The following is a 57464-nucleotide window of genomic DNA, read 5'->3' on the forward strand; positions in this document are numbered from 1 at the left end:
ACTCTGTGGGCGGACCGTTTTAAGTCGGTCTTGGTCGAGGGGCATGGCAATCCGCTGCAAACGATGGCGGCTTATATTGATCTGAATCCGGTGCGTGCGGGCCTAGTCGAGGATCCGAAGGATTATCGTTTCTGCGGCTACGCGGAGGCGGTGGCATCGCTTGGCTCTGTGAGCTCAGGGGGCACAGAAGACTCCAAGTCGAATGTGGAAGCTCGGATGGGATGTCGAGCTGGTTTGTTGCATGTTTGGAGTGACCACTTGTCGTCGGGAGCTGGTTTGGCAGAGGCCTTGATGCAGCATCGTCAGTTGATCTTTGGTCAGCGAGCGGCGGATGCTGGCCTGTCTGAGGTGGAGCGTGCGGCTGCTTTGAAGGTGCTGAATGAAGAGGGCGGGCAATTACCGAAATCGGTGATGCTGCGCTGCCGGGTGCGTTATTTTACCGACGGTGCCATTCTGGGGTCGGCTGAGTTTGTGCGTGGCTTTACGGGTGCGTGGCAAATGGAGCGTGGGCGCAAGCATCCTCCGAAGGTGAATGCGATGCGTGGTGATTGGGGTGGCTTGACTGTGATTCAGGGGCTGCGAAGGCAGGTATTTGGATGAGGCAACCGGCTTTAAGACTCTAATTCTTCTTCTTCTTTAGCGGTCAGGGCGGGTAAATATTTTTCCCGTGCGAGGCGCCAGAAGACCAGGAAGAAGGCGGTGAGGGGGATTGCGAGGATCATGCCTAGGAGTCCGCCTAGGGCAGCGCCCCAGAAGAAGACGGAGAATATTATGAGCATGGGGCCCATTCCTGTTTTATCCCCCATGATGCGGGGCGTGAATACGTAGTCGGTCAATAGCTGACCTATTATAAACACTACGGCACAGGCGATGATGAGGCCGACGCCGCCATCGTCCTGTAGATAGGCGATGGGCAATACGGTGACGACTCCGAGCATGGTACCGAGATAGGGTATGATATTGAGTAAACCGAGCACTATGCCGAGTATGAGGCCAAACTTAAGCCCCACGATTCCGAAGCCAATGGCTAAAACGATGCCAAGTAGGAGACCGATAATGATTTGTCCGCGGAAAAATGAAACAAGTATTTGGCTGAATTGCTTGGCCAGAAATACGAGGTCTTTTTTGCGCTCTTCCGGCAGGAAGCTAAGTTGTTTGTCGATGTCTTTCCAGATGTTGCGATCGCCATTTAGGATGAAAAAGAGGTAAACGGGGATGATTGAATAGGCGGCGATTTTGCCAAAGATACTGCCTAGAAATGCGAGCATTGAGCCTGCGGATGATTGAGCGTGCGCTAGCGCTTGCTTTAATAGATCCGTGTTGCCTTCTAAGAAATTCATCAAATAGACGTCCGGCGATTCGCCGAGTTGCTCAGTCAGCCACTCCCAGATGGAGGGGGCAAAGCCTTGGGCGGATTCTAACAGGCGAGTGAGCATACCAGGGGCTGCTTTGAGAAAGTCGCCTGCGTTGTCGAGGGCTGGTGGGACGACAAAGACGGCGATCGCCACGAGTGTCATTAAAACGAGCGCGAAGAGTAGAATAATACCGCCGACGCGATTGAGGCGTGTCTTGGTTTCGCAGAGAGTGATGATGGGGCGCAGTAGAGTGGCGAGGATGGCTGCGATGGCGAGTGGTAAGAGGACGTCTTTGAATTGCGTGACTAACTCGCGCAGTAGCGCGAATAGAAAGTAGGCCGTGCATGCGAGGAAAACAGTCGCCAATGCTGTGCCACCTGCTGCGACGATACGTTTTTGCGAGGGCGAGAGAAAGGGTGTATCGTTTTCGGACATAGTTACTAGCCAAGTTGTCGGCGGTTGAAGCGCAATCTCGTATTTCGTCGGGCCTGATCGGTCTCAAATATACTTCGAGTTTAAATTTGGATTCAGAGTGTGCGTGAAATATTCACATTTAAACTGAGCTTTAAAGCATTACTCACAGACGAGCGGTGGCATGGGTAAGCCGAGGCTAGTTGATATGACATGCACTAGACTGAGCTCTTCTTGGGCCACTTTCCCGTCGGCCAATACGACTGCGAGTGCGCCCTCGAAGATCACCTTTTTCTGAGGCAGGGGCAAGTTGACCAGTAAGTCTAATGCTGCCTCTAAGGCATCGAAGCTGATGTCCTCTTCCGGTAATAGAATGGATTGCTTCAATAGGTAGCGATCGCATTTACGTGCGCCGGCTCGGAAGGCTAGCTCGCGCGCCTCTGGTTCAACTGCGGCCGTATAGCTGATGGCTGAGAGTAATACGCAAAGTGGCATTTCCAGCTGTGTCGGCGGAAGCGGTTTTACTTGCTGCGAAGGGCTGCGGCGTGTGCGCACATAAGTTGCGACGGCGCGCAGTAAGGCGAGTTCTTCGAGTTCGATTGCGCCGTCACTATGCGCCAGTTCACGTATTAAATCAGCTTGGGCTGCCAATGCATCGATACCTTTTGCCGCTGCCATCGGAAGCGCGAGTTCGAACAGAGCAAAGCGTTGATTCAAGCTCAATGCACGCAGGCGTGGCAACCAAGCTTTTGTTTCACGGTACACCGCGCCATCGACTCGCGATTTGATGACTTGTAATTGGGGGCCATCGTCTGCGCTGGCGCTGGCTGTGATTTGCAAGCCCAGCAAAACTGCGGTAGCGGCCTCTGGGCTTTGGTGTAGGCGATCCAAGTCTTGAGCAATTTGAGCATGTATTTGCTCTGCACTGAGAATGGCAGCTGCGCTGACTTGCCCAATACTATTGATGAAGTCATGCGCTTGGGTGGGGGACGTTTGTGGCTTCGTTTGTTTGTGCGCGTTGCTGGAGCGTTTGCTGCGTGTGACAGTTTTGACAAAGCGGCCATCCCAATTGGGCTCAATCGCGCTGATCCGTTGTTCGAGTGGGGGGTGGGTGGCAAATAGCGGCACGCTTCTTGACTTGAGTGCATTGGCAAAGAAGAAGTGCGCAGTTTCTTGCGAGTGAGCATTGGCGATGCTGCCGTGGAGGGGCGCGCCGCCGATTTTTTTTAATGCCCCTGCGATGCCTGAGGGGTTTCGAGTAAATTGTACGGCCGCAGCGTCCGCCAGAAACTCTCGTTGGCGCGAAATCGCACTTTGAATTAATCGACCGAAAAATACACCGATGTATCCGATTGCCATTACGGCTAAGCCAATCAGCATAATTGCGACCACGGCTCCACCGCCGTCTTTGTCGCGGCGACGGCCACCACCGCTGAATAGGCTGGCGCGTGCGGTGCTTCTGAAAAAGAATTGCCCGAGCACGGCGATGGCCAAAATGCCAAACAGCACTCCCATCAAGCGAATGTTTAGGCGCATATCGCCATTCAAAATGTGGCTAAATTCGTGCGCGACTACGCCTTGTAGCTCATCTCGATTCAAGCTGCGCATGCAACCGCGTGTGACTGCCACAACTGCGTCGGCAGGACTGAAGCCAGCCGCAAAGGCATTGATCCCATCTTCTGGCAGTAGATAGACTTCGGGCATCGGCACTCCCGAGGCAATGGACATCTCTTCGACGATATTCATCAGTTTGCGCTCGTCGGGGTCCTGTGTGTGTTGCTGAATTTGGCTGCCGCCCATTGAACGTGCCACGTAGCCACCGCCCGAGCGTAGTTGTGCGATCTTGTAGAGCGAGCAAGTGCCCACTAAGGCGCAGACCGCCGCAAATGTGCCGAAGAACAGTTCCGGTTGCCACCATATCATGGGCGTGTCGACTTGAGCCTTTGAATCAGAGAGTCCGCTCTCCATGACAAAGACCACCACCGCATACAACGCGATAGCGATACTCAGAACAGCCATCGCGAACAGTAGCACCATTAGGCGCGTGCGTTTGCGGGCCAGTTCTTGGGCGTCGAAAAAATCCATAGTGAGAGCTTTGCAGTTCGCTTAGAAGCTGACTTTTACGGCTTCACGCTCCTGTGCTTCTGTGATCTCGAATAGCTGTGCTTCGCGGAATCCGAGTGTGCTAGAGAAGAGGACTGCCGGAAAGACTTCGCGCTTTGTATTATAGGTCATGACCGCGTCGTTGTAGGCTTGGCGGGCAAATGCGATCTTGTTTTCCGTGGAGGTCAGTTCTTCGGTGAGCTGCATCATATTTTGATTGGCCTTCAAGTCGGGATAAGATTCCGACAATGCAAAGAATTTTGACATCGCGCCTGTCAGTGCAGTCTCTGCGCCCATGAGATTCTTGATGGCGTCTGGGTTGCCTGGATCGCTCGCAGCAGCCTGTCCAGCAGAAGCGGCTCCGTTACGTGCAGCAATGACTGCTTCCAGCGTTTCGCGTTCGTGCGATAGATAGCCCTTGGCCGTTTCGACTAGATTGGGAATTAAATCATAACGGCGCTTCAGTTGAACATCAATTTGAGCAAAGGCGTTTTTAAAACGATTGCGCAAAGTGACGAGGCCATTGTAAACGCCCATCACCCAGAGCGCGATCACTACACAGAAGGCCACAAATATAGCTAATAGTATCCATCCAATCATCATAATATTCCTTTTTGTTGAGTCATGTGAGCTGCAGTCTTGGTGCACGCTTGCTCTTTATTTAGAATTTTAATCATTAATAAGAATTGCTGCGAATACAATTACTGAAAAAAGAAAATCAAACCCTGGTTATGTGACCTGAGTGTCTTCATTGGGAGTCGCAGCTTCAGCTATGCAAAAAAAAGGACCCCACTCGTTGGAGTGGGGTCCTTGTAAAATATTGATCTCTATCGGCTGATAGAGCAACAGTGCTCGAAAGCTTTATTTCTTTTTCGCTGCTTCGCGCTCTTGAGCTTCCTTGATCACTTGATCGGCCACGTTACGTGGTGTGGATGCGTAGTGCGAGAATTCCATCGAGAACTGACCACGGCCGGAAGTCATGGTGCGAAGTGCGCCGATGTAACCGAACATTTCAGAAAGTGGAGCGTCTGCCTTGATGCGGATACCGCCATTGCTGGTGGGCTCCTGAGTCTTGATCATACCACGGCGGCGGTTCAAGTCGCCAATCACGTCACCCATCTTGTCGTCTGTGCAGAAAACGTCGAGTTTCATGATAGGCTCGAGGATCTCGGCGCCAGCCTTTGGCATGGTTTGACGGTATGCGGCCTTAGATGCGATTTCGAAAGCAACTGCCGAGGAGTCGACTGCGTGGAAACCACCGTCGTCAAGTGTGACCTTGAAGTCCAAGCAAGGGTAGCCAGCAAGCACACCCTTTTCGGTGGATGCTTTGAAGCCCTTTTCAACTGCTGGCCAGAATTCGCGAGGCACGTTACCACCGACAACCTTCGATTCGAATTCGAAGCCAGAACCTGGCTCGAGCGGCTCGAGTGTGTAATCGATCTTCGCGTACTGACCCGAACCACCGGATTGCTTCTTGTGGGTGTATGAATCGGAAACGGTCTTAGTGATACCTTCACGGTAAGCAACTTGTGGCTTCCCAATCACAGCTTCAACGCCGTATGTGCGCTTGAGGATGTCGACCTTAATGTCGAGGTGAAGCTCACCCATACCCTTGAGGATGGTTTCGCCAGAATCTTCGTCGGTTTCAACGATGAAAGTCGGGTCTTCCGCAACCATCTTACCGATCGCTGTGCCCATCTTTTCCGCGTTACCTTGGTCCTTTGGCTTAATTGCGATGGAGATAACGGGCTCAGGGAACACCATAGGCTCGAGTGTGGCCGGGTGTGCAGGGTCGCAAAGTGTGTGACCTGTTTGCACTGACTTCATGCCGAGTAGGGCCACGATGTCACCCGCTTGTGCGGATTCCACTTCGTTACGCTCGTCGGCGTGCATCTCAATGATACGGCCGATACGCTCTGTCTTGCCTGTGAAGGTGTTGAGCACGCTAGTGCCCTTTGTGATCTTACCAGAGTAGATGCGGGTGAAAGTCAGGGCGCCGTATTTGTCGTCCATGATCTTGAATGCAAGTGCGCGGAGTGGCTTGTCGACATCAACGATGGCGAATTCGCCTGTTTCTTCACCTTCAGCATTCACTTCAGGCTGTGGCTTGACTTCAGTTGGAGAAGGCAGGTAGTCGACAACAGCGTCGAGCACGTTCTGCACGCCCTTGTTCTTGAAAGAAGAACCACAGTAAGTTGGGAAGAAATCGAGGTTGATGGTGCCCTTGCGGATGCACTTCTTGATAGTCGCCAAGTCAGGCTCGTTGCCTTCGAGGTAGGCTTCCATCGCATCGTCGTCTTGCTCGACAGCTGTTTCGATCAGCATCGCGCGGTATTCTTCGACCTTGTCGACCATGTCCGCAGGCACTTCTTTTTTCTCGTATGCCATTGGATCGCCGCTGTCATCCCATACCCAAGCAGTGCGTGTGAGTAGGTCAACGACACCCTTGAGGTTGCTCTCAGTGCCGATTGGCAGAACCATCACCAGCGGGTTGGCGCCGAGGATGTTTTTGACTTGCTCGACGACTTTGTAGAAATCAGCTCCGATACGGTCGAGCTTGTTGACGTAGATCAGACGAGCGACTTCGGAGTCATTGGCGTAGCGCCAGTTGGTTTCGGACTGAGGCTCCACACCGCCAGAACCACAGAAAACACCCACACCACCGTCGAGCACTTTAAGTGAGCGGTAAACTTCAACAGTGAAGTCCACGTGACCTGGAGTATCGATAATGTTGAAGCGGTGGTTGCCATATTGCTGCTCTGAGCCTGGCCAGAAACAGGTTGTGGCTGCCGATTGAATCGTGATACCGCGCTCTTGCTCTTGTTCCATGAAGTCAGTTGTAGCGGCACCATCGTGCACCTCACCCAACTTGTGGATTTTACCAGTGAGCTTCAAAATACGCTCGGTTGTTGTTGTTTTACCAGCATCCACGTGGGCGAAGATACCAATATTTCTGTATTTTGATAGGTCGGTCATGATCGTATCGTATGTGTGTTAAGAGTCTGTTTGTGTGTGGTTTAGAAGGGCATCGGCGGGCTCGATCCGAGCCTTGAATTTCCAAAAAAGAGGCGGAGATTAGGCCTAGTTGGCCAGACTGCAAGGCAAGAAAACAGCTGTTTTTCGAAGTCGAGCTTCTTTTATGATTATTTAAGCGTAATTACCCGCGATCTTTTTAAGTAGGGGAGTTGCGGAACGCGGCATGAGTTCGCTGCGAAAACTCATATCAAGGAGCCGAGCCAGCGGCTGATGCGCCAATTGGTGATCCATTCCAGAGCTAGTATTTGGTAGATGCCGACGATAGACCAGTAGACGATTAGAAAGCTTCGTTTGCTAGTCTTATGACGGAAGACTTGTTGTGCGAGGTAGGCGGCAGGCCAGCCGCCGAGTAGTTCGAAAATATGGAGACTTTTTTCTGGGACGCGCCAAAGCTGCTTTTGAGCTCTGCGTTTGTCTTGCCAATAAGCGACAAAAGTTATCAGGGATATGAGTGATCCGTAGCCTAGGATGAATTGCCAGTTGATTTGACCGCACAGTTGGTAGAGCGCCACCAGGGGCAGTATACCGCACATGAGTATGGGGATGTGGCGATTCATACTCTTTTTTTTACTTATGCGTCGGCCAGGTCCGCGAGAATGTTACGTAGTTCGGCAGCCGGCTCGTCGTGGTGTTGCACTATTGCGAGTTGTAATGAATCTTCCAAGATTGGCTTCGCTGCGCTTGTTTGTCCGTTTTGTAGCATGGCCTTGCCCAATAGTATGCGCGGGAGCATCCAGTCATCGCGCGAGTCGGCGCACTTCTGTAGGTGTGGGATGGCGGCTGCGGTGTCGCCTTCGTCGTAGAGTGCTTGTCCTAGGCTGAAGCGGAAGAGCATGTTGTCGGGCTTGGCGGCCACTTTGGGCAGGAAAATTTCGGATTTTTTCATCGGAGTGATCTTTATGAAATGTGAACGACAATGACCGTGATATTGTCGGGACCCTCGTTGTCGTTGGCCATTTGGATCAGTTGTTGGCAGGTTTCTTTGGGGCTTTGTTTACGAGTGAGTTCTTCTTTGATAGCCTCGTCGGAGAGCACCTTATTCAGCCCATCGGTGCAGAGTAGTAGTCGGTCGCCAGTTTCAACAGTGATCTGTGTGCTATCGACATTCAGGATTTCGCCTTGGCCCACACAGCGGGTGAGTGTGTGGGGATATTCGGGGGGCATGATGGCGCGTGCCGACTCGCCTTGGCGTTCGATTAGTTCCTGCTCCATCGTGTGATCAGTGGTGAGCTTTTCCAAGGCTTCGCCGCGTAATAAATAGGCGGCGGAGTCCCCCACGTGGCCAATTAACAACTGATCGCCTACGATTTGACCGATGGTTAGGGTGCTGCCCGCTCCGGTGAATGGGTGCGCCTCAAAGCCTTCTTTGGCAACGATTTGATTGATGCCGACGATTAGGTCGGTTAGGTCGACACGTTCTTCTTTCGAATCCACGCTGCGCATGGTCTGTTCTAGTAACTGCACAATGCGTTGGCTGGTTTCGGCACCCCCGGGGAGACCGCCCAAGCCATCAGCGACTGCATAGAATTGATGCGTGTCGTTTAAGAAGAGCGAATCTTCATTTGCGTGGCGAACTTTGCCTTGGTCGGATGTTCCGTAGGAGGTAACTTGCATTAAGAGTGATTGTACGAATTTAAGAAAATTATGCGAATACAGAATTTCGATTTTCGCGATTGAATCGTTGGTAGTTCTGCACCGGGAGTGCTTCTAAGAAACGTGCGCCATAAGGCTTTGTCAAAATGCGGGAGTCAAGTATGACGATATTTCCGCGGTCTTCGCGGCGGCGGATGAGACGACCGATGCCCTGGCGGAATTTAACCAATGCGTCAGGCACTGTCATTTCTGCAAATGGATTGCCGCCACGAGCGCGAATATACTCGCTGCGGGCTTCGCTGACTGGGTGGCTAGGGTTTTCGAAGGGCAGGCGCGCAATGATCACTTGCGACAGTGCAGGGCCGGGGATGTCGACACCGGTCCAGAAACTGTCAGTGCCGAATAGCACGCCGTTGCCTTTGGCGGCGAATTGTTTGGTGATCTCCGAGCGCGCCATTTGATGCCCTTGTGTGAATAAGGGGCGCTGGATCTTTTTGAAAAAGGCTTCAGTGCGCTCACGAACTTGGCGCAAGTCGAAGTGACTGGTAAACAGCACGAGGGTGCCACCTTCAACGTGACGGGCGCACCAGCAAATCATATTCGCCAAATAATCCAGGTCGAGGCGTCCTTGCCCCGGTTCCGGTTGTGGGGCATCGCTGGCGATATAGATGTGGCAGTTCTCTTTATAATTGAAGGGTGAATCAACGATTTCTGCTTCAGCGATTTGGCCGCCGACGGTCTCTTGGAAGGCGTCCATATGGTTGCCATCGGATAGGGTGGCACTGGCCAGGATGGCTGCTGTGCCGCGTTGAAAGACGTGTTTACGCAGGTAGGGGGCGACATCAAGTGGCGCACTGCGTAGGGTGATGATTTGGCCCTTTTTACCGCCACGTTCGAGCCATTGTACGTGGTCCTCCTCTGCGAAGGTGATGAAGCCGTTGATGGCATCGCGGTAGCCGAGTATACGACGGCGGTGATCGCGAAGTTCGTCTTGCACACGCTCGTCATCACTTTTTTGGACCAGAGCTCCGAGGCGCTCGGCTACTTCTTTGAGCGGGCCAGTGAGGATGTTGTCGCAGAAGTCCGGCTTATGAATGCGTTGGATTGGCTTTTTGACTAGGAAAGTGTCCCCTAGGTAGCCGAAAAATTCGTGTGCGGCGTCGATTGCATTGGTGACCGCATCTTGGTCCCAGGCTTGACCATGACGCCGGAGGCTTCCCCGGTTGGTGCGTTGGTTGTAAATACGTTTGAGCGCGCGGTCCACCGCGAAGGAGCTTACGTGGGTGCCGAAGTGATCGGTGGCGATGGCAGGAATGCGGTGCGCTTCGTCCAGCACCACAAAGTCATCGGCTAGCAGAATGCCACGCACATCACCTTCAGGCTGCATGCCTGCGTTGATCAAGGAGAAGAGCAGGCTGTGGTTGACGATCACACAATTGGCGGAGAGTAGCTGCTTGCGGGCGCGCTGATAGAAGCAGGTGGCAGGGTCGCAATTCTTACGCGAGCAGGTCGAGCTGTCAGCGTTGACCGCATCCCATACGTCGGGCAGTGGGGCGGGGGAGAGCTCTTGGATGACTCCGTTCTTAGTGGTGGCTGACCAGCTGGCGATACGCACTAAGTCGGCGCGCTCGTCGCTTTTAAACATTTCCGTTTGCTTGCTGGATTGTGCGTCCTTGAGCGCGTTGCCCAGACGAGTGCTACAGCAATAGTTACCTTTGCCCACCATTAGAGCGGTCTTAAAGGCTCCGTAACGCCGCAGTTCGGGCACTTTGGTAAACAGATTGCGACAGATCTTAAGATCTTTTTCACGGATTTGCTCCTGCAGACTAATGGTGTGGCTGGAGATGATGAAGGGGCGCTCACTATTGATCGAGTGAATGATTCCAGGCACCAAATATGCGAGACTTTTGCCGACACCTGTGCCGGCTTCGAACAGGAGTGGCTGGTCGGATTCGAGGGAGCTGGCGACCGAGAGAGCCATGGCGGCTTGCTCCGGGCGATGGTCCAGTTGCATTTCATTTTGTAGATAGCCGCCCTGTTTGAAAATACTGTCAATGAGCGCGACCAAGTAGCCTTTCGGTCTTTCCACATTAGGCGTATCGCTGCCCCCGCCTGAATTTTCGATGAATCCGATCATGTTGCGAAGTCGTTTTGAAAAGTTGGCGTCCCGCCTTTAGGCGGTTGCGTCGTGAAAGTCGTGCATGCGCTGCCGCCTAAAGGCGGGACTCCAACCACTACTGATTCTTGCGAAACTATGAGAATTTGTAGTTTCATTGTTTCATTCATCGAGCTGCGGCTTCTGCACAGCGCATGCCGTCGAGTGCGGCGCTCACGATGCCACCTGCAAATCCAGCGCCTTCGCCGCAAGGGAATAGTCCAGCTATCTCGGGGTGCTGCAGACTCTTTTCGTCGCGCGGGATGCGCACTGGTGAGCTAGTGCGGGTTTCGAAGCCGATTAAATTACATTCCTCTGTGATATAGCCGCGCATCTGTTTGCCGAAAATGTCGAGTCCGCGGCGCATACGAGTGGTGATCCATTCGGGCAAAATTTCGTCGATGCGGGCGGGCGTAATGCCTGGGAAATAGCTGGTTGCGGGGAGTTGCTGGGAGTTTTGACCTCGCATGAAATCAGTCACACGCTGGCCGGGTGCGACTTGCCCGCCGCCTCCATGTAGTTTGGCGGCTTGCTCGAGTTCTTTTTGAAAGGCGATGCCTGCCAGCACGCCATGTTGAGCTTGAAAAGCTGTAGTGTCTTCGGGCTCTACAGTGACGACCATGCCGCTATTGGCGAAGGGGGAGTCGCGGCGAGCGAGGCTCATGCCGTTGACTACAACTTCGTTATTTTCGGTGGCTGCGGGCACGATAAAGCCGCCTGGGCACATACAAAAAGAGTGCACGCCGCGGTCATCGATTTTTGTGGCGAGCCGATAGCTAGCCGCGGGCAACAATTCGGGGCGCGCTGCGTCGCGAGGGGTGTGGTATTGCAGGCTGTCGATCAGCGGTTGTGGATGCTCGATGCGCACGCCGACGGCGAAGGGCTTTTGCTCCAATCGAATGTCTTGCGCGTGCAGTTGCTGGTAAATGTCGCGAGCGGAGTGTCCGGTCGCCAGAATGACATGTTGACTGAGGAATTCGCGCCCGTCGGTGGTGCGCACACCGGCGATTTGATCTGCATTTAAGAGAAACGAGTCCACTTTCGCTCCGAAGTGCACTTCGCCGCCTGCCTTGCGAATCGATTCGCGCATGGCCATGACCACCTTGGGTAGTAGGTTGGAGCCAATGTGTGGGTGGGCGTCGATCAGAATGCGTTCAGGTGCGCCATGTGCGACCAGTGTTTCGTAAATTGTGCGCACGGGACCGCGCTTTTTCGCACGTGTGTAGAGTTTGCCATCTGAGAAAGTGCCAGCGCCACCTTCGCCGAAGCAGTAATTGGAATCCTCGATGACGCGACCTTCTTTCAGGATCGGGCCAAGGTCGAAGCGGCGTGCGGATGCATCTTTGCCGCGTTCTAAAATGATTGGTTTCAGGCCCAGTTCGAGCGCGCGCAGGGCAGCAAAGAGTCCTGCCGGGCCACAACCGACGATTACGAGCTCGCGCGCATTCGCCGGCACGGTCGGGTAATCGGGGGCTAGTTCAGCTTCGGGTGCGAGCGGTTTCCCGATGCCGACTTCCACGCGTAACTGTACTTTGATCGTGCGCTGGCGGGCATCGATCGAGTGCTTGCACAGGCGTAGGTCCACCACCTGTTCGAGGGGGAGGTCCAATTTAGCTGCCACCGCCGCTTTTTGCGCTGCGATTTGCTCGGATTGCTCCAATGGCAAAATGATATCGACGAGCGTCGGGCCTGTGGGGTCTGTGGTAGCGTCTGTCATGTATAAACTCATATTTCTGAGTTTAAAAAACCAGTGAGACAAGGTTCTAATGCACTTGCAACCAGTGAGATTCTAATAAGCTTAGCTATTATGGATAATCATGTTTTTCAAATGAATTGCTGGTTTGAAGGCCATGTGCAAGGCGTCGGTTTTCGTTATCAGACTGTGTCGGTCGCGAAGGGCTTCGAAGTCACGGGGAATGTGCGTAATTTAATCGACGGGCGGGTGTTGCTGTATGCGGAGGGGGCTGAGGCTGAAGTGCGCGAATTTCAAGCAGAAGTGGCCTTTGAGCTGCAGGATTATATTCGCGAGACTGAAATTCAGACTGACAGCGGCGCTCGTGCTTGCCAAAGTTTTCGCATCGAACAATAACCGTGACTATGAATACCCCAGCCATTCGCATTCAGAATTTAACCAAAGACTTTTCGGTCGGCATGCGCGGCGTGAAGTTACGTGCGGTCGATGATCTTTGCCTTGAGGTGGGCGACAACGAAATTTTTGGCTTACTTGGCCCCAATGGTTCCGGTAAGAGCACCACAATTAAAATTATACTTGGCTTGTTAGAGGCCTCGACGGGTACCTGCGAGATCTACGGCAAGCCTAGTAAGCAAGTGGATGCCCGGCGCAGCGTAGGTTTTTTGCCCGAAGCACCCTATTTTTATCGTTACCTGACTGGTCGCGAGTTAGTGCGCTACTATGCGCGCATGTGCATGGTGCCGCGAGCGAAGATCAATGAAGCCGTAGAGTCGGTGGTGGAACTGGTCGGTATGAGCGAGGCTGCAGACCGTCGCGTGGGCACCTATTCCAAGGGTATGTTGCAACGCATCGGCCTGGCGCAATCACTGGTGCATGACCCGCAACTAGTCATGCTGGATGAACCCACTGCAGGGGTGGACCCGCTGGGTTCCGCCGCGATTGCTGACATCGTGCGGGAGCTCAAACGCCGTGGGAAAACGGTCTTACTCTCCTCACACTTGCTCGCTCAAATAGAAGGCCTGTGTGATCGCGTGGCGATCCTGCATCGCGGCAAGCTCGTGCGTGAGGGACGTGTCGATGATTTAGTGGAAGAAAAGAATGCTGAGTCACTTGTGGTGGAAGGCCTCAGTCCCGAAGGGCGTGCCGCTGTCGAAGCGACGATTCTGGCGCAAGGTGGAACCTTGGCCCGAATTGAGAAGCCGCGCTTGAGTTTGGATGCCTATTTCCTGAAAGAGGTGCACCAGCGCGAAAGCGAGCACGCCGCCCAGCAAGTGGAAACCGGGAGCCAGAAATCATGAGTCTTTTAAATTCATTTACACGAATACGTTTGATCGCGGGCACGACCTTTTTGGAGGCGGTCCGGCAGAAGTTCTTTAACTCGCTGCTGATTATTTCGATCGCACTGGTGGCCAGTTCGACCTTTTTTCAACAGTTCGATTTCGGAACAGGAGAGTTGAAGTTTATAACCGACTTTGGCTTTGGAGCTCTTTTCTTTTTTGGGTCGATCCTGTCGATCACCGCTACCACGCAGCTCTTCTTTAATGAAATAGAAAACCGCACCGCACTCACTATGCTGGCCAAGCCGGTCTACAAATTAGAGTTCTTGGCAGGCAAATTCCTAGGGGCTCATTTGTTGATGTTGAGCTTCAGCTTAGTCATTACTTTAGTGCTTAGCGGTATTTTGTATTGGCGCGAGGCAGCTTTGTTGGCGCGCTTGGGAGAGGATGTCCTGCTTGACGGGCCGCTTGTTCGTTATGGCGATGTGTTTGTATTCGGTTTCCTGCAGTGGATAAAATTTGGCATACTCGCAGCGATTACGCTTTTCGTGGCGAGCTTTTCGAATACGAATCTCTATACCATCATTGTGTCGTTCTTTGTGCTGATTATTTGCCAACTCCAATACATTGCACGTGATGCCTATTCTGGTATGGAGGCTGGTCTAGAGCGCTTTTTGGTAATGGGCCTGGGGTTGATTTTTCCTAATTTTCAATTGTTCAATATCGGAGATCAATTGGTTTTTGATGTGGAGCAGGCGTTGCCGCTGACTACGGTGTTGCGGCTTGCTGCCTATGGTTTGATATATACCTGCGCATTTATTTTGTTGGCCCAAGTTAACTTTCGTCGACGGGAGATCTAGAGATGTCTGTGTTGCAACATCCACTCATAGTGCGACTTAGTCGGGTTTTAACGATCCTGCTGATTTTGTTGCTGCTCGGTTTATTAACACGCCCCATCGAGGCGCCAGCTTGGAAAGTTGTGAAAGCAGGTCAGCCAGAAATGAATCTCGAAGCGATTGAAGGCGCGCTGGGACAGGGCTTGGTCGTTGGCGTGCTGGGCGGCTTTCGCGCGATTTTGGCCGATTTCCTATGGATACGAACCAATACCATCTGGGAGCGACGGGATCGAGTGAAGCTCGACGCAATGGTTCGCCTCGTCACCACCTTGGACCCGCGCCCGGACTTTTTCTGGATCAACGGTAGCCGCATGATTGCTTACGATGTACCTAATTGGCGAATACGCGAAGAGGGGGGCTATGATGCTGTGCCCGAGGTGCGTCAGCAAGCGATCGACTACGATCAAGCGCAGCAAGCTTTTGATTTGCTCGACGAAGCGCTGAAATTTCATCCGGATAAGGCCAAGCTCTACTTAGAAAAGGGGCAGATTTATCTGAATCGACTGAAGGATGATGCACGGGCTGCCGAGTGGTTCTTAGCAGCCTCTCAGCAAGCGGATGCGCCATATTATGCGGCGCGTATCTATGCTGAACTGTTGCGTAAGCAAGGTTTGGATACGGAGGCGTATAGCTACCTTAAAGATTTGCACCGTGAACTGCCCAATGTGCCATATGCGCAGAAAGGTATTATTTTGGAACGTATTCGTGAGCTTGAAAATACGCTGAAGATTCCCTTTTGGCAACGCTTTCAGCCAGCAGTCGAGCCGATGCTAGAAGAGCCACGTGGGGCACCGGCATTCGATGCGCCTGAGCCTCACGACCATGCGGGGCATGCGCATTAATGAACCGCCAAGCCAAAGCCCAGTTGGATGCGCAACTGCGTCACCGTATTAATGCGGGGCGTGTCGCTGTGCGTGACCAAGTCGCATTCTTTGGTCGCCAGTTTGGCGATGTCGCATCGGAGTGGAAAGAAGATGATACCCGGGTGACTTTTGCAGATTTCGCAATTTCGGAAAAACTCTTCGCGGAGTTGCGCCGCGACTTTCCGCAGGATGATTATTGTAGTGAGGAGGCCAGCCCCCTGGACGAGGTATTAGAGCTGGAGGCGCGTTTTGCCTGGGTGGTCGACCCGATCGATGGCACCAATAATTATGCACTGGGTTGCCCCTTTTGCGCCATTTCGCTGGCGTTGTTATTGGATGGGGAGCCTGTTTACGGCTTTATTTACGATCACAGCACAAAGGATCTACTGGAAGGCGGCCCTGGTCGTGGCTTATTGCGTAATCAGAAGAAGCTCGATCGCAACAAGACCGTAGCGGATGCGCAGACCATGGTCGGTTTGCACTTTCCGATGCCAGCAAAGGAGTTGGAGCGCTTAGCTCCCTTGCTCGCGAAGTATCGAGCGCGCTGCTTGGGCAGTGGAGCTTTAAGCGCAGCCTACGTTGCCACTGGCTATTTGACTGGAGTGATTGATCACCGTATTAAAGTTTGGGACATCGCAGCCGCCTATGCGCTCTGTCGAGCAGCCGGGTTGCAATGGACCTTCATCGAAGCATCCCCGTTTCCATTGCGACGTTTCCACCCCAAAATGGGCTTTACGCCTTACTACGCTGGAGCGGACTCGTTTGTCGCTGAGCTGAACGCCTTGTCGTAGCCGAGTTATTTGCCCTCGGTTCCGATGCTTTTTCGCGCTTGCGGCTGGGCAGGAGAGAACGGGGTCTAAAGAGCCCCGCTACTGATGATGTATGCGATGTTCAATGTTCGATGCTCGCTTTTTCGGTAGCCGAGTGCTTTAGCCTCGGTTCGGATGTTCCGCTGCCCGCGGCTAGCCCTATGCGAACGGGGTCGAGTTTTAAGTGCGAAGACTGAAGTTCGCGGTTAGGAAGTGACCGCTCATTCGCAAGTGGGCTCTAAACAGCCTCGCCACGATCTGAGTTGAGCGCTTACACCACTCCCATGGTTTTGAGTAAGGAGGAAATGTAAGGGATCAACTGTTTCTTACGGCTGACAATACTTTTCAGTTCGTAGATGTTACTCTGGCCGCGTTGTGGGTAGTTGATGGCTGCCTTGAGCTCTTCATTGCCTGCGACGACGAGTAGGGAGTCTTGCGTGTTGATATCCGTAACCAGTAGAAAGCTGAAGTAGAGTTCTTCTTTTGCGCGGTAGGCTTCCAGCGCATTGTCGAGGGCGTCTTCGTTCTTCCAGAAATTATCGAAGCCTAGTTCTTCGATTTGAGAGACTGAAAAGCGCAGTTCACCTTCGCTGTAGATCTTGCAGTCGGAGCTGATGACTTGCTCAGGCTCGCTGTTTATGACGACAGATCCAGCGGTAAAGATTAGATCGGCGAGGGCCTTGGGATCAATCCCCGCAATTGGGGCAAGCCAATCCAAGAGCTCGCCTTCGAGTGGCGTGGTGGTGGGACTATTTAAGAGTAAGGTGTCAGAGATGATCCCTGCCATTAGTATGCCGGCAATGTTGGGAGCCGGAGTGAGGGATTGCGCGCGAAACATGTCGGCCACAATGGAGCAGGTTGAACCGACTGGACGATTGATGAATAAGATCGGTTGCTCTGTAGGAATGTTACCGAGGCGGTGGTGGTCTAAAATTTCGGTGATTTGTACTTCACCGGCTCCATTGACGGCTTGTCCGAGCTCATTGTGATCGACGAGCGCAATTTTTGTGTGACTGGGGCGTAAAATATCACTCTTCGAAAAGACGCCAATCAATTGCTTGTGATCGTTCACCACCAAGTAGAGTGGGTCGTTGTTATTGGCGATGCGGCGCTTGACTGAGGAAATGCGATCTTCGGCGCTGAAACAGCTAACTTCGGGGTCAATGAGTCCATCGATATGAGTGGCGGTGCGAATGATCCAGGAGGTGGTTGCAGAATCGTAGGGGCTCACGATTAGAGACACGTTGCGCTCCTTCGCGCGTGCGATTACATCTTCGTCGACTTCGAGCGCTCCAGTTATAACCAGCAAGCGCACGCCGAGTTGCAGGCAACGTTCTTGAATGTCCCAGCGGTCGCCTACAATGATAATGCTGCGGTCAGACGGCAGTCCGTTCTCTTTGTGGTGGCTTCCGAACGAACGGATGTCCATGGCGCCGATGCGCACGTAGAGCTCTTCTAGGTCGTCTTGGTGATCCGAGTGTAGGACCGTCGCATTGAGTGAGTCGATGATCGATTTCACACTGGTGTGCACTCGACGCATAGAGCGCGGTTCGCGTGGTTTGGGTATAAAAAATTCGCCTAATTGGAAAATAGAAACCAAGCCCTCAATATGTCCGTTTTCATCGACAACTGGCAGCGCGCGTACATCGTATTTGTCGATCAATTCCAATGCTTCCGCGCAGGTGCTTTGCCGCGTCACGGTGAGTGCTTCGGTTTGCATAATATTGCCGAGGCGAGGCGTGACGTCACCTATAAAGCGTGGCAGTGGCGTCTGGAAGCGTTCCAAGATTGCATCAATGCGGGCGTTTGAGTTTCCGCAGCGAGCGGCCACATATTGCGTCTGGCCGATCGCATGCTTATAAGCTTCGTAAGCGAGAGCCGAGCAGATCGCGTCCGCGTCGGGGTTTTTGTGGCCAAAGATATAGATTGGGTCGGTCATAGATAGAAGTAATAAAAGTAATCTCTATGCTTTCAACAACGTCAAAGTCATGGCTTTGAGCAAAGAAAAACCCCAGCCTTGTAAGAGGCTGAGGTTTTGTTCTTTAGACTATTGCTAAATTTTCGTTATTAAGAACCTGGTAGTTTAGATTCTAGGATTGTCGCGGTTGTTCCGACTGCATCTTCAATACTCGCGGTCTTTGAACTGTCGGTTTTCTTGACTAGCTCGTCTGTAGTGTCTTCGTAGTAGGTTACGTGGCCGTCTACGAAAGCAATGTGGCCACCTTCACCAAGCCATGGAGAATTATCATCCCATTTGCCTGTGCCATCAATATGGCCTTTGGTCCAAATTAGGGGGGTGACTGTGGATTGAGCATTGGGGCTTAATCCCGCAGCCATATCATAGCTGATTATATCCTTTGCCGCGGTCCAATCCGTTGAGGCAACGGCTGTGCCAGTAGTGGTTGTAATGATTACATTAGGGATTGCTGAGGCATAGCTGGCAACATCATCTGCTGATGTGATGAAGTAGAGCGAGCCATCGTTTAAGCCGCCGAATTCTGCGATAACTTGTGCCCATCCAGCAGTTGTTGTCGCTTGAGTTTTGCCTGCTGCCCATGCACCATCATCAGAAATGGAGCGTGTGCGAGTGCCAGATGTTGAGAAGTTGGCGTAAGCCAGTGCGATTTGACGCAAATTACTCGAGGATGTGACCATCGAGGCTTTCTTCTTAACTGCGCCAACAGTCGGAATAAGGATTGCGGCAAGGATGCCGATAATCGCGATAACAGTAAGTAGCTCAATCAGGGTGAAACCTGAGCGGGGGGTGGATTTAGTTTTCATCATATAAAACTGTTTTGGTGTATTTTTGTTTGTTGTTGTGGGGTAGGAGAGGCGTGCTGCTCTCCCGTTGAATAATAAAGTTTCAAGGCTAGGAAGCTTCGCTCCTCAAGTCCAATCATTTTTGTGAGATTTTATCTTCCTGTTATAATTTTAAATTGTTGCTTGCATGGGATTGGGGGCGAACTAAGTTGCCTGAGCCTTGAGGGCGAGTCGATATTCGAGCCTATAAGATTAACATGCAAAACACAAACGTAGCCTACGATAGTAAAGTGGAGGGTGAAGTCATTGTCACTCAAGCGGATGCTGTAATAAACTGGATTCGCAAGCACTCGGTCTGGCCGATGCCTATGGGTCTCGCCTGTTGCGCGATTGAATTGATGGCGGCCGGTGGTTCGCGTTTTGATATTTCTCGTTTCGGTATGGAAGTCATGCGATTTTCACCTCGTCAGGCCGATTGTATGATCGTTGCGGGCACTGTGACTTATAAAATGGCGGAGGTTGTGCGTCGTATTTACGAGCAGATGGCCGAGCCGAAGTGGGTGGTTGCTATGGGCGCCTGTGCGAGCACGGGCGGCATGTACCGTTCTTATGCAACTTTACAGGGGGTCGATCGTATCGTTCCCGTTGATGTATATATTAGTGGCTGTCCTCCGCGTCCGGAGGCACTACTGGATGCGATGATTAAATTGCAGGACAAGATTGGCCGGGAGCGTTCGGTCAAAAACTTGACCGCCCGAAATGCCAAGCCCGCAGAAGCGGAGTTGGCAGGAGCCGGAAAGGAAAGCTAAACCATGGCCAAGAGCGAATTTGCTCAATTGAAGGAGCGTTTTGACTATCTGACAGAACGCGAATCTGCAGATCATTTGGCGGTTAATTGTCCAGCGGATCAGCTGGTCGAGCTCTGCACCGCATTGCGGGACGAGTTAGGCTACGATTTGTTGTTGGATGTGACTGCTGTGGATTGGGATGCTCAGAGCCCCCGTTTCACGGGGATCTATCATCTGCTATCAACGACAAAGCATGAGTATCTACGCATTGCGGTCGACTGCGCCGATAGCATTCACCCCAGCTTACCTTCGCTCTGCGGATTATACGCGGCTGCGAATTGGCACGAGCGCGAGACTTATGATTTGATGGGGATACACTATGAGGGGCATCCCGACCTGCGTCGTATTTTGATGTGGGATGAATATCCTTATCATCCCTTGCGTAAAGATTTCCCATTGGCTGGTATTGAGACACCTTTTCCAGCAGATGACGTGGCCGAGTCCACCAATGCGAAGGTGCTGCCTGCACCGATGGCCGGCGGCCCTTTCGTTTCTTCAGCGGATGGTCCTATGAGTCAAACAGAGCCTCGTGCTCGTGATGAGAGCTGGAACGAGCAAAAGGAGAAACCAGTAGAGTAATCTTTAAACATGGCCACGACCACAAAAGAAATTTCGATCGGCGACCTCGGTGCACGTAGCAGCGAGGCTGAACCTACCCTGCAAGGGGAGACCATGGCGCTTAACGTCGGTCCCTCGCACCCGACGACGCACGGAGTGCTGCGCTTGAAGATGGAGCTCGATGGCGACATCGTGAAAAGCTGCGATCCTGTGCTCGGCTATCTTCACCGTGGAGACGAGAAGATCGCTGAGAACATGACTTATAATCAGTTTGTGCCTTACACAGACCGATTGGACTATCTCGCACCTTTGGCTAATAATGTGGCCTACGCGATGGCAGTTGAAAAACTGGCTGCGCTGGAAGTGCCGGACCGTTGCCAAGCGATTCGCGTGCTCTGCTGTGAGCTGGCGCGTGTGTCTTCGCACTTGTTGGGCATTGGTGTTTACGGCATGGATGCCGGTGCATGGACGGTGTTCATGTATACGTTCACCGAGCGTGAAAAACTTTACACACTGTTCGAAGAATTGACCGGTGCACGTTTTACCACCAGTTACACTCGTATCGGTGGGGTCGCGCGTGATATTCCCGATGGTTGGTTAGGCCGTGTGCTTGAGTTCTGTAAGGGGGTATTGCCCGTTTTGGATCAAGTGGATAAGTTGCTGACGCGCAATCGTATCTTCATGGACCGCACTGTTGGAGTGGGGGCGATTTCTAAGGAGGACGCGATTTCTTATGGATTGACGGGGCCGAACTTGCGTGCTTGCGGTGTGGATCTGGACTTGCGTAAGGATAAGCCTTATCTCGGCTATGAAAAGTTTGATTTCGAAGTGCCCGTCGGCACTACCGGGGATTGCTACGATCGCTACTTGATGCGTGCTGAAGAGGTGCGCCAGAGTGTGAGTATCATACGCCAGTGTATCGATCAATTTCCTGAGGGGAGCTACTACGCGGAAGAGGCCAAAAAGATCTTTGCGCCACAAAAGGCTAAAGTGCTGACCAGCATGGAGGAGCTGATTCAGAACTTCATGATTGTGACTGAAGGTCCACAGATCCCCGCAGGCGAAGTCTACTTCGAAGCTGAGAACCCTAAGGGGGCCTTGGGCTTTTTCATCGTTTCAAAGGGGGGCGGCGTGCCGTATCGTCTCAAGATTCGCGGTCCATCTTTCTGTAGCTTGAGTATTCTCGAAAAACTGATTCCCGGGCACTACATGACCGACATCACTGTGATTCTAGGTTCACTGGACTTCGTAATGGGGGAATGTGACAGGTAGTCGATGAGCCACTGGAAAACTGAAAACCGGTAAACGGAGCATTTAATGAATTTAAAACCAGAAACAATCGAAAAGATCGACAAGCTCGTACCACGCTACCCGACTGTGCGTAGTGCGGCGCTACCACTTTGCCACTTGGTGCAAGAGGATCAGGGCTACCTGTCTCAGGAGGCGATGGAATGGATTGCCGAGCGTCTGGATCTACAGCCGATCAATATTATCGAGATCGTGACCTTTTATCCGATGCTGCGCACGGAGCCTACGGGCCAATATCATGTGCGTGTCTGTCGCACTTTGCCCTGTGCCCTCGCAGGCGCCTATCAAACCTGCAAGAGCTTCGAAAAGGAGTTTGGCTGCAAGGTCGGGCACACCAGTGAAGATGGTAAAGTGACGCTGGAATTCGTCGAATGCCACGCCGATTGCGGCAAGGGCCCCGTCGTGATGGTCGGTGAAGACGAATATACCGACATCGATCCAGAAAAGGCGGCTGAAATGGCCGCTAAAATGAAGAGCGGTGAGCTCCCCAACGGCTTGTCAGCCTGATCACGCATTCCTAATTCGTAATTCCTAATTTTTAATTCCCACAATGGCACTTCAAGAAACCAGGTTAATTTTCAAACATATCGACGAAGAAGGGTATACCAACGACATCGATTGCTACGTGAAAAACGGTGGCTACGAGCAGCTTAAGAAGGCCGTCACCATGAAGCCGGAAGACATCTGCGCAGAGGTGCTCACTTCTGGTGTTCGTGGCCGCGGCGGTGCTGGTTTCCCAGCGGGGATGAAGTGGAAGTTTCTCGATCGTAAGTCGGGCAAGCCTATCTACCTCGTTTGTAATGCCGACGAATCGGAGCCGGGCACTTTTAAAGATCGTCAAATCATTCACCAAGATCCGCACCAGTTGATCGAAGGTATGATGTGTGCCGCTTTCGCGATTCAGGCGAAGCTGGCATTTATCTATATTCGTGGTGAGTTCTTCCAGGGATACAAAATCCTCGAACGTGCGATCGAAGAGGCCCGCGAGAAGAATTTCCTCGGAGATAACATCCTCGGTTCGGGCTACTCCTGCGATATCATTGTGCACCGTGGTGCCGGGGCTTACATTTGCGGTGAAGAAACCGGTTTGATCGAGTCCTTGGAAGGTTTTCGCGCCAATCCACGCATTAAGCCGCCATACTTTCCTGCGGCACTGGGTGCCTATCAGTGTCCGACCATTGTAAATAATGTGGAAACTCTTTGTGACGTGAAGCACATCATCGAGATGGGGGGCGAAGGCTTTGCCAAGATCGGCACACCCGGTAACACCGGCACCCGTATTTGGTGTGTATCCGGCCACGTGCAAAAGCCGGGCTACTATGAATTTGCCTGCTCGGATGTGACATTGGGGCAACTCATTTACGACGTGTGCGGTGGGCTCAAGCCCGGACGCAAGCTCAAGGCCGTCATCCCCGGCGGTTCCTCCGCCAAGATTCTACGCGCGGATGAGCGTTTTACTGGTAAACTGAAGGACGGCACCGAGTTTGATTGGGGCATCGAAGATATTCCGATGGACTTTGATAGCTTGGCTGCGGTCGGCTCGATGTCGGGCTCCGGTGGCGTGATCGTGATGGACGACACCACTGACATGGTGGAAGCGCTGGCGAATATTAACTATTTCTACGCCCACGAAAGTTGTGGCCAGTGCACGCCTTGTCGCGAAGGGGTGCCTTGGATGCGTAAGGTCACCCAACGCATGGTCGACGGCGAAGCCCGCGAGGAAGATGCCGATCTGCTCAAGTCCATCGCCGACCAAATTGCGGGGCGCACGATTTGTGCCTTCGGCGAGGCAGCCTCGTGGCCGGTCCAAAGTTTTATCGCCAAGTTTAAGGACGAATTCGTTGAGAAAGCCAAAGAGCAAGCTGCCCGCCGTAAAGAGGGCCAAGAAGTCGCGAAGGAGACTACTTTAATTTAGACCATGAACATTCAGAGCATCGTCGAGAACATCACCATCAATATCGATGGGCAGGATGTCGAAGTCCCCAAGGGGATTAACATCATTGAGGCCGTGAAGATGGTGGGCAAGGGCAAGGAAGTGCCGCACTATTGCTACCATCCGAAACTCTCCGTCGCGGGTAACTGCCGTATGTGCATGGTCGAAATGGGCATGCCGATGCGCGATCGTGCCACCGGCGAAGCCATTCTGGATGAGAATGGCGTGCAAAAGATCGGTTGGATGCCTAAGCCTACCATCGGTTGTGCGACCAATGCCTCGCCTGGCATGCATATCCGGACCAACTCTGAGATGGTGAAGGAGTCGCGCAATGGGGTGACTGAATTCTTGTTGATCAACCACCCATTGGACTGCCCCATTTGCGACCAAGCAGGTGAGTGCCGTTTGCAGGAGTTTTCCGCAGAGCATGGCCGTGGATACAGCCGCTTTATAGAAAAGAAGAATGTGAAGCCTAAGCGCACGACGCTGGGGCCGCGTGTCACCCTCGATGACGAGCGCTGCATTCTTTGTTCGCGTTGCATACGCTTCAGTAAAGAAGTTGCTGGCGACGATGTGCTTGGCTTTGTGGATCGTGGCACTTACTCCACGCTCACTTGTTTCCCAGGCAAAGATCTCTCCCACAACTATTCACTCAATACAGTGGATATTTGTCCTGTGGGCGCACTCACCAGTACCGACTTCCGCTTTAAAATGCGGGTATGGTTTCTTAAGCGCACAGATAGCATTTGCACCGAGAGTAGTGTGGGTGCCAATACTGAGATCTGGAGCCGCGAAGGTAAGATCTATCGTATCACGCCACGCCGTAATGACGCGGTGAACGATACTTGGATGACTGATTCGGGCCGTGCGCTGTATAAAGCCATCGAGTCGGACGACCGTCTGGTCCAATACACCATTGAAGGTGTACATAAGAGTCCCGAGGAAGTGGCGAATGCTGCCGTGGAGCTATTGCAATCGGGGGATGTCGCATTAGTCGGCTCAGCACACAGTTCATTGGAAGAGCAGTTCTTTTACAAAACCATTGCTGAGCGATGCGGCGCTAAAGTCTCGCTCGTCAGCCATTACGATGAAGGCGATGGGCTGCTGCTATCCGAAGATCGCAGTCCGAACTTGCGTGGTGCGCTGGTGACCGGCTTGATTGACCAACTTCCGGAGGCCAAGCTCGATGCACTGGCCCACGACATCAACTCCGGAGCCGTCAAGACAGTTCTCGCGGTGAACGAAGACCTCACTCAGCTCGGGATCGATTCTGAGACGCTTGCCAAAGTCAAAGTCATTTACGTCGGCACACATGCCAACAAAACCAGCCAAGTCGCTCATCTCGTGATTCCCTCGTTGATGGTATTTGAGAAGGACGGTTCATTTATCAACCAGAGCTTCCGTCTCCAGCGTTTCAAGACCGCGGTTCCTGGCCCACGTGGAGTACAGTCGGATATTACGATCTTGGAAAAGATCGCCGCTCCTTTGGCCCAAGAAAAAGCCGCGCCTGCGCTGGCAATTGATGAACTCTGGCTGCGTATGGTGAAGACATTGGCTTCTTTGCCCGAGTCACTTAGCTGGCGCTCACTGCCCGACGAAGGGGTCGCGCTCGATGCCAAAGCCTTCCTCGATCTTAGTTTCGTTGAAACTAAGAATCTTAAATATGATCCTGTCGCGTTTAAGGAAGCGCACACTGCATCCGCTCAAGCACCCGCTGCTGCGGCGCAGGAGGAGGCCTAAGTTATTGAACAAGTTTCTGATATGGAATTCTTAGACGCATCTTTGCCCTACATCATGCCGATTGTGTATGCAGTCCTCATGATCTCTGTCTTTATGGGACTTTGCAGTTACTCAGTGCTAGCTGAGCGCAAAGTGTCCAGTTGGATTCAAGGCCGCGTGGGGCCTAACCGCACACGCTTGCCACTCGTCGGTCATATTCCGATCTTGGGCAATCTGATGACAGGTCTGGGTTTGTTTCAACCCGTCGCTGATGGCCTCAAGTTTCTTTTCAAAGAAGAAATCGTGCCCGGCCACGTGAACAAGGGCTACTACTATTTAGCTCCGGTGGTCGCACTCGCGCCCGCTTTGACGACTATGGTGGTGCTTCCATTTGGTCGTTATGTGGATGCCGATGGCGTTCTTCAGCCGCTGGTTTTGGCCAATGTCGATCTCGGCATGTTGATCATTCTCGGAATTTCTTCCCTCGGAGTTTACGGGGTCGTGCTGGCGGGTTGGTCTTCGAATAGTAAATATCCCTTTTTAGGTGGAGTCCGCGCTTCTGCACAAATGATTTCCTACGAACTCGCTATGGGCTTGGCACTCTTGCCGGTCTTTATGTGGTCAGCTTCGCCAGGCTATTATGATGAGGCAGGCATGTTTGTCGAGGGGAGCCGCTACGGTATGAGCCTCTTCGGAGTGGTACAATCACAGCAGGCGGCTTGGACGATTCTGTGGCAACCGCTTTCAGCACTGTTGTTTCTAGTCGCGCTCTTTGCTGAAACCAATCGCTTACCTTTCGATATGGCGGAGTCTGAAACCGACCTAGTGGGCGGTTTCCATACCGAGTATGGCTGTTTTAAGTTTGGCCTCTTCTTCGTTGCAGAGTATGCACACATCATCATGGGCTCAGGCATCTTTGTTCTGCTATTCCTCGGTGGCTGGAACTTCCTGCCATGGATGGCGGACCCTTGGGGCACTGGCATTCTCGGGAGTGTGCTCTCGGTCGCCTGGTTCATGGGCAAGGTCTTTTTCATGATTTTCTTTTTTATCTGGATGCGCTGGACCTTGCCACGTTTCCGCTACGACCAAGTGATGTCGCTTGGTTGGAAGATTCTTCTCCCACTCGCGGTGGCTAACTTGGTGTTCAACACCATTATCATCGCCCTTTACGACACTCTCACCCGCTAAATTTAATGGCTAAGACAAAAGTTCTAGAACGTAAGCCGCTGTCCTTTGCGGAAAAAACCTTCTTGCCGCAGATTGTTACGGGCTTGAAGACCACCTTCGGCACCATGCTGCAGAAGGGCGTCACACTGCAATATCCAGACGAGCGTCCCACCATCCCGGATAACTATCGTGGCGTGCCCACTTTGGTCAAAGATCCCAATGGTCGCGAGAAGTGCGTGTCCTGCCAATTGTGTGAATTTGTATGTCCGCCCAAGGCCATCCGTATCACGCCTGGTGCGATCGATGCTGAGGCCGAACCTGAGCGTGCTCACGTCGAGAAGGCGCCGCAAGAGTTCGATATCAACATGCTACGCTGTATCTATTGTGGGCTGTGCCAAGAGGTCTGCCCTGAGGAGGCCATCTTCTTGCAAGACATCTTCTCACTTTCTGGTTATTCGCGTGAAGAGATGATCAACAATAAGCAAAAGCTCTACGAGCTGGGCGGCACGCTGCCGGATAAACACCACAAGTGGGATAAAAAGAAGTCTGCTGAACTCGCAGGTAACGCACATTAAATTTCGAATCATGATCGATATACTCTTTTACGTCTTCGCAGCCATTACGCTGACTTCGGCACTCCTGATGGTAGTGAGCCCGAATGCGGTGAATAGCGCCATGTGCATGATTGTTTCCTTCGTTGGCACGGCAGGGATGTTTGTGTTGCTGGAAGCTTACTTTCTCGCTGTGTTGCAGATTCTCGTATATGCAGGCGCGGTCATGGTGCTCTTCCTATTCATTATCATGCTACTTGATGTGGATAAGGAAACCAATCAGATCTTAAAGGATAAGCTGACACTCGCTGCCTCGATTGCTGGATTTGCGCTCTTGGTCGTTATGATTTGTTCTGCTTTTGCCGGTGGACAGCATTTACCTGAAACCTCCTTACTGCCAGTTCTGGAGAATCCCACTGGCGCAGGGATTGGTATTCCTTTTACCACATCCGCCAAGTCATTTGGTTACAGCTTATTCACCAAGTATATGCTGCCATTCCAAGTGACCGGCTTCTTGCTACTGTCCGCTATGATCGGCGTCATTGTGGTCTCGAAGAAACATTCTTAATTCCTAATTTATATGACCGTAGGTATAAACGCTTTTATATTGGTTGCCGGATTGCTCTTTGCAATCGGCTTGCTCGGGGTGATTCTTCGCAAGAACACGCTGATCATCTATATGTCGCTGGAGTTAATGCTCAACGCGGTGAATCTCGCGCTGGTCGCATTTTCCCGTTACAACGGCACCATGGATGGCAACCTTTTCGTCTTTTTTATTATCACTGTGGCGGCTGCTGAAGTCGCCCTCGGCCTCGCTATCATCGTCGCGCTTTTCCGTCTGCGCCAAACGGTGATGGTCGATCAACTCACCTCCTTGAGTCGCTAGAACCATGACCGCCACTCAGTCTCTTCTCGCTGTGCTTCTCACCCCGCTGGTTTCAGCGGCTTTGATCGCATTCTTTTTCCGCCGTATGGGCAAAGTGGCTTCGGCCATCTCGGTGCTCGCCGCGGCAGGCATCTTCGTCTTTTCGCTGCTTGCGATCCGTGGTGCTGCGGGCGAAAGCCTAACCGTGTCTTGGGATTGGCTCAGCTTCGGCGATTATAGCGTGTCGATGGGCTTTCTTTTCGATGGTGTCTCGGCGACCATGCTGACGATGGTGGGAGCTGTTGGCTTCTTGATCCATCTTTTCAGTCTCGGCTATATGGCCGACGACAAGGGGCGCGCTCGTTTCTTTGGCGGTCTGTCGATCTTCATGTTCTCCATGCTCGGTATCGTGCTGGCGGACAACTTGATTATGATCTTCGTATTCTGGGAGCTGGTGGGTTTCAGCTCTTATATGTTGATTGGTCACTACCTTGATACCGACGAAGCAGCCGCTGCCTCGAAGAAGGCGTTTATCGTCAATCGGGTGGGGGACTTTGGCTTTTTGATCGGTATCGTATATGCCTACTGGCACTTCGGCACCACAAACCTCAGCGAGATGCACGGCATCGTCGCGGCGAATAGCGAACTAATCAGTGCATGCATTGCTGCGCTGCTGATGTGTGGCTTCATTGGTAAGTCGGCTCAATTCCCACTGCATGTTTGGTTGCCCGATGCGATGGCGGGTCCGACGCCTGTTTCCGCTTTGATTCACGCGGCTACCATGGTCGCCGCGGGTGTCTACTTCCTGATTCGTATCCAGTTTCTATTTACGCCTGAAGTGTTAACATTTATCGCATGGCTCGGCACCTCCGTTGCAGTCTATGCAGGATTTTGTGCTTACGGTCAGAATGACATTAAAAAGATTTTGGCGTATTCCACGCTCTCGCAGCTCGGCTACATGTCGGCCGCCTTTGGTCTTGGCCTGCCAGGTGTGGCACTCTTCCACCTGATCACTCACGCCTTTTTCAAGGCGCTGCTCTTCCTTGCAGCTGGTTCGGTCATCCACGGTTGCCACCACGAGCAAGACATCTTCAAAATGGGCGGCCTGCTCAAGAAGATGCCGATCACTTCGATCACCTTCTTACTGGGCACCTTGGCGCTTTGCGGCTTTTACGGCTTGGCTGGTTTCTACTCGAAAGATGCGATCCTCGTCGCCGCTGGCCTGACTAGTTCGCCGATCTTTATTCTGCTCACTTTGGGTGCTTTCTTAACCGCAGGCTACATGGGGCGTCTTTTTTGGATCGCTTTCCTCGGCCAGCCCAAGTCCGACGCTGCTTCGCATGCGAAGGAGAGTCCGCTGACTATGCTGATTCCTTTGATCGTTTTAGCTGTGCTATCTGTCGCGGGTGGTTGGATCGGTTTCTGGCCGGAGCAACTCGGTGGCTTGATCAAAGAGAACCTCGATCACTTGCATCATATGTCTGGGCACGATGCCATGCACACTAAGGTGCTGATCCTCGGCTCGGCCGCTTGGGTGGTGGGCCTTGCGCTTTCATTGTTCTACTACCGCGTGGGCGCCAAGGAGGATCGTCTCGCAAAGAGTGCACCTCCTGTCTATGGCTTCCTGAAGTCACGTCTCTGGTTTGATGAAATCTATGGTTACTATGTGGCGAAAATTCAGCAACGCTTCGCGCTCTTCCTCAGTTTTATTGATGTCTTTGTGATCAAGGGCATTCTGGTGCGCGGTAGCGCAGGTCTCGTAGGACTCGTCGGTATGTGCTCACGATCCCTGCATGATGGTAACATTCACAGCTACGTTTATTGGTTCCTCGCTGGCCTAGTTCTTCTTTGGGCGGTCGCTTCCGGACTTCTGTAAATTCACTTTTTCTTAGGTTAGATATGGGAAACCTCGACACGAATTCACTCTTTTTGCTCGTCGCAATTCTGGCACCGTTGGTTGCGGGCACAGTCTTGCTCTTCGGTGCACGCTTCAGTCAAACGACGATTCGAGCAGTGGCCGCATTCGGCTTTGGTTGGCCATTAATCATCGGGCTGCTGCTCTATAGTCTTTTCGAACCTTCATTGGTGGGCGAGTATAACTTCGAGCTGCGCTTGCCGACCGGGCTGGAAAGCATTGGCATTTACCTGCACTTGGGCTTGAACGGTATCTCCATGCCGCTCTTCCTGCTCGCGGGCACAGTCGGCTTAGCGGCGGGGCTCTATGCGATGTATTCCAATGCGGATCGTCCGCACCTTTATCTGGCTTTGCTGCTCTTTATGTTGGGCGGCTTGATGGGCACCTTCGCCTCGGTCGATGTGTTCTTCTTCTACTTCTTCCATGAGTTTGCGCTCATCCCGACCTTTTTGATGATCGGTATGTGGGGTGGCGCGGGCCGTCGCGGGGCTGCCATCGAGATGACGGTTTACCTGACCCTCGGCGCTCTGCTTTCCTTACTCGGCCTGATTGCACTCTACGTGCAAAGCGGCGCAGATTCCTTCTCGTTGGTGGAGCTACGCAACTATTTGTCCGCACAGCCGCTCTCCGAGACCGTGCAAAACAATATCTTTGCACTGCTGCTTTTCGGCTTTGGTATCTTGGTTTCACTCTTCCCATTTCACAGCTGGGCGCCCAAGGGCTATGCCGTCGCTCCGACAGGTGCCGCAATGCTACACGCAGGTGTTTTGAAAAAATTCGGTCTCTATGGCCTGCTCCAGATCGCTGGACCGCTCTTGCCGGCGGGGGGCGAACATTGGTTCTCTTGGATCGTGTGGCTCGCATTGGGTAACATCCTTTTCATCGGTCTAGTCACGATGGCGCAGAAGGATCTCAAGATGATGCTTGGCTACAGTTCCGTCATGCACATGGGCTATGCCTTCCTGGGCTTGGCTTGCTTTTCCGTGGTGGGCGCGGGTGGGGCGTTGCTGTTGATGGTGGCACACGGTCTCTCGGTGGCACTGCTCTTCATGCTGTCGACATGCATCTACCACCGCAGTCAAACTTTCGACCTCAGTGCGATGGGGGGGCTCGCCTCTAGAGCGCCTGTGCTGGCAGCATGCTTCGTGGCTGGTTCGATGGCTAGCATTGGTTTGCCCGGCTTTGGTAATTTCTGGGGAGAGTTCACTATCTTTGCAGCACTTGCAGAGACGGAGCTCACGCGCTGGATCGTCGTGCCCGCGGCCATTGGCATCATTATTTCCGCCATCTACGGCCTGCGCGCTGTGGCTAATATCTTCTTTGGTCAGCCCAAGGGCGACTTCGCCGACCGCTTAGAGAGTGGTCAAATTACCGATTTGCAGGGCTTCGAAAAATTGCCCGCTGGCATCTTGATCGCGGGTCTGGTGCTGATCGGTATTTTTCCACGCATCTTTTCAGACGATGCCAACCGTGAGTTGGTTGAAATGTATCCACAGGAACAAAGCAATTTGCCGGTCATCCACTCGGCCGTGCTCCCCACTCAGGTGGACGCACACAAGGAGGTTACACACTAATGAACGAACTTCTTATTGAATTTTTGAGCGGTTTCACCGCGACTAATGAATGGGCGGCCATTCTGCCCGAGATCCTCTTGGGCGTGCTCGCTCTGGGGCTTCTGGGGGCTGAGATGGCTTTGCCACGCAGTCAGCAGACGCGCTGGATTCCTCGTCTTGCAGTTTGGGGACAAGTGATTGTCCTAGTGCTGGCCTTTACCTGTGCTGGATGCTGCAGCTTCGATCAGCGCGAATATTTTAGCGGGCTCATTGCGCAGAACGATGTCACTCAATTGATGCGTGGCTTCTTCCTTCTCAGTTCACTGGCAGTTTGTTACTTAGGTAAGGTCTACTTCGCACGGCAGTCAGCCTTGCCCAAAACGGAGTTTTACGCACTGGTGTTGATTATTTCAGCCGCGATGATGCTGCTGGTGCAGAGTGCACACTTCGTCATGCTCTTCGTGGCGCTGGAAACAGTGACGGTGGCCTTTTACGTATTGGTTGCTTACAACCGCACGAGTAAATTCTCGTTGGAAGCTGGCTTGAAATACCTGATTCTCGGCGCGCTCAGCTCTGGCATCCTTCTGTTCGGTATCGTGCTGCTTTATGGCATCGCTGGTAGTCCAGAGTTGGTGGCGTCCAGCCATGACTCGCTTAATTATACGCAGCTGATGCACTTTGTGATTCCGAATATGGATAATCTCATTGTGAAGATTGGTGCGCTGCTAGTCATTGCAGGCGTCTGCTTCAAAATCGGTGCCGTGCCTTTTCAAATTTGGGTGCCCGACGTCTATCAAGGTGCGCCGACGCCTGTCACCGCTTACCTTGCCGTGGCTTCCAAGGCAGCTGGCTTTATCGTTCTCATCCAGTTGGTAAGTGGGCCTTTCTTCGGCTTACAGGATTTTCTGGTTCCAGTCCTCTCTGTCATTGCGGCCGCCACCATTCTCTTTGGGAATATCGCTGCGGTCACGCAGCGTAATGTGAAGCGCTTGATGGGGCTTTCGGGCATCGCACACGCCGGTTATCTGCTGCTCGGTGTGGTGGCACTGATGCGTGGTGTGGATTGGGCTGTTTATGCCGTGATCTTTTACCTCTTCACCTACTTGCTCGCTTCATTCGCGGTCTTTGGTGTCATGTCGCTTTCTGCTGCGGCGGACGATGCGATCCAAGAGCTCGATCATTATCAAAACTTTGCACGCAAGCATCCCTTCCTCGGTGGTGTGCTCGCATGCGGTCTCGGTTCCTTGGCGGGCATCCCCCCGCTAGGTGGTTTCATCGGTAAGCTCTTCCTCTTTGTGGCCGCCTTTCAAGCTGGCCTCTATGGCTTGCTGATTATTGCTGTGATTGGTGTCGTGATTTCGATTTACTATTACTTCGGTTGGATTCGTGAGTGTTACTTCTCGACGCCGTCTACCGAAGTGGTCAACGAAGCGGCTTGTCCTTCCACTGCAGGCGATCGCTTTCTGCTGGGGGCGTTCACAGTGGCTTCCGTAGTCGTGGGGCTCTTGCCTGCAGCGCTACCGATCATTCGCTAGTCAAGTAACACATTTGAATTTTTTATATTATGGCAACAGGTATTCTTTTTTCCGGTCAGGGCGCACAAACTGTGGGCATGGGCCGTTCGCTCTACGATCACTCCGAGATCGCGAAAGCGCTTTATGACGAAGCGAACGAAGTGCTCGGTTGGGACTTAAAAAGCGTCTGCTTCGATGGTCCAGAGGCTACTTTGACAGAAACACGTGTCTGCCAACCGGCGCTCTACGTGCAGGGCTATGTGCTTTTCAGCATTCTTAAAGAACGCGGTCTCTTAAACGATCTGAAGGCAGCCTGTGGCTTGAGCCTCGGTGAGCTCACCGCTTTGGCAACTGCCGGCGTGTATGATTTTGCCACCGGGCTACGTCTGGTGGCGGAGCGTGGCCGCTTGATGCAGTTGGCCTGCGACGCGACTAAGGGAGGTATGGCCGCTGTGATCGGTGGTGCTCCTGAAGATGTGCAAAGCTTCTGCGATGAGTTCGATATTGAAATCGCTAATTTGAATTGCCCGGGGCAAATCGTGATCTCGGGCGACAACGCTAAGGTGCTCGAAGCCGTCGCAGCTTCGAAGGGCCGTTTCAAGCTATGTAAGCCGCTCAATGTGGCGGGTGCGTATCACAGCCGCTTGATGGAGTCGGCGCGCGATGCATTTGCTGAGTTTATCAAAGACTTCGATTTCAAAGCGCCTGAACTGGTCTGCTACACCAATGTGACCGGTCAGCAAATCAGCGATCCGCAAGCAATCAAAGAGGCACTTGTGAGCCAAGTGGTTTCTTCTGTTCGTTTCGAAGACAACTTGCGCAACATGGCGGCTGATAACGGTATCAGTGAATTCTTCGAGTGCGGTCCGGGGAAAGTGCTTGCAGGCTTTGCCAAGCGTATCGACCGCTCACTGGTCGTCACGCCGATGTCCGAGTTTGAAGAGATTCCTTCGTAGGTAGGGATGCGCATTTACTTCATGGGCATTTGCGGCACTGCCATGGGTAATGCCGCACTTCTTGTCAAAGAGCAAGGTCATGAAGTGCTTGGCTGCGATGCCGGCGTTTATCCGCCGATGTCGGATGTGTTGGCGAATGCCGGCATTGATTTACTCGAAGGTTTCGATGCCGATCGACTGGCGGCATTGAAGCCAGACACTGTGGTGGTGGGCAATGCCATGAGCCGCGGCAATCCTGAGGTCGAATGGCTGCTCAATCAGTCGCAGGTGGCCTACATTTCCTTGCCCGAGCTCTTCCACGATACAGTTTTGCCCCAGCGCAAGCCCGTGGTGATTACCGGCACACATGGTAAGACCACCACCTCCACTTTAACGGCTTACTTGCTTGACCGAGCGGGGCAGGCGCCTGGCTGGTTGATCGGTGGGGTGCCCCATGATCTGCCCGGAGGCGCACAACTCGGCACAGGTGCGCCCTTCGTGATTGAGGGTGATGAATACGATTCCGCGTTTTTTGATAAGCGCAGTAAGTTCATCCATTACCGCCCACAAGTGGCGGTGCTGAATAATCTAGAGTTCGACCACGCTGATATTTTTCGTGATTTGGAAGATGTGCAGCGCACCTTCCGACACTTCTTGCGCATCATACCCAGTTCTGGTTTTGCGCTGATCAACGGCGACGATGCCAATCTTGCGGACTTGTTGCCTGTTACTTGGACGCAAGTAATTCGCGTCGGCACCCAAGAGGACAACGAGCTGCAGATCCGTAATTTTCAAGACGCGCCCACTGGCGCACAGTTCGAGCTCGTTTGGCAGGGCCAGCTTTGGGCGCAAGTGCGATGGTCCATGCACGGCCTCTTTAATGCGCGCAACGCTGCGATGGCCGCCTTGGCGGCGGCCTTGGCCAGTGGTCATCAGGACCCACGCAATTTTGACCTTTCGCCGCTGGCACAGTTTGCCGGTGTGCGGCGCCGACAAGACGTGCTCTACTCGAATGATCAGTGGACGGTCTTAGAAGACTTCGCACACCATCCCACTGCGGTGGCGGGAGCGATTGAGGCATTGCGCGCGGCTTACCCTGAGCGTTCTATGACGGTTTGCTTCGAACCACGTAGTAATACGGCGGCCACTTCACGCTTTCAAGTCGAGTTTGAAAGCGCGCTATCGCAGGCCGATCGCGTCTATTTCGGAGCGGTGCACCGTGCCGAGCGCATGCGTCCCGAGGAGCGTTTGGATACCGCCGCGATGGCTGCATCTCTGTCCATTCAAGGCGTCGAAGCGGCCGCATTTACCAGTAATGAGGCAGTCTTCGAAGCGCTACAAGCACAGCTGGGCGCTCAGACCGCCGGCGTCGTGGTCTTTTTAACCAATGGTTCCTTCGATGGCTTGCCACGTCGCACGGCCGCCTTGTTCGAGGACTGAGAGCGCGCCTTAAGCATGCATCAGGCGTGCAAAGTTGCCGCCCATCAGTTGACGCAAATCCGTGGGGCTGAGTCCCGACTTGCTTTGAATGTTTTCGATGTAGCGTGTCATGTCAGGTGTTTTTTGACTGCGCGGGTAAATTCTCAAGGGATAGTCCGATCCAAACAGCAACTTGTCGATGCCGACCAGATCGACCATCTGTTTAAACACGCGCATCTCATACAGCAGCGGGCTGGCGGCGCAATCGTAGTAAACATTGCGCAGAGCCTTGCGCAGGCGTGGGTTTTGTTCAAAGAAGGCTAAGCCGCCGCCCCAGTGCGCGAGAATTAATTTCAAATTTGGGGCTGCAGTCGCCATGCGCACCAACTCTTGCAGGGGAGTCGCCACCGAGCCCGGGTGCTCATGGCCTGCAGTTTCGGTGACGTGTAAATTGATCGGCCAATTATGGGCGCTGCACCATGCAGCCATCATTTGCCAGTGCGGGCAGGCGGCACTGAAGTTTTGCACCCCCATGTGCAGTTCCCCCACACCGCGAAAGCCCAAAGCTTGGGCGCTTTCCAGTTGCTCGATTACATTGGCATTGGGATAGATCGCCGCGAAGCCAATCAAGCGCTGGGGCGCCTGCGCCAGCCAGTCTGCAATGGCAGTATTTTGCTGGCGACAAGTCGATTCGTTTTCCCAATACCAGCCCAGCAAGACCGCTTGCTCGACGGCGGCGGCATCCATGGCTGCCAGCATTGTATCCAGCTCGCTCCAGCCCTGTATGCTGGGGCGGTCGAGCGGGGCCACCAGCTCCGCCCAGTGTACTTCCCGGTGTGTCCGCGCCCAGTCACGCGGAGCAGCCACCACTTCAGCAGGATAGGCGTGTGTATGACAATCGATGATCATAATAGCTGAGTCTCGAACTTTGTGGTCGATTTGGCTATCTTCGAATTGTTGATAATGTGAATAACTCTAAAAAAGGTATTGACGATTGGGCGGCTAAAGCCATTTTCACGCCTTTTCCAATAACCAAACCACTGATTTTATGTCACTTGAAGTAAAAGTCCGCAAAGGCGAGCCCATGGAACGTGCGCTCCGCCGCCTTAAGAAACGCCTCGACCGCGAGGGTGTCATCCGTGATGTGCGCGCAAAGCGTTATTTCGTGAAGCCTGCGCAAGCAAAGCGCCGTAAGAAGAAGGAATTGGACTTCAACAACATGCTGCGCGTTCGTTATTCGAACATGTAGTTTTTGGATGTTGCAGCGCCATGCGCTAGCTTTTTAATTAGTCTCGGCCCGTCTTGCACGTGCCGAGATTTTTTGTATCTTTTGACTATGTCTGCTCTTATTGACCGCCTATCCCTATCAACTTGCTGGTGCTCTGCACGGCATTCAGATGGTTATGAGATGGTGGAGGAAATGGTTGGGCTCGGTTTTAAGCGAATCGAACTAAGCCATGGTATTCGCATTTCGTTGGTGCCAGGTATTCTGAAAGCCGTTGAAGAGGGGCTGGTGGAAATTTCGTCGGTGCATAATTTTTGTCCTTTACCAGGCAGTGTGCAGCATGCGGCACCCAATTTATACCAACCGTCTGCAATCGATTGCCGAGAGCTGACTTTGTGGCATCGCTACACGCAGCGAACACTCGATTTTGCTCTAAAGGTCGGGGCCGACCGTATTGTTATGCATTCGGGGCGAGTTCGTTTTTTCTTTTATTCGGCTGAGGCGCGTCTTGAAAAATGGATTGATGAGTCGGAGATCGTGGCAGATGAGTTGAAGGATAGCCAAGCCTTTGTGAAGCGTCGGAATCGAGCGATGCGAGCCATACGCAGGGTCGCTAAAAAGACGATTCCTCGCATTCGAGAGAACTATCAACAATTATTGATTGAGGTGAAGAAGCGTGGCTTGAAGCTTTGCCTTGAAAATCGTGAAAGCATGGAAGAGATGCCGATCGATGGCGAATATGACGATTTTTTAGCCAGCCTTGGTGAGCCGGAGCATGCGGGGTATTGGCACGATACGGGGCATGCCCAAATTAAGCATCAACTCGGCTTGCTCGATCATCGAGAGCACTTAGAGAAAATGTCGCCTCGCTTAGCTGGGTTTCACTTGCATGATGTGTCGCCTGAGGGCCGAGACCATCAGGTGCCGGGTAGTGGAACGGTGGATTTTAAGATGATTTCCGAGTTTGTCCGACCAGAGCATACTTTGGTTTTGGAGCTCAGTCCTGGCCTGACGGTTGAAGAGGTTGCGGCCTCGCGTGACTATATTTTGGCTACTTTTAGCTGATAAAGAGAGCGTAAACCATCGTTTCCTTGAACGGGGAGCTTTTCTTGTTTTTATGTGTGCCATTTTGGCGCTTTATTTTGGGTGCTGAGATGGCTTGTCTTTTTCTGTGACATTTTGGCGCTACGCGTTGCTTTTGTTGTTTGTGTAAGAGTCTGTATATTAGAGGTTTGTGGATTTGGGTCCGCTTGGCATGTGCTCTGCATTGGAGTAGATGTCATTAAACTCAAAACGAAAGGAAAACAATACCATGAAACTAATACGATATGCGTACCCACAATCACAGGCTTCCAGTGCCTTCAATCGTCTCTTCGATTTCGGTGTCCCTGCTATGGGCCGAATCGGTTCGTTAATGGACGATTTTCTAGCCACGGAAGTCGGACTCAACCAGCCCGCTGCGGATCTTTATGAGGACGAGCATCACTTTTATGCCCGCTTCGAACTGCCCGGCGTGGATAAGGATCAGATCGATCTCGAACTGGAGAATGCCGTGCTGACACTCAGCAGTCAGCAAAGCACTGTGAAGGACGATTCGTCAACACGCACTCAATTTGAGCGCTCAATTTCGGTGCCTGATGGTGTGGATCTGGAGCGAGTCTCTGCGGCCATGAAGAACGGTATTTTGACCGTCACCATGCCTAAACTGGAGGCGCGCAAGCCACGACAAATTAGCGTAAAATAACAATTCAAAAGAAAGGAAATAGAACTATGAGCACACAATTAGATACCATCCAAGCGCCTGCAAAGAAGGCGACCGAGCGCAACTGGCAACGTCCACACTACGATGTCAGCGAAAATGAGGAAGCCTTTATTGTCCGCGTGAACCTACCAGGTGTGGATCGCAAGGATGTCGACATCTCTCTAGAGGAAGATGCGCTTACAGTGACGGGCACACGCCAGAATGATGTGCCAGAAGCTTGGCGCCCACTGCGGCGTGAGATCCATGCCGGCGACTATCGCCTTAGCTTGCGACTCAATGTATCCGTGAACGAAGCTAAGATTCATGCGCGCGTTGAAAATGGCGTGCTCGATCTTCATCTGCCCAAAGCGGATGAAGTCAAGCCACGCAAGATCAAGATCAGTTAATGTAACAGTAGTATAGTTAGTAGCGAGTAGGGCGACGACGAAAGTTGTCGCCCTATTTTAGTGTACGCCGGGGGGCATTGGGAAATGTAGCACCATCAATCTAGTCCAAGCACCTGTACTCGAGTTGAAATAAATGCGTCGGCCATCTGCACTGAATGCCGGATGCGGGTGCGGCTTGCGCCATGAATGTGCGCCATCGACGTGCTCAAATCGATGAATGGTCGCAAATTCATCGTAGTCCAATGATCCGATGATGATTCCCCATTCCCCAGGTTTGCCTCCTTTGCGTTTCGAAATATCGGCGTCTGTGACGAAGATGGGGTCGCTGGGGCTCATCGTGGGATGATTTGTCGGTGCGCCAATCGCGAAATTTTGGGTCTTTCCTGTGGCGAGATTCAGTAGGAAATTGCCCTTTTCAAAAATACCTTTCGAGTCTGGGCTCCACGAAGGGTGCCCCCACTGGCCGTATAATCCGACAAATTTATGCTGCTCTAAGTCGTAAACAAATTTGCCTTCGCGCTTACTGGCATTCGTTGCGCGAAAGTCGTCAAGGCCGCGACCTTGCGCGACCTTGAAATAAACTTTGCTGCCGTCTGGGCTCACAACCGGAAAGAAAATGGAGCTCGGGCCATCGCCGATCAGATGTTGCACCGAGTCCCCATACTTTTCCAGCACCTGACCGATTGTTAGCGCGGTTTGGATTTCCCCCGTTTGTACATGGACCCATTCTAAGTCCCGGTGTTTACCTTGTTTCCAATGGCTCCCGTAGATCGGCACCCAATCTGCCGCGGGGCTGCCAAAGCCGATCTGCCTGTCCTTCGCGAGTAATCGCTGCGCCCCCGACTCGAGGTCAACCGCTGCGACTTGCCAGCGCCCGTCGCGAAAATCGTGATAAGCCACGGTGCGTCCGTTGGCGCTCCACTGTTGGCAAGCCACTCGGTGGGCATCTTCGGCGCTCACACCTATCACTAGAATGTGCTCCTTACCCGTTGCGCGTTCCACCACGCAGATGTCGCCCTGTTCTCCTGTCGGAGCCCGCGAGGAAAAGTAGAGCACGTGTCTGCCATCTGGACTTTCCGGGCACGCATTAAAATAGCTGTGGATACTGTGGCGGTCGGCGGAGGGGGCAACCGTAGCCACCTTTGGAGTCTGCCATGCTTGCAGTTCGGGCGAAGTGATCGAGGGACTGTTCAGTAGACCAGCCTTAGCTTGGAGCGCGATGGGAGTCATGCCAATTAAGATGAGAATTAGGAGGGTGTTCGCGCGAAACAGTCAGAGCTGTTCATCGGTCGATCTAGGGGGCAGGACACGCTGGCGCTGACTGGTGGCTTAGTTAATCAGCTAGTGCACTGTTCACTGCAGTGGTGAAGGCTGAGGTCGAAGCAAAAGTTTGGTCGCTGTTTTTGGTGGTCGGAATAAAATCTACGGAACTCAAGAAGCTGCCAATCGTCCCACGATGATCTGACCGTTGGAGTCATGATTTGTAGAGGACTGGCCATCGGCTCGTATCGTCACGCCGCTGGTGGTATAGCTCCCGTTGGGCGAGACGCCTTCTTGAAAGGACATGGTGGCGGCGTGGACTGCATTGCTTGCCAGTAGCGACATGCCAAGGGCGACCGTGCAGATGTTTGTGTGAGAGGATCGGCGAGTGGGTAGAGAGGGGGATTGGATCATGTGGAAAACTTAGCGCCTTGACCTTAGGCAACAAGATGATCCTTATTCATACTATTGAAAAGATCTGAACCAAGCAAGTCGCCCACGATGAAGGCGCTGGCCGCAGAGGCAGGAGTGAGTCAGTCGACGGTTTCATTGGCATTGAGGGATGACCCGCGTCTACGCCCAGAGACGCGAAGCCGCATTCAGGCATTGGCTCGCAAGCGGGGCTATCGACCAGATCCGGTATTGTCCGCACTAGTTGCGTATCGCAGTCGTACCCGCGCGCCTGGAGACTATGGCAAGATTGGTATTCTGCATGACTGGGACCAACTCGATCGTCTGCCGCTCTCGTTCAGACAACAGATCGACGGCATGAGTGAACAGGCCGAAACTCTGGGCTACCAGACCGAGCTTTTTCGTGTACATCCCGCAGAAGACCGTTCCCTGCGTTTGAGCCGCATGCTTTTTTCACGAGGCATTCGGGGCATCATTTTAGCCAGTTTGCGCATGCCGGCCCTACTAATGGACTGGAAGCATTTTTCCGCTGTGGTCGTGGGCGAGTATTTCTCGCGCCCTCAGCTCAACCACGTCGGGAATCATCACGCATCGGTGTTGACCACTACTTATCAAGAACTGCGAAAGTTGGGCTATCGCCGAATTGGCTTTTGCAACAGCATCGTTTCGGAGGAGCGCAAACATCACCTGTATCTGGGCGCCTATCTCAAGTGCCTGTATTTGGATGGGATTGAGCCGAGTAGGTCACCGCCGTTTTTATACGATTCTGCCGGCGATTGGTCGCCTTTGCCTTGGTTGGATCAGTATGGCTTTGATGCCGTGATGTCCTTGGTTCCCTCCGTTTTTATGGAAAAGCTTAATGGTTCTGTGTACACGGTTCCCGATCGCCTGGGTGTCGCGGGCTATGCGATTCCGCTTGATGCGCATCCTGCCCCGATTGCCGGCTGCGCACTGGATTATCATCGGATCGGTGCTGCAGCGGTTGACCTGTTGCAGACTATGCTACACCGCAGTCAGCGGGGCGTACCTGCGGAAAACGAGCATTACGATCTTTTGATTCGAGGGCAATGGCGCGAGGGCGCATCGGTGATGCACGCTCCCAATGCCGCGGCACGGCAACAACCTCCAGCATGCTGATGACTCAATCCGGTAATGTGACTCTTATTTAGAAAGCTTTTTTATGGGCTCTCTAATCGTTTCAGCCCAAATGGCATAGCCCTTCTAGTCGGGATGCAAACTGGCCTGTATCATCGCGCCTGGCAGCCTCTGCTTTAGGGCGATAGGCTCGGCAGCTGTGTTCTTGGCAACTAGCCAAGGTCTAGCGAATCGGCTCAATTGAGTCGAGTAGTTCGTCGAGTTTGCCTTCGGCGAGTGCCACGACTGTGTCGCCGCCACCATAATACATTTTCACAGTGTTGTCGTCTTCTAGTATGAAACCGCCTGGGAAAATTACGGATCCTCGGAAGCCGCCAAGTTCGTAGGGCTCTTCGGATTGGAGTAGTGGTTGTCGGGTGATGCCAATTACTTTAGATGGATCTTCTAGGTCGAGGAGCATGAGGCCCGCGACGTATTCTTTGTGCCAGGTGCGGTTGCGGGCCCAAGTGCCGAGGTCGCGGTCGGGGTGGTGCGTGACGGCGTGAAAGGTAGTGAGCCAGCCTTTGTCTGTTTTGATCGGAGGCGCGCCAGGGCCAATTTTGGCGTTGCCGCATTGAGCTTCTTCAGCACCCAGCAGGAGTTTGTGGTGGCCCCATAGTTCGCCGTCGGGCGATTCGCTAATCCATATGTCAAAGGATTCGTTTTTACGTAGGTAGAGTGGGAAGGGGCGATCGAGGCGGATCAGTTTTCCATTCACACGCTCGGGAAAGAGTACCATGTTTCGGTTCTCTGGTAGTGAGATGTGGAGCAGTGTCCAGTTGCGAAAGTCGGAACTGCGGGCAAGCCCGCCGCGCACGCCGTGCTTAGTGTCGAGTGCGAAGCAGAGATAGACTTCGCCTTCAATGACGGTGATGCGTGGATCGTAAATTCGGACGATTTCTTCGTTGCCAAAGCGCTCGGCGTACTGGCCTTTGAGCCATATGCGCATTTTTTCTTGGTCGAATACAGGCTCTTCGTCGACAGTCCATTTATAGCCGTCCTTGCTGCTCGCGAGGCCGACTCGTGTCAGGCGGGAGTCGGGCATTTCTTTGGGGCCGCTGTCGGTGCGGAACAGCATTTTATAGCCACCTTCCCATTTGCAAACGCCGGCATTGAAGACGGACATGCAGTCCCAGGGGATATCTGCTTCGCATAGGATTGGGTTATTGGGGATGCGTGTGAGCAGGGCTTTATTAGGTGTTGTCATATGTGTACTGAATGTTGGGTGATGGAAAATTGCTGTCTTAATAGCCGTCGCCCCCGTGCATGGGGCCGCGACAGGCGAGTGGATTGCGTCGCCGAAGTGCGGCGGCATTGTTTTGAGCGGTTCGTTGAATGAAGGCTCCGTCGCTGACCATGGGGCTGTTGTTTTTGCTGAGGTAGGCGATGAGTTGATTCTTTAATTGTGACTGTCGCGCGCTCTGCGTGGCTTGACCGGCCAAGTTGTGGCGGTCGTCGCGATCTTGTTCGACATGGAAGAGTTGTTCTGTGCCCCCGGTCAGATAGTAGATATATTTGTAACCTTCTCCGAGGACCATCGCGCTTTCTGGTGTTTCGCCAAATATATACTCTCGGCCGTTTGGTTGTAGGAGGGATTGTCCTTCGGCAGTGTGGTCGGGGGCGAGTCCTGCCATTTCCAGCATGGTGGGGCAAAAGTCAGCAGTGAGCACTGCTTGCTCGCTATTCAGCTGGGAATACTGTGCTTGCATAGAGCTGGGGAGGCGCAGGATATAGGGCACGCGTGCAGCGGACTCGAGGAAGCTATGCTTGGCAAATACGCCGTGGTCGCCGAGGCTCTCACCGTGGTCAGCAGTGAATGCGATGGCAGTTTCTTGGTAGATGTGCTGTGTCTGCAGAGCGCCGAATAGACGACCGAGTTGGTAGTCGATGTGAGTCATTTGCCCGTAATAGCGACGTCGAGCTTCGGCGATGGCCTCTGGTTGCATAAAATCGTATTTAGAGAGGATGCGCTTCTCTTGAAAGGTGGCGGGGTAGTCGCTTTCGCGCCAATCGCCTTCGATGGGGGCAGGGATGGTGAAGTTGTCATACATCCGATCGTAGGGGGGCGGAGGATCAAATGGGCTGTGGGGGGCTTCAAAAATGATGTAGAGGAAGAAGGGGGTGGTGGGGTCGCGCTGCTCCAAGAAGCGGATCGCTTGGTCCACGATCCAGGTAGTATGGTAGTAGCGTTGGTCGCAGGTGGACTCTGTGGGGTAGACTTCGTTACCGCCTAGGCCGTGGGCGCGAAAGCTGCCTCCTTGGCCTTGTTCTTCCAGCCACCATAGATAGTCGTCGGGGTGTAGGCTTACGTGCTCAAAGCCATGGCGCGCACGATGGGGGGCAAAGTGCATCTTTCCGATGGCTTTGGTCTGATAGCCTGCTTCGCGTGTGAGTCGACCGGGTAGTGTTTGCTGGGGGTCGATGTGGGGTGCATTTTCTGTAGTAAAATTTTTGATACAGCGATTCTGTGAGCCGGTCCTACCTGTCAGCATGGTCGCACGCTGTGGCATGCAAAGTGGGCAGTCTGCATAGCCGTGGGTGTAATTGATGCCCTCGCAAGCCAATTGATTGAGGTGGGGCGTCATGACCGGATGATGATTGCGATAGAGCCCGAGGCAATCGCCACGCCATTGGTCAGCGACGATATAAATCATATTGGGTTTTTGAGACATGTGCTGAAGATCGGGGGGGAGGAAATGGGAGCAAGAAAGGGGATTAGGTGCGTGTAGACTGGCTTTTGCCAGTCTACACGTGTGTCTATAGACTTGAAAAACATGTTTATTTTGAAGATTATTAAGGTTTTAAATTAACAAGCGTATGCAAACTTTATAATGAAAGCAGAACTGAGCTATATGAACTGGCGCGACTTGGATGCGCATTTAGTTTGGATTTATTCAGGGGCCCCGGTGTTGCAATCCGGGCGTTTTCAGAGTCGAGATAGTTCTGCCTGGTTGATGCTCCAGGGGGAGCTCGAGATTGAGGGGGGCGCACAGACGATCGGTGCGGGTGAGTGGGTCTTTGTGCCGCGCAAAAGCCATCGTCGTGTGTTTTCCAGTGATGCTAAGATTATTTCTGTAAAGTTTGTTTTGAGCTGGCCGGATGGACGTTTGCTTTTTGAACCTTCTCAGGTTCTGAGCATGCCATCTGTGCAGTGCCCTAAATTGGAGCGGGCAGTGCGAGCTTTACTGAAGTATGTAAAAAAGATTCAATTGGAGGCGGGTAATGCGATGCACGCACAATCATTGAGCTTAGAGGAGTATCTACAAAGCAAGCAGCTATTTGAGACCTGGTTGATGGCTTATTTGGAAGCGATGATGGCTTTGGGAATGGATGCATATCTATCGCGACGTGAAGACGTGCGTGTGGTGCGAGCCAAGCGTGGACTGGAGCAGCACCCATTACATACGCCTTTAGACCTGCGAGGAATTGCGGGAGATGTCGGCTTGAGCTTGGGGCATGCGGATACTCTGTTTCACCAATCCTATGGGCAGACGATGCGGGCCTACTACGATGCGCGACGTTACACTGCCGCTTGTCATTGGTTGTCGCGGACGCAGATGCCAATTAAGGAGATTGCATTTAATTTGGCGTTTAAGGATGCGGCCACTTTCTCGCATTGGTTTAAGAGGCATGCTCAGCGGGCGCCTCGACATTATCGGGAGTGGGCGACGCAGCAAATTGGCTAGTGAATATGTTCAATAAATATGCTTTGTTGCTCGGGCAGCCTTTGAGGTAGTTGTGAGTCTGAATACTTGATTAATTATGAACATTGTTTACATCCATGCCCATGACGCGGGGCGTTATATTCAGCCCTACGGCTATGCGGTGCCCACGCCTCGTTTACAGCAATTCGCGCAGGAGGGGATGCTTTTTCGCCAGGCCTTCTGTAGCAATCCAACTTGTTCGCCCAGTCGTGCTTGTTTAATGACTGGGCAGTCTGCCCATGAGAATGGTATGTTGGGGCTGGCGCATCGTGGCTTTCGTTTGAAGGACTATGGTGAGACACTGGTACAGTTTCTCGGCGAGGCGGGCTATCATACTGCGCTTTCGGGAATTCAGCACATTGCACTGGAGCCCTATGCCGCGACGGCTGATATTGGGTATTCAGAAATTTTGACGGAGGCGCATATTGACTCCAATGCGATCGCGACGGCGTCTGAAGACTTTCTAGGGCGTGAACACCAGCAGCCATTTTTTCTAGATGTGGGATTCTTTCCACCGCATCGAATTGGGGAGGGCGAATTTCCCGCAGATGGGCCAGCGCCCGATGCGAATTATGTGCGTGCGCCTGCGCATTTGCCCGACACGGCAGCTACGCGAGAGGATTTTGCCGCTTACATGGCGAGTGTGCAGACATTTGATACTATGTTTGGGCGTGTAGTCGATGCGATTGAAGCGAATGGCTTGGCGGAAGAGACTCTAATTATTGCCACGACGGATCATGGCATTGCTTTTCCAGGGATGAAATGTCGTCTGACGGATCATGGCTTAGGTGTGATGCTGATGCTGCGCGGACCGAACGGCTTCTCGGGTGGGAAGCTTTCGGACTCGATGGTGACGCACCTCGACCTGTTTCCTACCATTTGCGAAGTAGTGAACTTACCAATACCAGATCGCTTGCAAGGGCGTTCGCTGTGTGCACTGGCTCGCGAGCCAGAGCACTGTCTACACGAGCGTATTTTTGCAGAGGTGAACGTGCATGCAGCCTATGAACCAATGCGAGCGGTGCGGTCGCAGCGCTGGAAGTATATTCGCCACTATGCAGCCCGCGAACATGTGATCTTACCTAATTGTGATAATGGTTTGAGTAAAGATTATCTATGCGATCATGGCTGGGCAGCGCATGTGGCTGGGGAGGAAGAACTATACGATCTGTTGCTGGACCCCCAGGAGGCCAATAATTTAGTGACTAAGCCAGAGTATGCGCCGCAACTTGAGTCGCTGCGAACTGCCTTACATGAATGGATGCTTGAGACACAAGATCCGCTCTTGCGCGGGCCGCTGGACTTGTCGGATAAGGTGGTGACGTCGGCGGATGCATATTCACCGGCGGGAGCTCCACGTGGGGGATGAGTTCGGTGATTTTGTCGCTACTGAATAGCTTAAGTTGAGCTTGCGTTGTGGCTGTTTAGTGCATCGCCAGTCTGGGCGTATCGCCCTGAATGGGTGTGATCGAATTCACTTATTCGATCACATCTTGGCGGTATATCTTATAACAGTGAGTTCTTTCTGACTCGCTGTCGCTCTTAACAAACAAAAAAGCCTCATGAAACCTCGAATCTTGTTTCTCCCGCATGGGAACCTACAATACAGCCAACTTGATCCTGCGCGTCGCCCTTGGGTCATCGATAACTCTTATGATCCTCTGTTTGATTTAGTCGAACGAACGGGTGCCAAAATTGGCTTCGAGGCATCGGGCGAGACGCTTAAAGTGATGGCGGACACGCGGCCTGAGGTGATGGCTAAGCTGAAGCGCCTCATGGATGCGGGCTTAGTTGAAGGGGTTGGCTCGCCGTATACGCACATTATGTTGGCGAATCTGCCTCCTGAAATCGGCCTTGAGAGTTTGAAAGATGGCTTGAATGCTTGGGAGCAGTACACGGGGCATCGTCCTCGCTTGGGCTGGAACCCTGAGTGCAGTTGGGCTGATTTCCTGCCGGACATTTTTAAAGAAGCGGGTTATGATTCACTAGTGATGGATGGGGATTCTTTCTTCTTAGGCTTTCCTGAAATACGTGAAGCGACGGGCTTGGATTTTGATGTGCGTGGACACAGCAATAAGAGTAAGCTCTTTCGGATCGAAGAATACATTAAGGATAAGCCCGAATATCAGAAATATTTGACCAACGTTTCGCGGACAGAGTCGGGCTTGAACTTGCTCTTTCGGGTGGATTTCTTTGCCAATCCCATGCTCTGGTATTTGATGGGAGCGACTGAGGGCAATCGTGACACTCCGATCGATATTTCCGAGATTTCAGCACTCTTGGGCCGTTGGAAAGAACGCGCGGAATCAACCGGGAGTTTTGTGATCCCATACGCAGAAGATGCTGAATACATCGGTACGAGTGCTTATTTCTATGTGAAGCAATTTGGACATGCGCGCTTTTTCGAGCCTGAGCCAGATAGTATTAAGCGCTTTGAAAGCCTTTTGCAGACAGCCAATGAGTGCGGTTATGAATTTGCTACGCCTTCAGAGATCATTGATCAGAGTGATGTGATTGAGCTACCGAATAGTCGTTTGCAGCAGATCGAGCGTGGAAGCGCTTGGCATGGTGGCACAGCGCGTGCGTGGCTGAATACCCCACATGCGCGTATTCTCGATCCTGTTTGTCAGGCAGTCTTCCAGGGCGTGCAGCGCTTGCAAGCGGAGCTTTCGGATAATGCTGAAGCAATGAAACATCTTGATAATGCTCGCAAAGAGGTGACTTCGGCCTATGTCTCGGATTCACGTTGGCCGCCGGCGCCGACCTCGCCAGGGCGCTTCAATGTGCGCGAAAGCATCGAAGATTTAAAGAAGGCGAACCGTTCGCTGGAAAAGGCGATGATTGCGGGGCAGATCCAAGATCTGCGTTCTCTGTATTCGCCGAATATTATGAGTACTCAAATTCTCTCGGTAGAGGAAGAGTTGATGGCTGTCGAGTATTTCGGAGAAGTGGCCACGGAGAAGGCTGAGGCAGTCTCTACCTCTAGTTAATACGTGTCGTGTGTAGTTTGACCTAGTGGGCGGAGTCGTTTAGCTGCCGAGGCTTACCCCATCGTGCCAGATGCCGTTCACTAGTGTCAGCTCCGCCCGATTGCTTTCGCGCTTCATTTCATGGGTGCGCATCTTTCGGGCGAGTAGCTGTGCCGTTGTTTGCCCGAGTGTGGCTTCGGTATAGATGCCAGAGAATTCAAGGTCGGTCGCTTCGTCGATTTCGATGATCACCAGTCGAGTTGGTGCGGGAAATGTGATGCCTGCGTCTTGGAACAGAGAGGCCTCAATCGCCCGGTGGCTGATGATGACGTCTGGTTTGTGGGCTTGATACCATGCACGTAAGCGTGTCGGGCCCTCATTGAGTTTGTATCGGTAAGGCGGAATGTCGGACTCTAGGTTTTTCCGTTCGTAGAGATTCGCGTGGTAGGCGCCCATGATGTGGCTTTCCGTTTTGGCGGGGCAATCATCGTGCAGTATGAGGCCATAGCGGGTTTCAGGGAATGCATCCAGGCGATCGAAAATGCTGTCCAGAGCATGGAAATGATTCATGCTGACCTTATCGATGGCATAGCCGAGGTCGGTGCGTTCGGTCGAAATGACAGCAAACTCATGCCATGGGAAGCTGCGGATCGAATCGGGCCATTGGCCCCAGCCGAGTAGTATGCCACGTATGCCGCGGGTGCGTAAAATTTGAGCCAGGCGCTCGGGGCGGTAGCGGTTTGAGTCGACTTGGAACTCCGAGACGGAGCAGCCTAAGTCTTCCATTTTCTCTTTGAAGTGGCAGCTGTGAATGTTGAAGAGTTGTGTGGCTCGCGAGCTTTTGGGGTTGGGGTGTAGGACGCCGACCGACGCGTAAAATGGAGTCTGTCCGCTGCGCCGCTTTTTGGCAGCGAGCGATGAGAGCGAGGGGTCGGGACGGTAGCCTAGCTCGCGCGCTACTTTTTGAATTTGTTCGCGAGTGCTGACTGAAATGTGGCGACTGTTTCGCAGCGCGTAGGAGACGGTCGCTACACTGACTTGGCAGGCTTCGGCGATCTGTTTTTGGCTAACGCGTTGTTTCATAATGAAGCGATCTCTGTGGAGGATTTTTCGGGCGGGTGAGTCGTTATTCCTTCACGCCATTGCCCATTAATGAGGATTAAGTCACCTTGTCTCTGTAGGTCGACGCGTTCCCCGTAGTGTAGCTTGGCGGCGATGACTTCCGCCAATGCATCGCCTAGGCCCGCGTCAATGACGACACCGGATTCTTCGTGAGCGTTGTTATCATCAATTTCAATTACAGCATACTGCGAGTCTTGCGGAAACCGTAAGCCTTGTTCATTGAAAAAACTAAAGTCGATCTGCCGGTGCGCTAGGATCGCGTCTAGCTGATGTTTTGTGCGCCACTTTTCGAAGGGCTGGGTGGGTGCGCCAATTTTGTAGAAGTAGGGTGGAGCCGGGGGCGAGTGACCCTCTTTCTTGTAGATATGTTGTATGTAAGCACCTACAATGTTTTTCTTCACACGAAGCGGTAAGTCGTGGTGGCAGACTAGACCAATCCGGCGTGCGCCTCGTACTTCTAATGCTTGGATGGCGACTTCTGTGGCGTTGAAGTGGTTGACGCTGACGCGATCAATTGCGGGGTGAATCTGGTTTCTTTCTGCGGAGGCGACCGCGAATTCTTGCCAAGGAAATTCGTTTAATTTCTGTTCCCATTGTCCCCATGCGAGGACCAGTCCTTGGGTGTCGTTGACCCGCATTTGATGCAATAACTTGGCGCCGCCATCGGCCTGATTGCCGATGTAATACTCTTTGAGATCGTAGCCATATTGTTGAATGCTTTGGCGAAAGCGATTGACGTGCACTTGAAAGAGTTTCGTGCGTCGAGAGGCTGGTGGATGGGCGTAGGCGATGGCTACGCTCGGTCGCTGCACATCCGTATGACTTTGCTTGCGGTAGCGAACCAAGGCCGAGTTACTGGAATCGGGGCGATAGTTGACTTCTCGCGCTTTGCTTTGGATGCGTTCGCGCACGGGCTCCGAGATGCGGCTATCATTGCGCAGTGCATAGGACACAGTCGCAGGGCTCACGCCGCAAATCGCGGCAAATTCTTTCATGTTCATCGTGATAAAGCGATTTATTCAGAGGAGGGCAGACTGCAGGGCGAGCGATCGGGGAAATTTTTTCTTGTCGACCTGCGATATGACTAGCACTGTTGAATAGATTCACATGATCAAGCTTTTACTGGTAAATAAATATCTGTGTTTACTCTGATAAAAAGTGATTGCGCTGCTATGTGCTAAGAGTTTGTCTCAGTCCTTTCCCCTATTTATGATTCTTTTACTTCCCCCAACAGGCAAGTGCGTAAGCTTTGTGCTTATGCTTTATATTGCATTGCTCCGACTTCTTTTTGTGGCTATGTCAGTTGTTCGCGTCTCAGATTGCTTGTGTTCTTTATACTGTGTCTTATGTCGCCTTTTATGTCGCCTCTTATGTCCATTTCGCCGCGTGTCGGCTTTATGGCTATTCTGCTTATTGGCTGTGCTGTGTATCTGGGCTCCGCAGCAGATGTCGGCCCAATCAGATCCGTCACAATTAACGGATCCCCAATTATACGAGCAGTTGAAGGTGAAGATGGACGAGAGCCTGGTGGCCGCTCGGCCGATACTCTTAGAGTTGTCGAAGCGTTTGGCGGATGAGCCCGAGCGCGAATCATATATCTTTTTACTAGGTTTGTCTTACCAAGACGAATACGCGAGTAGTTCGGACACTGGGAAGTTGAAGCAGGCGGTCGAATATTATAACCGCTACCTAAAGGAGTTTCCCTCAGGCATTCGTGCCGATTTTGTGCGTTTTAATTTGGCGGGTGCATACACAGATTTAAATGATCTCGCCAGCGCGATCAAATACTACGAGATTACTTATAAGCGCAGCAATAAGGCGGTCTTCCGCTCGGAGTCGCGCAATCGCATGGCGGATTTGTACATTCGCTCCAACCGTGCTGCAGACGGAATACCGTTGTTTTTAGAAGTGTTCTCCGCGGCGGTGTTGGATGCGGATCTGCGCGCGCAATCGGCCTCTTGGTTGATTCAGGGATACTTGGCGGCGGGACAGCCAAAGGAGATCGTGCCTTACTTGCGCTATTTGACAGGGCGCTATGAGGCGATATATGATCCTGCCTTTAATGTAACTTTGTTGAAAGCGGGGGACAATCTCTTCGAGCAAGAGAATTATGACCAAGCGGTCCTGTTGTATTCCTTCGTAAAGGGGCGTGGCGAAATTATCGATTTCTATGAGGCACGGGTAGAGTCTTTGCAGCAGAAAGTGCGCTATGTGAGCCCTGATAGTGACCAGTTCATGGTGGTAGACGGTCAGCTTAAAGCCGCTGAGGCTCGCCTGGCTGCGGTGAAAGAGATTCGCGAATATAATGTCGATATGAAATGGCGTATCGCACGGGTGTATAAGCAAACACAGCGCACTTGGGAGTCTCTCTGGGCCTTCGTGCATCTGTATGAGGATTTCCCGGATTATGAGCATGTGGAAAGTTTCTTGTTCACTGCATATTCTGAGGCAAAAGATCTCGGTGACGATGTGATGAGCGAGAAGCTCGCGACCGATTATTTGGCTGAAAAAGATTTCCTCAAGTTTCGCGCGCAAGTGATCACCGGTTTAGCGCAGCACTATGCTAAGCAGCGCCGCTACGACGAATTGATGGCCTTGGTGAATGCATACATGGCCTCGCCTGAAAATTTCACTGTGGCGGCACAATTAGTGAATATTGTTTGCAGCTACTACATGGTTGATGCGCAATATCAAGAGGTGCGCGTGTATGCTGAAGGTCTGCGCGAGCGTTTTCCTCGTCGAGAGCCGCTGTATGAAGCTACCCGCTATTGGTCGGGGCTGTCTTATCTTTTGTTGGCAGACTACGTGCAAGCTTCCGAGACCTTGGGTGCCTTTATTCAGGACTATAGTCAGCGTAGTGTTTTTTACGAAGACGTGTATTATCGCTATGCAGTCGCGCTTTTTGGCGAGCAAAAGATGAGCGATGCCGAAGCTCAGTTCTTAAGTTTTGTCGATGCGTATCCCGCCAGTGGTCTGCGTGGCGAGGCTGAGCTTTATATCGGTGATTTGATGCGTAGCCGGGGCGCGCTGGAAGAGGCGTCGACACACTACCGCAAAGTGCCTGATTATACGGATAACCCCTCGTTCTTAGCGAAAGGTGTCTTTGCGCTCGCAGAAGTTTTGGAAGAGCTGGATCGTCCTCAAGAGGGAGTGGATGTGCTTCAAGCTTATGTGGAGGCCCATGGTGAGGATGGTCAAATTTCTGAGGCTTACTATAGGATCGGAATGGTTTTTGATCGATTGGGAAGATTGGACGAACGCTTTAGAATTCACTCCTTGGCTATACGTGAGCTGATCGGAGATGTCTCACGCTACTCTGTGGACGAATTGATACTTAGCTACGTAGAGCACTACGGTCGTTATTCGACAACTTTTGCGGACAGTTTAGCTTTACTAAATCGCTTAACACAGGACGCAGCTTTTCGTAAAGAGTTCCTTACGGACCGTGCCTATCAGTATCAATACATGCAAAGTGCTGAGGGCATCCATGTGGACAAGGAACTTGCTTACCTTTTGGTGCGCGACCGTAACTTTCGCCATAAGATTATAGAAACCGAAATCCAAGTGGACCCAGAGACTGGGCTTGAGATTCCGCCGAAAGGCGAGCCCGTGACAGAGGACATGGTGCTGGAAGAATTAGAGAAGCTGGTAGAATTCTATCGTGAGAAGCAGGCGAGTATTGCTGATTACAACCCTGAATCGTTCTTCAACGACTTGGTTGCCTCGGCCCGCGCTTCGGGCGACTTGATTCAACAGATGCGCGCTCAAATGGCTCTGGATTCTATGAGCAGCGAGCCCACGCCACCGCGTTTCGATTGGGAACAGCTCAGTATGGCTCCACCGGCAGTTATTATTTTTGAGGCCGCGAAGCACCGTGAGAGCCGTCCTGATGCGACGAAGGAATTGTACGAGACCATTTTACAAAAGCACCCGTATTCGAATTCTGTATACGATGCCTTACTGGCGCTCGCCGACCTAACTTTTGAAGAAGCGGAGCGTAGTGGTGCAGAGAAGGATTGGTTGACCACTTTGGCTTACTACAACGCCATTACCGAGCGCTACGCTATGCGCTCTAAAAATGCAAAAGCGCACCTGCGTAAAGGGCGTATACTCTCAGAACTCTCTCGTGATGCAGAAGCGATTCAAGTGCTGGGTCAAATTTTGCGTAACCCACAATGGAAGGGCTTGGATCATGCCAAGGCGCATTTAGAACTTGGGCGCGCGTATCGGCGACAGGGGAAACTCTCGGAGGCTCATGGCTTTTTCGAACGTCTGATCGTGGCTTATGGCGGTTATGCCGAAACGGTCTCTTGGGCATATTACTACGATCTCTTAACCCTCGAAGCGATGAATGAAACAGAGAGCGTGCAGCAATTGCTCGAAGAATATAAAACCCGCTCCAAGGTGCTCTCGCAAACTGAAGCTTATCCCCTCGTTGAAAAAAAGTATGCACTCTAGTCACCAACGTTTCTTTCGCCGGATCCTGCGTCCATTGATTGGCGGCCTCTTGTTTGCCAGCAGTACACTCTCTGCGCAGCCATCGGAGCTACCTCGTTTACCCGAAATCGACCTGCCGACGGATACCTTTACCTTAGCAGAGCCGATCCGTATTACCGATGTGAATAAGAACCCTCAGCTCTTGGTCGGGATGGATCAGGGGCAGCTGCGGCTGTCATTTCCTAATATGCCTGGTGCCGAGGCGATTGTGCCGGTCGATGGTAAGGATATGATGGTCACGGCTGAATTGCCTGCGGATTATAACCGTTTACTGAACGATTTTCAATTGGGACAGTATGGACTCTTTCTATCTGCGATGAAAGAGACTGCCGAGCCCTTGGCGGCGTTCTTAAGCATTCCAGCTACGCAAACTAATTTTCACGGTATTTTCAGTCGCTACTATGAGGCGCTTGCTCTGGCGGGGGAGGTTGAAGATGCGGTGGCACTCTCGCTGCGCATGCCATGGCAAATTCTGCCGCCTGAGTACCTGAGACTGGGGGAGCGCTTGGTCGCACGTAGTATCGAAGCGCAACAATTTGATCAAACCAGACAGCTGCTGGCATTGTTTTACCAGTCTTTGCCTGAGGCTGATTTCTCGGATATGGCTTTTCGCCTAGCGGATGCCTTGCGCACGCAAGGAGAGCATGAGCTCGCCGCGCAGGTCTACGGCTCGCTCTCGCAGTCGAACGATTCGGTCTTACAACAGAAGAGTTTACTCTGGGCGGGCTATAGTCGTGCAGTGGCCGGGGATGCCACTGGAGCACGTCAGATTTTAGATGAAGTGCAGGCTTTGCAGCGTGGCGATGAGAACTTCTTAACCTATTGCCTCGCCCTGGGGCGACTTGGCTATGCCGACAATAACATCCGCGAGGGGTTACGCTATCTCTCACGTGCGATGGTGCTCACAGCTGTGGATGCTACTTTTAAGCCAGAGCTCTACTACTTGTTGACCCTCGGTTATCAGCAATCAGGCAATATTGAAGCCTCTGATCGGCTGGCGCGCGAGTTTTCCATTTTCTACCCTGAGAACCCTTGGCTGCAAAAGTATCAAGAGGAGTCGGGCAATACGCTTTAACAACTAAATCACCACCCATCATACATTATGAAAAATAAACTATGTCTATTCGTACTTTGTGCGAGCTCACTCCTCTTCACCGGGCTCCTGGCGAACCTCCATGCGCAGGATAGCAGCACCGATGATATGGCCGAGCTCACGCCGCCACCGGCAGAAAAGACCTTGTTGGATATGGTCAAGGCTGGTGGCTGGGCAATGTTCCCATTGGGCGTGCTTTCCGTCGCGACTGTCGGCTTCGCCGTCTTTAACTTTATCGCCATTCGCCGCAGTAGCTTTATCGATGATAGTGTAATCGAAGAACTCGATGCCGCTGTCAGCCAGATGGACATCGATAAGGCGCATCAGATTTGCACGGATAATCCTAGCCCCGTCACGAACACCTTCAATTTCGGGCTCGACCAAGTACGTCATAAAAATTTCTCGACCGATGCAGTGGAAAAAGCCTTCGATAATGCTTCGACCAAGGAGCTGTCCGGCGCATTTATCATTGTCAGCTACCTTTCGATCATTGCTGCCATCGCACCGATGGTGGGGCTGCTAGGCACGGTTTCTGGTATGGTTAAGGCCTTCAACTCGATCGCTTCACAGGGGATGGGTAAGCCAGAGCTATTGGCCGATAATATTTCGGAGGCTCTGATTACAACCGCCACCGGCATGGCGATCGCGATCCCTGCGATGTTCTTCTTTTTCTTCTTCCGCAATCGCTACGGTAAGATCGTGGCTGAGGTTAACTTGACGCTAGGTCGCCTCTATTCGGATCTCCTTCGCGCTGCAGGTAAGTAAGCATGAAACTCTGGAACAATAGCGACGAAGACGGTGAGGTCGATCTCACCCCGATGATTGATATCGTCTTCCTGCTCATCGTGTTTTTCATGACAGTGGCCAATATGATCACTGCTGAGAAGAAACCGATCGATGTGCCCGTCGCGCTGAACTCAACCATCCCGGAAGACTACGGCGAGCGCACCACAGTCACTGTGCAGCGTGATGGCTCTCTCTACTCTGGAGTCTATGCGGTTACGCTTGATGAGTTGCGCGAGACCTTGATCAATGCGCGTCAAGAGGATCCGCAAGTGCGTGTCTATCTGCGGGCCGACAGCGCTGCCGAGCACCAATACGTGAACGATGTGATGAAAGCTTGTGCGAACGCGGGCTTGAGTAACGTCATCTTCGCTGCCTTTCAAAGCGATAAATAACCGCAGGATTTTTAAACAATGCAAGCCGACGATATACTCACCGGAAAAATCAAGGCCGACATGACGCCTATGATCGACGTGGTCTTCCTGCTGTTGATCTTCTTCATGGTGACCACCACGATCATCAAAGAAGAGGCCGATCTCGGCATTCAACTGCCGACTAACACCAAGGCCACCGCGAGCGATGAACTGCCAAACCGGCACACCATCGATATTCTGCCGGATGGTTCAGTGCTGTTTAACGGCAGTCCGATTGCGAGCCCCGCAGAGCGCGTGACGCTACACGGACTGATCGCTACATTACGACGCGTGAAAGGCACTTCCGACCGCATGGGGCAAAAAGCTGTGGTGGTCGTGATCGCTGATCCCATTTCTCCGCATTACAAATCTATCGAAGTGCTCGACGCCTGTGCCGCCGCTGAGATTAAGTTCGTCTCCTTTGGAGACTTTTAACGAGCGTCTATCCCTTCTCGATGAATATTAGCAATACCTATGCTCGCAACCGAGCTCTTTTTACCGTGGTCGCCATCAGTCTGGGGCTCCATGTCCTAGGGCTCATCGGCTTCGGTGCCTTTAAAATTGTTGAGAGCATTACTCGGGAAGAGCAGACCTTTGAGGCGCCACAGATTGTGGAAGTGCCGCAGGAGCAGCCTGAGTATCAGGTGAACTTGGAACAACGCAATCGCTCTAGCGCGCCTCCGCGGCCCAATCCGATCGTTGTCGATGCGCCCGATGTTACGATTCCTGCGCTCAATATTGACGTGAACATCGCCAACGCCTCAAGCTATGGTCGCGGTTCAGGAGGTTTCGGCAGCGGCACGGGCGGTGGCGTGGCAGAAATGCGCGAAATGGTCGTGGCGGATCTCGATTTCTTCGGTGCTAAAATGCAGTCCGATGCTCAACGCATTCTTTTCATTATTGATATGTCCGGCAGTATGGTGATGTCCGGTCGCGGGGTTGATGGCTACAAGAAGGTCGTAGATGAAATCATTAAGACTTTAAAGCCCATGATCGGTGTGGGAAGTTTCAATGCCTTGGCTTTTGGTGGCGACGTTGATAAATTTCGTGGCTCCAGTTTTAAAGATGTGAGCGAGGATTCAATCGCATCCGCTCATAAATGGTTGATGGACCGCGATCCTGCTGAGGCGAATGATCGCAAGCCAATTAAGGGCTCGGATGTCTTCCGTAACTATAAGAAAGGCCGGCACATGGGGACCCGTGCGGATTTGGCCTTAGAAGAGGGCTTTAAAATGAGGCCAAACATGATTATTTTTCTCTCCGATGGAGATCCGACTACCATGGAAGCAAAAGACGTGCTGAAACTGGTGGACGAAAAATTACAACCTGATGTGAAGGTGCCGATCAACGCCGTTTCGTATAAAAGTTCGAATGGGCGCAGCTTTCTTAAGCAGTTGGCCGCCAACAGTGGTGGCACCTATACAGAAGTAAAATAGTATTTTCTGCGCGTAGTTCTCTCTGAAGCGTTT

The 57464-nt window shown here is 52.6% G+C and carries 52 protein-coding genes and 1 pseudogene; 35 read left to right on the forward strand and 18 right to left on the reverse strand.

What is annotated here, in order from left to right:
* A pseudogene (locus tag QEH52_RS06960) lies at positions 1-600 on the forward strand (hypothetical protein); the annotation flags it as partial.
* 11 nt (positions 601-611) lie between these two features.
* Here the strand turns inward: QEH52_RS06960 and QEH52_RS06965 are convergent.
* The 9 genes from QEH52_RS06965 to QEH52_RS07005 form a co-directional block, all read right to left on the reverse strand.
* Positions 612-1790, reverse strand: a complete 1179-nt coding sequence (locus QEH52_RS06965; protein WP_308949376.1) for an AI-2E family transporter — start codon at positions 1788-1790, stop codon at positions 612-614.
* Positions 1791-1928: 138 nt separating this feature from the next.
* Positions 1929-3851 carry a M48 family metallopeptidase gene (locus QEH52_RS06970; protein WP_308949377.1) on the reverse strand — a complete coding sequence of 641 codons (1923 nt, stop codon included), beginning with the start codon at positions 3849-3851 and terminating at the stop codon, positions 1929-1931.
* A gap of 21 nt (positions 3852-3872) precedes the next feature.
* Complete coding sequence (locus QEH52_RS06975; RefSeq protein ID WP_345785453.1) at positions 3873-4469, reverse strand: LemA family protein; 597 nt, start codon at positions 4467-4469, stop codon at positions 3873-3875.
* Positions 4470-4730: 261 nt separating this feature from the next.
* Positions 4731-6845: an elongation factor G gene (gene fusA, locus QEH52_RS06980; RefSeq protein WP_308949379.1), complete on the reverse strand. Its 2115-nt coding sequence runs from the start codon at positions 6843-6845 to the stop codon at positions 4731-4733.
* A gap of 242 nt (positions 6846-7087) precedes the next feature.
* Positions 7088-7462: a DUF1294 domain-containing protein gene (locus QEH52_RS06985; RefSeq protein ID WP_308949380.1), complete on the reverse strand. Its 375-nt coding sequence runs from the start codon at positions 7460-7462 to the stop codon at positions 7088-7090.
* 14 nt (positions 7463-7476) lie between these two features.
* Positions 7477-7791 (reverse strand): tetratricopeptide repeat protein, encoded by a 315-nt coding sequence (locus tag QEH52_RS06990; RefSeq protein WP_308949381.1) that lies wholly within the window; start codon positions 7789-7791, stop codon positions 7477-7479.
* A gap of 11 nt (positions 7792-7802) precedes the next feature.
* Positions 7803-8519: a PP2C family protein-serine/threonine phosphatase gene (locus QEH52_RS06995; protein WP_308949382.1), complete on the reverse strand. Its 717-nt coding sequence runs from the start codon at positions 8517-8519 to the stop codon at positions 7803-7805.
* Between the two features lie 28 nt (positions 8520-8547).
* Positions 8548-10635, reverse strand: a complete 2088-nt coding sequence (locus tag QEH52_RS07000) for an ATP-dependent DNA helicase (RefSeq protein ID WP_308949383.1) — start codon at positions 10633-10635, stop codon at positions 8548-8550.
* Between the two features lie 145 nt (positions 10636-10780).
* Entirely contained in the window at positions 10781-12370 is a 1590-nt protein-coding gene (locus tag QEH52_RS07005) for an NAD(P)/FAD-dependent oxidoreductase (protein WP_308949384.1), read from the reverse strand.
* A gap of 111 nt (positions 12371-12481) precedes the next feature.
* On the opposite strand from QEH52_RS07005, the gene QEH52_RS07010 reads away from it, so the two are divergent.
* Genes QEH52_RS07010 through QEH52_RS07030 form a run of 5 tightly spaced genes read left to right on the forward strand, consistent with a single transcriptional unit; the run spans position 12482 to position 16173 of the window.
* The gene (locus QEH52_RS07010) at positions 12482-12742 is read left to right on the forward strand and encodes an acylphosphatase (protein WP_308949385.1); all 261 of its coding nucleotides are present in this window, start codon (positions 12482-12484) and stop codon (positions 12740-12742) included.
* A gap of 8 nt (positions 12743-12750) precedes the next feature.
* Positions 12751-13644, forward strand: coding sequence for an ABC transporter ATP-binding protein (locus QEH52_RS07015; RefSeq protein ID WP_308949386.1), 894 nt, complete (start codon positions 12751-12753; stop codon positions 13642-13644).
* The gene (locus tag QEH52_RS07020) at positions 13641-14483 is read left to right on the forward strand and encodes an ABC transporter permease (RefSeq protein WP_308949387.1); all 843 of its coding nucleotides are present in this window, start codon (positions 13641-13643) and stop codon (positions 14481-14483) included. Before QEH52_RS07015 ends, QEH52_RS07020 begins: the two co-directional genes overlap by 4 nt.
* 2 nt (positions 14484-14485) lie before the next feature.
* On the forward strand, positions 14486-15361 hold the full coding sequence (locus tag QEH52_RS07025) for a tetratricopeptide repeat protein (RefSeq protein ID WP_308949388.1): 876 nt from the start codon (positions 14486-14488) through the stop codon (positions 15359-15361).
* On the forward strand, positions 15361-16173 hold the full coding sequence (locus QEH52_RS07030) for an inositol monophosphatase family protein (RefSeq protein ID WP_308949389.1): 813 nt from the start codon (positions 15361-15363) through the stop codon (positions 16171-16173). Before QEH52_RS07025 ends, QEH52_RS07030 begins: the two co-directional genes overlap by 1 nt.
* Before the next feature lie 289 nt (positions 16174-16462).
* On the opposite strand, the gene QEH52_RS07035 is transcribed toward QEH52_RS07030, so the two are convergent.
* Positions 16463-18130: a putative manganese-dependent inorganic diphosphatase gene (locus QEH52_RS07035; RefSeq protein WP_308949390.1), complete on the reverse strand. Its 1668-nt coding sequence runs from the start codon at positions 18128-18130 to the stop codon at positions 16463-16465.
* 128 nt (positions 18131-18258) lie between these two features.
* Entirely contained in the window at positions 18259-18975 is a 717-nt protein-coding gene (locus QEH52_RS07040; RefSeq protein WP_308949391.1) for a type II secretion system protein, read from the reverse strand.
* 233 nt (positions 18976-19208) lie between these two features.
* On the opposite strand from QEH52_RS07040, the gene nuoB reads away from it, so the two are divergent.
* The 15 genes from nuoB to QEH52_RS07115 are packed head-to-tail and all read left to right on the forward strand — an operon-like array spanning position 19209 to position 35257.
* On the forward strand, positions 19209-19760 hold the full coding sequence (gene nuoB, locus QEH52_RS07045) for an NADH-quinone oxidoreductase subunit NuoB (RefSeq protein ID WP_308949392.1): 552 nt from the start codon (positions 19209-19211) through the stop codon (positions 19758-19760).
* Positions 19761-19763: 3 nt separating this feature from the next.
* On the forward strand, positions 19764-20378 hold the full coding sequence (locus QEH52_RS07050; RefSeq protein WP_308949393.1) for an NADH-quinone oxidoreductase subunit C: 615 nt from the start codon (positions 19764-19766) through the stop codon (positions 20376-20378).
* A gap of 9 nt (positions 20379-20387) precedes the next feature.
* Positions 20388-21629 (forward strand): NADH dehydrogenase (quinone) subunit D, encoded by a 1242-nt coding sequence (gene nuoD / locus QEH52_RS07055; protein WP_308949394.1) that lies wholly within the window; start codon positions 20388-20390, stop codon positions 21627-21629.
* A gap of 45 nt (positions 21630-21674) precedes the next feature.
* Positions 21675-22172 carry an NADH-quinone oxidoreductase subunit NuoE family protein gene (locus tag QEH52_RS07060; RefSeq protein WP_308949395.1) on the forward strand — a complete coding sequence of 166 codons (498 nt, stop codon included), beginning with the start codon at positions 21675-21677 and terminating at the stop codon, positions 22170-22172.
* 43 nt (positions 22173-22215) lie between these two features.
* Positions 22216-23580 carry an NADH-quinone oxidoreductase subunit NuoF gene (gene nuoF, locus QEH52_RS07065; protein ID WP_308949396.1) on the forward strand — a complete coding sequence of 455 codons (1365 nt, stop codon included), beginning with the start codon at positions 22216-22218 and terminating at the stop codon, positions 23578-23580.
* A gap of 3 nt (positions 23581-23583) precedes the next feature.
* Entirely contained in the window at positions 23584-25338 is a 1755-nt protein-coding gene (locus QEH52_RS07070) for an NADH-quinone oxidoreductase subunit G (protein ID WP_308949397.1), read from the forward strand.
* 21 nt (positions 25339-25359) lie between these two features.
* A complete protein-coding gene (locus QEH52_RS07075; protein WP_308949398.1) occupies positions 25360-26505 on the forward strand; it encodes a complex I subunit 1/NuoH family protein in 1146 nt (381 codons plus the stop codon).
* A gap of 5 nt (positions 26506-26510) precedes the next feature.
* Positions 26511-27059 carry a NuoI/complex I 23 kDa subunit family protein gene (locus QEH52_RS07080; RefSeq protein ID WP_308949399.1) on the forward strand — a complete coding sequence of 183 codons (549 nt, stop codon included), beginning with the start codon at positions 26511-26513 and terminating at the stop codon, positions 27057-27059.
* Positions 27060-27069: 10 nt separating this feature from the next.
* A complete protein-coding gene (locus QEH52_RS07085; RefSeq protein WP_308949400.1) occupies positions 27070-27603 on the forward strand; it encodes an NADH-quinone oxidoreductase subunit J in 534 nt (177 codons plus the stop codon).
* A 12-nt stretch (positions 27604-27615) separates the two neighbouring features.
* Positions 27616-27921, forward strand: coding sequence for an NADH-quinone oxidoreductase subunit NuoK (nuoK, locus tag QEH52_RS07090; protein ID WP_308949401.1), 306 nt, complete (start codon positions 27616-27618; stop codon positions 27919-27921).
* A 4-nt stretch (positions 27922-27925) separates the two neighbouring features.
* Positions 27926-29776, forward strand: a complete 1851-nt coding sequence (gene nuoL, locus QEH52_RS07095; RefSeq protein WP_308949402.1) for an NADH-quinone oxidoreductase subunit L — start codon at positions 27926-27928, stop codon at positions 29774-29776.
* Positions 29777-29799: 23 nt separating this feature from the next.
* Positions 29800-31389, forward strand: coding sequence for a complex I subunit 4 family protein (locus QEH52_RS07100; protein WP_308949403.1), 1590 nt, complete (start codon positions 29800-29802; stop codon positions 31387-31389).
* A complete protein-coding gene (locus tag QEH52_RS07105) occupies positions 31389-32903 on the forward strand; it encodes an NADH-quinone oxidoreductase subunit N (RefSeq protein WP_308949404.1) in 1515 nt (504 codons plus the stop codon). Before QEH52_RS07100 ends, QEH52_RS07105 begins: the two co-directional genes overlap by 1 nt.
* 29 nt (positions 32904-32932) lie before the next feature.
* Positions 32933-33838, forward strand: coding sequence for an ACP S-malonyltransferase (fabD, locus tag QEH52_RS07110; RefSeq protein WP_308949405.1), 906 nt, complete (start codon positions 32933-32935; stop codon positions 33836-33838).
* Between the two features lie 6 nt (positions 33839-33844).
* Positions 33845-35257 (forward strand): UDP-N-acetylmuramate--L-alanine ligase, encoded by a 1413-nt coding sequence (locus tag QEH52_RS07115; protein WP_308949406.1) that lies wholly within the window; start codon positions 33845-33847, stop codon positions 35255-35257.
* Positions 35258-35266: 9 nt separating this feature from the next.
* Here QEH52_RS07115 and QEH52_RS07120 read toward each other — a convergent pair whose 3' ends face one another.
* Positions 35267-36145 (reverse strand): amidohydrolase family protein, encoded by an 879-nt coding sequence (locus QEH52_RS07120; protein ID WP_308949407.1) that lies wholly within the window; start codon positions 36143-36145, stop codon positions 35267-35269.
* 139 nt (positions 36146-36284) lie between these two features.
* Between QEH52_RS07120 and rpsU the strand changes: the two genes are divergently transcribed.
* The 4 genes from rpsU (at position 36285) to QEH52_RS07140 (ending at position 38609) form a co-directional block, all read left to right on the forward strand.
* A complete protein-coding gene (gene rpsU, locus QEH52_RS07125) occupies positions 36285-36485 on the forward strand; it encodes a 30S ribosomal protein S21 (RefSeq protein WP_155418485.1) in 201 nt (66 codons plus the stop codon).
* 87 nt (positions 36486-36572) lie between these two features.
* Complete coding sequence (locus QEH52_RS07130) at positions 36573-37526, forward strand: sugar phosphate isomerase/epimerase family protein (protein WP_308949408.1); 954 nt, start codon at positions 36573-36575, stop codon at positions 37524-37526.
* 247 nt (positions 37527-37773) lie between these two features.
* Entirely contained in the window at positions 37774-38205 is a 432-nt protein-coding gene (locus QEH52_RS07135; RefSeq protein WP_308949409.1) for an Hsp20/alpha crystallin family protein, read from the forward strand.
* Between the two features lie 26 nt (positions 38206-38231).
* Positions 38232-38609: an Hsp20/alpha crystallin family protein gene (locus tag QEH52_RS07140; RefSeq protein ID WP_308949410.1), complete on the forward strand. Its 378-nt coding sequence runs from the start codon at positions 38232-38234 to the stop codon at positions 38607-38609.
* Between the two features lie 57 nt (positions 38610-38666).
* On the opposite strand, the gene QEH52_RS07145 is transcribed toward QEH52_RS07140, so the two are convergent.
* Positions 38667-39839 carry a TolB family protein gene (locus QEH52_RS07145; RefSeq protein ID WP_308949411.1) on the reverse strand — a complete coding sequence of 391 codons (1173 nt, stop codon included), beginning with the start codon at positions 39837-39839 and terminating at the stop codon, positions 38667-38669.
* A 201-nt stretch (positions 39840-40040) separates the two neighbouring features.
* Positions 40041-40283 carry a hypothetical protein gene (locus QEH52_RS07150; RefSeq protein WP_308949412.1) on the reverse strand — a complete coding sequence of 81 codons (243 nt, stop codon included), beginning with the start codon at positions 40281-40283 and terminating at the stop codon, positions 40041-40043.
* A gap of 54 nt (positions 40284-40337) precedes the next feature.
* Between QEH52_RS07150 and QEH52_RS07155 the strand changes: the two genes are divergently transcribed.
* Positions 40338-41417 (forward strand): LacI family DNA-binding transcriptional regulator, encoded by a 1080-nt coding sequence (locus tag QEH52_RS07155; protein ID WP_308949413.1) that lies wholly within the window; start codon positions 40338-40340, stop codon positions 41415-41417.
* Positions 41418-41598: 181 nt separating this feature from the next.
* On the opposite strand, the gene QEH52_RS07160 is transcribed toward QEH52_RS07155, so the two are convergent.
* Together QEH52_RS07160 and QEH52_RS07165 are read right to left on the reverse strand one after the other, a co-directional pair.
* Entirely contained in the window at positions 41599-42621 is a 1023-nt protein-coding gene (locus QEH52_RS07160) for a glycoside hydrolase family 130 protein (protein ID WP_308949414.1), read from the reverse strand.
* A 37-nt stretch (positions 42622-42658) separates the two neighbouring features.
* A complete protein-coding gene (locus QEH52_RS07165) occupies positions 42659-44086 on the reverse strand; it encodes a sulfatase-like hydrolase/transferase (protein WP_308949415.1) in 1428 nt (475 codons plus the stop codon).
* Between the two features lie 159 nt (positions 44087-44245).
* Here QEH52_RS07165 and QEH52_RS07170 point away from each other — a divergent pair, with 159 nt between their 5' ends.
* The 3 genes from QEH52_RS07170 (at position 44246) to QEH52_RS07180 (ending at position 48108) form a co-directional block, all read left to right on the forward strand.
* Positions 44246-45100: a helix-turn-helix transcriptional regulator gene (locus QEH52_RS07170; RefSeq protein ID WP_308949416.1), complete on the forward strand. Its 855-nt coding sequence runs from the start codon at positions 44246-44248 to the stop codon at positions 45098-45100.
* Between the two features lie 76 nt (positions 45101-45176).
* A complete protein-coding gene (locus QEH52_RS07175; protein WP_308949417.1) occupies positions 45177-46487 on the forward strand; it encodes a sulfatase family protein in 1311 nt (436 codons plus the stop codon).
* A 193-nt stretch (positions 46488-46680) separates the two neighbouring features.
* A complete protein-coding gene (locus QEH52_RS07180) occupies positions 46681-48108 on the forward strand; it encodes a hypothetical protein (protein ID WP_308949418.1) in 1428 nt (475 codons plus the stop codon).
* 39 nt (positions 48109-48147) lie between these two features.
* Here the strand turns inward: QEH52_RS07180 and QEH52_RS07185 are convergent, their stop codons facing one another.
* Together QEH52_RS07185 and QEH52_RS07190 are read right to left on the reverse strand one after the other, a co-directional pair.
* Positions 48148-49170 (reverse strand): LacI family DNA-binding transcriptional regulator, encoded by a 1023-nt coding sequence (locus QEH52_RS07185; protein ID WP_308949419.1) that lies wholly within the window; start codon positions 49168-49170, stop codon positions 48148-48150.
* Entirely contained in the window at positions 49167-50204 is a 1038-nt protein-coding gene (locus tag QEH52_RS07190; protein ID WP_308949420.1) for a LacI family DNA-binding transcriptional regulator, read from the reverse strand. Before QEH52_RS07190 ends, QEH52_RS07185 begins: the two co-directional genes overlap by 4 nt.
* 451 nt (positions 50205-50655) lie before the next feature.
* On the opposite strand from QEH52_RS07190, the gene QEH52_RS07195 reads away from it, so the two are divergent.
* Genes QEH52_RS07195 through QEH52_RS07220 form a run of 6 tightly spaced genes read left to right on the forward strand, consistent with a single transcriptional unit; the run spans position 50656 to position 57431 of the window.
* Positions 50656-53667 carry a tetratricopeptide repeat protein gene (locus tag QEH52_RS07195; protein ID WP_308949421.1) on the forward strand — a complete coding sequence of 1004 codons (3012 nt, stop codon included), beginning with the start codon at positions 50656-50658 and terminating at the stop codon, positions 53665-53667.
* Positions 53657-54781: a tetratricopeptide repeat protein gene (locus tag QEH52_RS07200; protein WP_308949422.1), complete on the forward strand. Its 1125-nt coding sequence runs from the start codon at positions 53657-53659 to the stop codon at positions 54779-54781. Before QEH52_RS07195 ends, QEH52_RS07200 begins: the two co-directional genes overlap by 11 nt.
* Positions 54782-54808: 27 nt before the next feature.
* Positions 54809-55564: a MotA/TolQ/ExbB proton channel family protein gene (locus tag QEH52_RS07205; RefSeq protein WP_308949423.1), complete on the forward strand. Its 756-nt coding sequence runs from the start codon at positions 54809-54811 to the stop codon at positions 55562-55564.
* Positions 55565-55566: 2 nt separating this feature from the next.
* Positions 55567-55977, forward strand: a complete 411-nt coding sequence (locus tag QEH52_RS07210) for an ExbD/TolR family protein (RefSeq protein ID WP_308949424.1) — start codon at positions 55567-55569, stop codon at positions 55975-55977.
* Positions 55978-55995: 18 nt separating this feature from the next.
* Positions 55996-56430, forward strand: coding sequence for an ExbD/TolR family protein (locus tag QEH52_RS07215; RefSeq protein ID WP_308949425.1), 435 nt, complete (start codon positions 55996-55998; stop codon positions 56428-56430).
* Between the two features lie 20 nt (positions 56431-56450).
* Complete coding sequence (locus QEH52_RS07220; RefSeq protein WP_308949426.1) at positions 56451-57431, forward strand: vWA domain-containing protein; 981 nt, start codon at positions 56451-56453, stop codon at positions 57429-57431.
* The last annotated feature ends 33 nt before the right edge of the window (positions 57432-57464 follow it).

The sequence above is a fragment of the Thalassobacterium maritimum genome (assembly GCF_031127805.1).
Taxonomy (GTDB): Bacteria; Verrucomicrobiota; Verrucomicrobiia; order Opitutales; family Coraliomargaritaceae; genus Thalassobacterium; species Thalassobacterium maritimum.

Bases quoted from the DNA above. Each gene is read 5' to 3' on its own strand.
- QEH52_RS06965 (WP_308949376.1), bottom strand. From the start codon at position 1,790: ATGTCCGAAAACGATACACCCTTTCTCTCGCCCTCGCAAAAACGTATC.
- QEH52_RS06970 (WP_308949377.1), bottom strand. From the start codon at position 3,851: ATGGATTTTTTCGACGCCCAAGAACTGGCCCGCAAACGCACGCGCCTA.
- QEH52_RS06975 (WP_345785453.1), bottom strand. From the start codon at position 4,469: ATGATTGGATGGATACTATTAGCTATATTTGTGGCCTTCTGTGTAGTG.
- fusA (WP_308949379.1), bottom strand. From the start codon at position 6,845: ATGACCGACCTATCAAAATACAGAAATATTGGTATCTTCGCCCACGTG.
- QEH52_RS06985 (WP_308949380.1), bottom strand. From the start codon at position 7,462: ATGAATCGCCACATCCCCATACTCATGTGCGGTATACTGCCCCTGGTG.
- QEH52_RS06990 (WP_308949381.1), bottom strand. From the start codon at position 7,791: ATGAAAAAATCCGAAATTTTCCTGCCCAAAGTGGCCGCCAAGCCCGAC.
- QEH52_RS06995 (WP_308949382.1), bottom strand. From the start codon at position 8,519: ATGCAAGTTACCTCCTACGGAACATCCGACCAAGGCAAAGTTCGCCAC.
- QEH52_RS07000 (WP_308949383.1), bottom strand. From the start codon at position 10,635: ATGATCGGATTCATCGAAAATTCAGGCGGGGGCAGCGATACGCCTAAT.
- QEH52_RS07005 (WP_308949384.1), bottom strand. From the start codon at position 12,370: ATGACAGACGCTACCACAGACCCCACAGGCCCGACGCTCGTCGATATC.
- QEH52_RS07010 (WP_308949385.1), top strand. From the start codon at position 12,482: ATGAATTGCTGGTTTGAAGGCCATGTGCAAGGCGTCGGTTTTCGTTAT.
- QEH52_RS07015 (WP_308949386.1), top strand. From the start codon at position 12,751: ATGAATACCCCAGCCATTCGCATTCAGAATTTAACCAAAGACTTTTCG.
- QEH52_RS07020 (WP_308949387.1), top strand. From the start codon at position 13,641: ATGAGTCTTTTAAATTCATTTACACGAATACGTTTGATCGCGGGCACG.
- QEH52_RS07025 (WP_308949388.1), top strand. From the start codon at position 14,486: ATGTCTGTGTTGCAACATCCACTCATAGTGCGACTTAGTCGGGTTTTA.
- QEH52_RS07030 (WP_308949389.1), top strand. From the start codon at position 15,361: ATGAACCGCCAAGCCAAAGCCCAGTTGGATGCGCAACTGCGTCACCGT.
- QEH52_RS07035 (WP_308949390.1), bottom strand. From the start codon at position 18,130: ATGACCGACCCAATCTATATCTTTGGCCACAAAAACCCCGACGCGGAC.
- QEH52_RS07040 (WP_308949391.1), bottom strand. From the start codon at position 18,975: ATGATGAAAACTAAATCCACCCCCCGCTCAGGTTTCACCCTGATTGAG.
- nuoB (WP_308949392.1), top strand. From the start codon at position 19,209: ATGCAAAACACAAACGTAGCCTACGATAGTAAAGTGGAGGGTGAAGTC.
- QEH52_RS07050 (WP_308949393.1), top strand. From the start codon at position 19,764: ATGGCCAAGAGCGAATTTGCTCAATTGAAGGAGCGTTTTGACTATCTG.
- nuoD (WP_308949394.1), top strand. From the start codon at position 20,388: ATGGCCACGACCACAAAAGAAATTTCGATCGGCGACCTCGGTGCACGT.
- QEH52_RS07060 (WP_308949395.1), top strand. From the start codon at position 21,675: ATGAATTTAAAACCAGAAACAATCGAAAAGATCGACAAGCTCGTACCA.
- nuoF (WP_308949396.1), top strand. From the start codon at position 22,216: ATGGCACTTCAAGAAACCAGGTTAATTTTCAAACATATCGACGAAGAA.
- QEH52_RS07070 (WP_308949397.1), top strand. From the start codon at position 23,584: ATGAACATTCAGAGCATCGTCGAGAACATCACCATCAATATCGATGGG.
- QEH52_RS07075 (WP_308949398.1), top strand. From the start codon at position 25,360: ATGGAATTCTTAGACGCATCTTTGCCCTACATCATGCCGATTGTGTAT.
- QEH52_RS07080 (WP_308949399.1), top strand. From the start codon at position 26,511: ATGGCTAAGACAAAAGTTCTAGAACGTAAGCCGCTGTCCTTTGCGGAA.
- QEH52_RS07085 (WP_308949400.1), top strand. From the start codon at position 27,070: ATGATCGATATACTCTTTTACGTCTTCGCAGCCATTACGCTGACTTCG.
- nuoK (WP_308949401.1), top strand. From the start codon at position 27,616: ATGACCGTAGGTATAAACGCTTTTATATTGGTTGCCGGATTGCTCTTT.
- nuoL (WP_308949402.1), top strand. From the start codon at position 27,926: ATGACCGCCACTCAGTCTCTTCTCGCTGTGCTTCTCACCCCGCTGGTT.
- QEH52_RS07100 (WP_308949403.1), top strand. From the start codon at position 29,800: ATGGGAAACCTCGACACGAATTCACTCTTTTTGCTCGTCGCAATTCTG.
- QEH52_RS07105 (WP_308949404.1), top strand. From the start codon at position 31,389: ATGAACGAACTTCTTATTGAATTTTTGAGCGGTTTCACCGCGACTAAT.
- fabD (WP_308949405.1), top strand. From the start codon at position 32,933: ATGGCAACAGGTATTCTTTTTTCCGGTCAGGGCGCACAAACTGTGGGC.
- QEH52_RS07115 (WP_308949406.1), top strand. From the start codon at position 33,845: ATGCGCATTTACTTCATGGGCATTTGCGGCACTGCCATGGGTAATGCC.
- QEH52_RS07120 (WP_308949407.1), bottom strand. From the start codon at position 36,145: ATGATCATCGATTGTCATACACACGCCTATCCTGCTGAAGTGGTGGCT.
- rpsU (WP_155418485.1), top strand. From the start codon at position 36,285: ATGTCACTTGAAGTAAAAGTCCGCAAAGGCGAGCCCATGGAACGTGCG.
- QEH52_RS07130 (WP_308949408.1), top strand. From the start codon at position 36,573: ATGTCTGCTCTTATTGACCGCCTATCCCTATCAACTTGCTGGTGCTCT.
- QEH52_RS07135 (WP_308949409.1), top strand. From the start codon at position 37,774: ATGAAACTAATACGATATGCGTACCCACAATCACAGGCTTCCAGTGCC.
- QEH52_RS07140 (WP_308949410.1), top strand. From the start codon at position 38,232: ATGAGCACACAATTAGATACCATCCAAGCGCCTGCAAAGAAGGCGACC.
- QEH52_RS07145 (WP_308949411.1), bottom strand. From the start codon at position 39,839: ATGACTCCCATCGCGCTCCAAGCTAAGGCTGGTCTACTGAACAGTCCC.
- QEH52_RS07150 (WP_308949412.1), bottom strand. From the start codon at position 40,283: ATGATCCAATCCCCCTCTCTACCCACTCGCCGATCCTCTCACACAAAC.
- QEH52_RS07160 (WP_308949414.1), bottom strand. From the start codon at position 42,621: ATGACAACACCTAATAAAGCCCTGCTCACACGCATCCCCAATAACCCA.
- QEH52_RS07165 (WP_308949415.1), bottom strand. From the start codon at position 44,086: ATGTCTCAAAAACCCAATATGATTTATATCGTCGCTGACCAATGGCGT.
- QEH52_RS07170 (WP_308949416.1), top strand. From the start codon at position 44,246: ATGAAAGCAGAACTGAGCTATATGAACTGGCGCGACTTGGATGCGCAT.
- QEH52_RS07175 (WP_308949417.1), top strand. From the start codon at position 45,177: ATGAACATTGTTTACATCCATGCCCATGACGCGGGGCGTTATATTCAG.
- QEH52_RS07180 (WP_308949418.1), top strand. From the start codon at position 46,681: ATGAAACCTCGAATCTTGTTTCTCCCGCATGGGAACCTACAATACAGC.
- QEH52_RS07185 (WP_308949419.1), bottom strand. From the start codon at position 49,170: ATGAAACAACGCGTTAGCCAAAAACAGATCGCCGAAGCCTGCCAAGTC.
- QEH52_RS07190 (WP_308949420.1), bottom strand. From the start codon at position 50,204: ATGAAAGAATTTGCCGCGATTTGCGGCGTGAGCCCTGCGACTGTGTCC.
- QEH52_RS07195 (WP_308949421.1), top strand. From the start codon at position 50,656: ATGTCGGCCCAATCAGATCCGTCACAATTAACGGATCCCCAATTATAC.
- QEH52_RS07200 (WP_308949422.1), top strand. From the start codon at position 53,657: ATGCACTCTAGTCACCAACGTTTCTTTCGCCGGATCCTGCGTCCATTG.
- QEH52_RS07205 (WP_308949423.1), top strand. From the start codon at position 54,809: ATGAAAAATAAACTATGTCTATTCGTACTTTGTGCGAGCTCACTCCTC.
- QEH52_RS07210 (WP_308949424.1), top strand. From the start codon at position 55,567: ATGAAACTCTGGAACAATAGCGACGAAGACGGTGAGGTCGATCTCACC.
- QEH52_RS07215 (WP_308949425.1), top strand. From the start codon at position 55,996: ATGCAAGCCGACGATATACTCACCGGAAAAATCAAGGCCGACATGACG.
- QEH52_RS07220 (WP_308949426.1), top strand. From the start codon at position 56,451: ATGAATATTAGCAATACCTATGCTCGCAACCGAGCTCTTTTTACCGTG.